General features: G+C 43.5%; 44 protein-coding genes and 1 pseudogene (2 of these 45 only partly in view). 12 read left to right on the forward strand and 33 right to left on the reverse strand.

The genetic code is table 11. The features are described from left to right. On the reverse strand, positions 1-896 hold the 5' portion of the coding sequence (locus MKY52_RS02125; RefSeq protein ID WP_341049568.1) for an ROK family protein. 43 nt of this gene lie to the left of the window's left edge; the window shows 896 of its 939 coding nt (coding positions 1-896); the start codon lies at positions 894-896; its stop codon lies beyond the left edge, outside the window. A 219-nt stretch (positions 897-1,115) separates the two neighbouring features. On the opposite strand from MKY52_RS02125, the gene MKY52_RS02130 reads away from it, so the two are divergent. Continuing rightward, complete coding sequence (locus tag MKY52_RS02130) at positions 1,116-2,054, forward strand: AraC family transcriptional regulator (protein WP_339801590.1); 939 nt, start codon at positions 1,116-1,118, stop codon at positions 2,052-2,054. A 168-nt stretch (positions 2,055-2,222) separates the two neighbouring features. Next, the gene (locus MKY52_RS02135) at positions 2,223-2,510 is read left to right on the forward strand and encodes a transposase (RefSeq protein ID WP_341049570.1); all 288 of its coding nucleotides are present in this window, start codon (positions 2,223-2,225) and stop codon (positions 2,508-2,510) included. A gap of 38 nt (positions 2,511-2,548) precedes the next feature. Here the strand turns inward: MKY52_RS02135 and MKY52_RS02140 are convergent. Together MKY52_RS02140 and MKY52_RS02145 are read right to left on the reverse strand one after the other, a co-directional pair. Beyond that, a pseudogene (locus MKY52_RS02140) lies at positions 2,549-2,815 on the reverse strand (sigma factor); the annotation flags it as partial. A gap of 456 nt (positions 2,816-3,271) precedes the next feature. Continuing rightward, complete coding sequence (locus tag MKY52_RS02145) at positions 3,272-3,397, reverse strand: hypothetical protein (protein WP_256716199.1); 126 nt, start codon at positions 3,395-3,397, stop codon at positions 3,272-3,274. 340 nt (positions 3,398-3,737) lie between these two features. Between MKY52_RS02145 and MKY52_RS02150 the strand changes: the two genes are divergently transcribed. Further along, positions 3,738-6,890 (forward strand): amidase family protein, encoded by a 3,153-nt coding sequence (locus tag MKY52_RS02150; protein WP_341049573.1) that lies wholly within the window; start codon positions 3,738-3,740, stop codon positions 6,888-6,890. 219 nt (positions 6,891-7,109) lie between these two features. Here MKY52_RS02150 and sigK (MKY52_RS02155) read toward each other — a convergent pair whose 3' ends face one another. The 9 genes from sigK (MKY52_RS02155) to MKY52_RS02195 all read right to left on the reverse strand — a co-directional run bounded on the left by sigK (MKY52_RS02155) (position 7,110) and on the right by MKY52_RS02195 (position 24,066). Beyond that, a complete protein-coding gene (gene sigK, locus MKY52_RS02155; protein WP_341049575.1) occupies positions 7,110-7,640 on the reverse strand; it encodes an RNA polymerase sporulation sigma factor SigK in 531 nt (176 codons plus the stop codon). A gap of 134 nt (positions 7,641-7,774) precedes the next feature. Continuing rightward, positions 7,775-13,432: an S-layer homology domain-containing protein gene (locus MKY52_RS02160; RefSeq protein WP_341049577.1), complete on the reverse strand. Its 5,658-nt coding sequence runs from the start codon at positions 13,430-13,432 to the stop codon at positions 7,775-7,777. A 195-nt stretch (positions 13,433-13,627) separates the two neighbouring features. Continuing rightward, positions 13,628-15,907 carry a GH32 C-terminal domain-containing protein gene (locus MKY52_RS02165; protein WP_341049579.1) on the reverse strand — a complete coding sequence of 760 codons (2,280 nt, stop codon included), beginning with the start codon at positions 15,905-15,907 and terminating at the stop codon, positions 13,628-13,630. Between the two features lie 14 nt (positions 15,908-15,921). Further along, entirely contained in the window at positions 15,922-18,378 is a 2,457-nt protein-coding gene (locus MKY52_RS02170; RefSeq protein WP_341049581.1) for a PfkB family carbohydrate kinase, read from the reverse strand. Between the two features lie 28 nt (positions 18,379-18,406). Continuing rightward, a complete protein-coding gene (locus MKY52_RS02175) occupies positions 18,407-20,032 on the reverse strand; it encodes an ABC transporter substrate-binding protein (RefSeq protein ID WP_076107148.1) in 1,626 nt (541 codons plus the stop codon). 107 nt (positions 20,033-20,139) lie between these two features. Then, positions 20,140-21,036, reverse strand: coding sequence for a carbohydrate ABC transporter permease (locus tag MKY52_RS02180; RefSeq protein WP_076107150.1), 897 nt, complete (start codon positions 21,034-21,036; stop codon positions 20,140-20,142). Between the two features lie 13 nt (positions 21,037-21,049). Further along, positions 21,050-21,967: an ABC transporter permease gene (locus tag MKY52_RS02185; protein WP_341049584.1), complete on the reverse strand. Its 918-nt coding sequence runs from the start codon at positions 21,965-21,967 to the stop codon at positions 21,050-21,052. A 269-nt stretch (positions 21,968-22,236) separates the two neighbouring features. Beyond that, the gene (locus MKY52_RS02190; RefSeq protein ID WP_341049585.1) at positions 22,237-23,205 is read right to left on the reverse strand and encodes a LacI family DNA-binding transcriptional regulator; all 969 of its coding nucleotides are present in this window, start codon (positions 23,203-23,205) and stop codon (positions 22,237-22,239) included. 117 nt (positions 23,206-23,322) lie between these two features. Next, the gene (locus MKY52_RS02195) at positions 23,323-24,066 is read right to left on the reverse strand and encodes an NADPH-dependent F420 reductase (RefSeq protein ID WP_076107156.1); all 744 of its coding nucleotides are present in this window, start codon (positions 24,064-24,066) and stop codon (positions 23,323-23,325) included. A gap of 130 nt (positions 24,067-24,196) precedes the next feature. On the opposite strand from MKY52_RS02195, the gene MKY52_RS02200 reads away from it, so the two are divergent. Further along, positions 24,197-24,562, forward strand: a complete 366-nt coding sequence (locus tag MKY52_RS02200) for a winged helix-turn-helix transcriptional regulator (RefSeq protein ID WP_076107158.1) — start codon at positions 24,197-24,199, stop codon at positions 24,560-24,562. A gap of 1,216 nt (positions 24,563-25,778) precedes the next feature. Here MKY52_RS02200 and sigK (MKY52_RS02205) read toward each other — a convergent pair. After that, on the reverse strand, positions 25,779-26,480 hold the full coding sequence (gene sigK / locus MKY52_RS02205) for an RNA polymerase sporulation sigma factor SigK (protein WP_042125228.1): 702 nt from the start codon (positions 26,478-26,480) through the stop codon (positions 25,779-25,781). A gap of 481 nt (positions 26,481-26,961) precedes the next feature. Here sigK (MKY52_RS02205) and nrdI point away from each other — a divergent pair, with 481 nt between their 5' ends. From nrdI to nrdF, 3 genes are read left to right on the forward strand one after another with little or no spacing between them, the layout of a single operon-like run. Further along, the gene (nrdI, locus tag MKY52_RS02210; protein WP_042185827.1) at positions 26,962-27,321 is read left to right on the forward strand and encodes a class Ib ribonucleoside-diphosphate reductase assembly flavoprotein NrdI; all 360 of its coding nucleotides are present in this window, start codon (positions 26,962-26,964) and stop codon (positions 27,319-27,321) included. Continuing rightward, entirely contained in the window at positions 27,308-29,392 is a 2,085-nt protein-coding gene (gene nrdE, locus MKY52_RS02215) for a class 1b ribonucleoside-diphosphate reductase subunit alpha (RefSeq protein WP_341049587.1), read from the forward strand. Before nrdI ends, nrdE begins: the two co-directional genes overlap by 14 nt. 39 nt (positions 29,393-29,431) lie before the next feature. Next, the gene (nrdF, locus tag MKY52_RS02220; RefSeq protein WP_341049589.1) at positions 29,432-30,391 is read left to right on the forward strand and encodes a class 1b ribonucleoside-diphosphate reductase subunit beta; all 960 of its coding nucleotides are present in this window, start codon (positions 29,432-29,434) and stop codon (positions 30,389-30,391) included. Between the two features lie 64 nt (positions 30,392-30,455). Here nrdF and MKY52_RS02225 read toward each other — a convergent pair whose 3' ends face one another. The 5 genes from MKY52_RS02225 to MKY52_RS02245 all read right to left on the reverse strand — a co-directional run bounded on the left by MKY52_RS02225 (position 30,456) and on the right by MKY52_RS02245 (position 35,329). Continuing rightward, complete coding sequence (locus MKY52_RS02225; RefSeq protein WP_042185820.1) at positions 30,456-30,815, reverse strand: hypothetical protein; 360 nt, start codon at positions 30,813-30,815, stop codon at positions 30,456-30,458. A gap of 466 nt (positions 30,816-31,281) precedes the next feature. Continuing rightward, positions 31,282-32,055, reverse strand: a complete 774-nt coding sequence (locus tag MKY52_RS02230; protein ID WP_283910738.1) for an SDR family NAD(P)-dependent oxidoreductase — start codon at positions 32,053-32,055, stop codon at positions 31,282-31,284. Between the two features lie 303 nt (positions 32,056-32,358). Next, positions 32,359-32,589 (reverse strand): hypothetical protein, encoded by a 231-nt coding sequence (locus MKY52_RS02235; protein WP_341049590.1) that lies wholly within the window; start codon positions 32,587-32,589, stop codon positions 32,359-32,361. A gap of 5 nt (positions 32,590-32,594) precedes the next feature. Then, positions 32,595-33,818, reverse strand: a complete 1,224-nt coding sequence (locus MKY52_RS02240) for a Ger(x)C family spore germination protein (protein ID WP_341049591.1) — start codon at positions 33,816-33,818, stop codon at positions 32,595-32,597. Continuing rightward, on the reverse strand, positions 33,815-35,329 hold the full coding sequence (locus MKY52_RS02245; protein ID WP_341049593.1) for a spore germination protein: 1,515 nt from the start codon (positions 35,327-35,329) through the stop codon (positions 33,815-33,817). Before MKY52_RS02245 ends, MKY52_RS02240 begins: the two co-directional genes overlap by 4 nt. Positions 35,330-35,473: 144 nt before the next feature. Between MKY52_RS02245 and MKY52_RS02250 the strand changes: the two genes are divergently transcribed. Further along, positions 35,474-36,577, forward strand: a complete 1,104-nt coding sequence (locus tag MKY52_RS02250; RefSeq protein WP_341049595.1) for a GerAB/ArcD/ProY family transporter — start codon at positions 35,474-35,476, stop codon at positions 36,575-36,577. A gap of 78 nt (positions 36,578-36,655) precedes the next feature. On the opposite strand, the gene MKY52_RS02255 is transcribed toward MKY52_RS02250, so the two are convergent. Further along, positions 36,656-37,069, reverse strand: coding sequence for a zinc ribbon domain-containing protein (locus MKY52_RS02255; RefSeq protein ID WP_042185810.1), 414 nt, complete (start codon positions 37,067-37,069; stop codon positions 36,656-36,658). A gap of 287 nt (positions 37,070-37,356) precedes the next feature. Between MKY52_RS02255 and MKY52_RS02260 the strand changes: the two genes are divergently transcribed. Together MKY52_RS02260 and MKY52_RS02265 are read left to right on the forward strand one after the other, a co-directional pair. Next, positions 37,357-37,575 carry a PspC domain-containing protein gene (locus tag MKY52_RS02260; RefSeq protein ID WP_042185808.1) on the forward strand — a complete coding sequence of 73 codons (219 nt, stop codon included), beginning with the start codon at positions 37,357-37,359 and terminating at the stop codon, positions 37,573-37,575. A 47-nt stretch (positions 37,576-37,622) separates the two neighbouring features. Then, a complete protein-coding gene (locus tag MKY52_RS02265; protein WP_339269525.1) occupies positions 37,623-38,306 on the forward strand; it encodes a PspA/IM30 family protein in 684 nt (227 codons plus the stop codon). A gap of 36 nt (positions 38,307-38,342) precedes the next feature. Here MKY52_RS02265 and MKY52_RS02270 read toward each other — a convergent pair whose 3' ends face one another. Both MKY52_RS02270 and MKY52_RS02275 read right to left on the reverse strand, forming a co-directional pair. Continuing rightward, positions 38,343-39,047: a DNA alkylation repair protein gene (locus MKY52_RS02270; RefSeq protein ID WP_341049597.1), complete on the reverse strand. Its 705-nt coding sequence runs from the start codon at positions 39,045-39,047 to the stop codon at positions 38,343-38,345. Positions 39,048-39,069: 22 nt separating this feature from the next. Further along, entirely contained in the window at positions 39,070-39,687 is a 618-nt protein-coding gene (locus MKY52_RS02275; RefSeq protein ID WP_341049598.1) for a DNA-3-methyladenine glycosylase family protein, read from the reverse strand. A gap of 333 nt (positions 39,688-40,020) precedes the next feature. Here MKY52_RS02275 and MKY52_RS02280 point away from each other — a divergent pair, with 333 nt between their 5' ends. Next, entirely contained in the window at positions 40,021-40,659 is a 639-nt protein-coding gene (locus tag MKY52_RS02280; protein WP_341049601.1) for a 3'-5' exonuclease, read from the forward strand. Positions 40,660-41,055: 396 nt separating this feature from the next. Here MKY52_RS02280 and MKY52_RS02285 read toward each other — a convergent pair whose 3' ends face one another. Both MKY52_RS02285 and MKY52_RS02290 read right to left on the reverse strand, forming a co-directional pair. Next, positions 41,056-42,012 (reverse strand): 3'-5' exoribonuclease YhaM family protein, encoded by a 957-nt coding sequence (locus MKY52_RS02285; protein ID WP_341049603.1) that lies wholly within the window; start codon positions 42,010-42,012, stop codon positions 41,056-41,058. Positions 42,013-42,211: 199 nt separating this feature from the next. Beyond that, the gene (locus MKY52_RS02290; RefSeq protein ID WP_341049605.1) at positions 42,212-44,503 is read right to left on the reverse strand and encodes an FMN-binding protein; all 2,292 of its coding nucleotides are present in this window, start codon (positions 44,501-44,503) and stop codon (positions 42,212-42,214) included. 492 nt (positions 44,504-44,995) lie between these two features. On the opposite strand from MKY52_RS02290, the gene hemH reads away from it, so the two are divergent. Then, positions 44,996-46,009 (forward strand): ferrochelatase, encoded by a 1,014-nt coding sequence (gene hemH / locus MKY52_RS02295; protein ID WP_341049607.1) that lies wholly within the window; start codon positions 44,996-44,998, stop codon positions 46,007-46,009. A gap of 91 nt (positions 46,010-46,100) precedes the next feature. Here the strand turns inward: hemH and MKY52_RS02300 are convergent, their stop codons facing one another. From MKY52_RS02300 to pucD, 10 genes are all read right to left on the reverse strand, one after another. Beyond that, complete coding sequence (locus tag MKY52_RS02300; protein ID WP_339269512.1) at positions 46,101-46,553, reverse strand: IDEAL domain-containing protein; 453 nt, start codon at positions 46,551-46,553, stop codon at positions 46,101-46,103. A gap of 323 nt (positions 46,554-46,876) precedes the next feature. Next, entirely contained in the window at positions 46,877-48,688 is a 1,812-nt protein-coding gene (locus tag MKY52_RS02305) for an adenine deaminase (protein ID WP_445670974.1), read from the reverse strand. 237 nt (positions 48,689-48,925) lie between these two features. Continuing rightward, positions 48,926-50,158: a pyridoxal-phosphate-dependent aminotransferase family protein gene (locus MKY52_RS02310; RefSeq protein WP_341049611.1), complete on the reverse strand. Its 1,233-nt coding sequence runs from the start codon at positions 50,156-50,158 to the stop codon at positions 48,926-48,928. Positions 50,159-50,290: 132 nt separating this feature from the next. Next, positions 50,291-51,547, reverse strand: a complete 1,257-nt coding sequence (locus MKY52_RS02315; protein WP_341049612.1) for a M20 family metallo-hydrolase — start codon at positions 51,545-51,547, stop codon at positions 50,291-50,293. Next, positions 51,544-52,938 (reverse strand): allantoinase, encoded by a 1,395-nt coding sequence (locus MKY52_RS02320; RefSeq protein ID WP_341049613.1) that lies wholly within the window; start codon positions 52,936-52,938, stop codon positions 51,544-51,546. The genes MKY52_RS02315 and MKY52_RS02320 overlap by 4 nt, the downstream gene beginning before the upstream one ends. 33 nt (positions 52,939-52,971) lie before the next feature. Further along, positions 52,972-53,376 carry a hydroxyisourate hydrolase gene (gene uraH / locus MKY52_RS02325; RefSeq protein ID WP_341049615.1) on the reverse strand — a complete coding sequence of 135 codons (405 nt, stop codon included), beginning with the start codon at positions 53,374-53,376 and terminating at the stop codon, positions 52,972-52,974. Beyond that, positions 53,376-54,326, reverse strand: coding sequence for a factor-independent urate hydroxylase (gene pucL, locus MKY52_RS02330; protein WP_341049616.1), 951 nt, complete (start codon positions 54,324-54,326; stop codon positions 53,376-53,378). The genes uraH and pucL overlap by 1 nt, the downstream gene beginning before the upstream one ends. Before the next feature lie 47 nt (positions 54,327-54,373). Then, positions 54,374-54,886: a 2-oxo-4-hydroxy-4-carboxy-5-ureidoimidazoline decarboxylase gene (gene uraD / locus MKY52_RS02335; RefSeq protein ID WP_341049618.1), complete on the reverse strand. Its 513-nt coding sequence runs from the start codon at positions 54,884-54,886 to the stop codon at positions 54,374-54,376. 4 nt (positions 54,887-54,890) lie between these two features. Further along, positions 54,891-55,427 carry a (2Fe-2S)-binding protein gene (locus tag MKY52_RS02340; RefSeq protein ID WP_341049619.1) on the reverse strand — a complete coding sequence of 179 codons (537 nt, stop codon included), beginning with the start codon at positions 55,425-55,427 and terminating at the stop codon, positions 54,891-54,893. Then, positions 55,414-57,671, reverse strand: partial view of a xanthine dehydrogenase subunit D gene (pucD, locus tag MKY52_RS02345; protein WP_341049621.1) — the 3' portion only. Its footprint extends 37 nt past the window's final position; 2,258 of the gene's 2,295 nt are visible here — the last part of the coding sequence; the start codon falls outside the window, past its right edge; the stop codon is at positions 55,414-55,416. The genes MKY52_RS02340 and pucD overlap by 14 nt, the downstream gene beginning before the upstream one ends.

Raw genomic sequence — 57,671 nt, forward strand, 5'->3', positions numbered from 1 at the left:
CCTTTAAATGTACTCAGTGAGGTTTCTTCAGAACATTCAATGTTTACCGTTTTGTTCTCAAGCGTTTCATAAACCCCATTCATAAACAAATCTTTACTTTTTGTAATTTGACCGCCAAGAATGATCGCATCTGGTTTAAAACTTTTTATATATGGATTTAAAGCTTTTCCTATATATTCTCCAAACATTCGGAATGCCATCTTTGCCCTCTGGTCTTCATTTTTGCCCATAGCGGCTAATGTTTCCACTTCGTTGTCTGATGTACTAAGGCCTAATTCATTTGCCAGTTTTAAGATACCTCTTTTAGAAATATAGTCATCGACTATGGATTGCTTAAATGGTTGATTATAGATCCATCCATTTTCCGGTATATCTTGTCTGTTTTTTACCAATTTTCCATTTTCCATAAATGCCGATCCTGCCCCCGTACCAATCGTTAAAAAGATGGATTTGTTGTAACCTCCAGCCTTGCCGGATACATATTCTCCTAAAGCAAACAGGCTAGCATCATTATCAAAAACAATCTGAAAATCATTACTTGTCTTTGAATGAAAAGAACTTTCTTGTTTAAGACGATTCATTAATAGATCACGAAGGTTCACTTCGTATATCTCTTCAAATTTATCGATACCTTTGATGTAACTTATCCCGCTTTCATAATCAAATGGACCTGGAAATGCATAGCCAACTCCAGTTATTTCGAAGTCTTTATCCAAAATTCCATTTGTTTGCTGCTTAATGATGAACACCAAATGTTCAATGATACCTTCTTTAGTCTCTTTTGATTTCGAGGGGAAGATGGCATACGAGTTAGGAACTATTTCCCCATCGTCGTTTAAAACAGCTGATTTTATAAACAATCCTCCGACATCAAATGCGATCGAATATTTATTCATTACAACTCTTCACATCCCTTTTTGGCAAAATACCCTTTTTTTATTGGATCATTCAATATTTAATTTTAGTATAAATCTTGTTCTCTCCTTAATCTTTTGAGAAACCAGTCATATTTTTATAAAATCGAGACATTCGTGATACACTCGTGGAGAAATATGCTACTATCAAAGCGGGAACATTAATGTGGTTCATCATTATTTTGAAAGGGGAAGACAGCCATGGAATGGACTGATTTGTTTATAGATGGTTCAATTGCTCTTAATCAGGAATCTATTCAAGTCAATGGAAGTGATGTTTCCATTCTAATTCACTATTGGGGTGCTCAACCCGATCATTACAATAACAAGCCACATCAACATTCTTATTTTGAACTGTGTTATATTGTCAACGGTGAAGGTGAGTATATGGATGATGGACATTCATTTCATATAACGAGTGGGTCCCTTTTCCTTTCCCGCCCCTTCGTTAAACACCAAATTTTAAGCGAAACTGGATTGGAAATTATTTTTGTTGGATTTGAAATTATAAAAACAAAATCAACAAAGAAATTAATAGAACTTTTCACTAATCTAGAAAAAACGAAAAAATTCATTATTAATAATGCTAGCCAATCTCCCGTTGTAAAACTATGGACTTCGATCCTCGTTATGGCCTGTGATTTTTACCTATTGTTCAACGACTGCTTTCAAGGCTTATGTTCTTCTTTCTATTCAAGTATTGTTGGTTTATTTAATGAACAACAAATTAAATACAAAAAGAATAAAGAAATTCGTATTTATTCGTCCTTAGTATATCAAGCGAAGCTATACATCCATGACAACCTATCTCAATCATTGAAAATGAGCGATGTAGCGGATTTTATTCACATTTCAGAAAGACACTTATCACGTATTTTCCAGGATGAATTAGGCCAATCGTTTTCAAATTATATTAAAAGAGAGAGAATGAGAAAAGCCAGCATCCTCCTCTCAGATACCGACCTTACCCTCAAAGAAATTTCAGAAATGTCAGGTTTTAAAACAGTTCACTATTTTACCACTGTTTTTTCAGCAGAAATGGGAATGCCGCCTGGGGAGTTCAAGAGAAAGCTCAACCAACAAACGCTATTAGTACCAGAATATACTGAGACTTATTTACAGAGCGCTTCTATAAACTGATCAAGAATCTGAATAGCGTTTTTTTTGTTTTCAACCAGCAAATCAAAGCACTTTTGGGGTATACGTATTCGACTTGTTTTATATATTAATCTTATAAGAAAACCGACAAGTGGTAGTTTGCCCTTCAAGTAGACACTCAAAAAAAACTGATGTTATCATGAGGAACGAGTGAAACTTGGAGGGGTGTTAGGTATTGATGATTTTGCTATCCGGGAAGGTCATACCTGCAATACGGGGTTACATGATTTGCGTGGTGACTCTTTGCTGGACATCATTCTAGGCAGGACATCGAAAGAATTACTTGCTTATTATGAGAATCATCCTGCGATGGGTCTGCTTAATCCGGTTGCCGTGGTTATGGATTTAGCGCATTTTTCCCGCAGTAGGGGCAACTTGGAAGCACGATCATGGGAGTCACCTTCAGAAATATTGAATCGTTCGCTTCATTTGGAATGAGTTTACTTACACGAAACTATGGTAGACCTAAAAATAATTTCGGAGCCAAGGATATCTATGAGCGTGATTTCGTTACCCTCTTTGTCCGTTCCAATCGGATCGTGCAGGGTTACGTCTTTACGTGTTTTCTTGAGCGAACGCAGGTGCATCAGGATTTCGTTTTCGATACAACGGGCAGCAAAAGTGGCTAGCTTTGTCCCTTTGTTCGGGCGATAACTTTCGATAGCTTTAATCAGGCCGATGGTGCCGATGGAGATCAGATCCTCCATATCTTCCCCAGTATTATCGAATTTTTTGAGGTTATGGACACGATGTGATGTCAAAAAAATAAACCAATTACGATCGATTCTGATTCGAATTGGTTTACTTTTGCATATTATATTTAATTTGTAGTTTCCGATTGATTTCTTGTGTACATCCGGGTAACCCATTTAAATAACACTTTATCCCGCTTTTAACTGCTTCAAGAATAAACTCGCCTTCAGCTTTACTATTATCAATAACAATTAATTGATCAATCAACTCTAAGTGAGATTATTCATACTCGTTAAATTGCGTCTAACAATATCCTCGGTTTCAATATGATAGCCACCGTTTTTCACACGTAGAGCAATACATTCAATATTTAGCCGAACATCTGCTAGTCCCACATAAAACACAATAATTTCAAAGCCTTATTCCTTTGTATCCCTCATCTGCCTTATAACGTTACCACCCGCTAAAGTGGTTTCCACAATGAAATCCCACTTATTCCAGATATACTACCTGGCTATTCTTATGGCTTCTTTCCCAGCAGATAATTTACTCTTTTCAGGATGCCCATTATTGATCTTGCGGGCTAGTGCATCTGGAATCATCAGTGATTCTGCTTTATGCCATTCTCCCATATAGAAATCTTCCACTTTCATGAAATGAAAAACATAATATTCTCCGTTAATTATTAGCTGTTCCTCTTCTTTTGGATTTCGTGAAATTCAAGGTTTTTGATGATGCAGCCGGATGATGATACTCAATATCCTACGGACCCTAAAACCTATCATATAACGTTATCTATTTAACAAAATAGTTTACACATACATTACACGTAATAATTAAAAAAGCCTTTTTCTCCTTTTTATAAACTCAAAATATATTAAATTCATAATATTTATTGACTGAAACAAATACAAGTGTTATATTTCCTAACATTAAATAATAAAATACATAAAGGAAAAGGAGATTACGCACATGAATAAGTTCAAACGTCTACGTGAAACAAAAAGAGATCATTCTGGTTCCACCCGATCTGAATATTCACCAGCAAAAAAAAATTGGAGTAAAAAGCAATTTATAGCTACTTCAATTGTGTTATCTGTTATTGCTACGAGTATAATTCCGTTCCAAACAGCTGACGCTTTAACTAGAGTTACTTCAGAAAGTGGCACAGTATGGGAGATTCACGATGTTTTTGCTCCTAGCTTAGACACAGGAAGTTTACGTACAGTTGGTGCTACACAAGTACAAGGTTTCGGCAATATCTTTGTTAAAGTGTCCTCGCCTTCAGCTCCACTGATGAATGGTCAAATGATGCGTGGGTTTGACTTGAAATACGATGGCGTTAATAAGTTTACTTCGGCTCAATCTGTAAATCTAGGAAATGTAACTGTAACACGTGAGGTGTATGTGGATACTATTCATAATCGAACGAGATTCTTTGATACATTCACTAATAAAAATGATGTCGCTATAAAAGTTGATGTATCATTCGGTGGCTCTTTAGGATATGGTACAACAACAAATGCTTCAGTAGTTAAGGCAACCTACTCAGGCGATCTAAAGGTAACAACAGATGATTCATGGATTGTTGTAGATAGCAGTGCCAGAAACAATAAGCCGCTAGGCGTTGCAGTGGGATCACCAAAACCGTTTGATAATGGATTAACAGGTCTAGGGAATCAGCAACAGGATCCATTCACAGTACCCTTAGCTGAGTATGGAAATGAAGCGAATTTCTATGGGTTCATTAATTCACTAAATATTGGGCCGGGCGAATCGAAGTCCCTAGTAAATTATGTACAAGTTGGAGAAGCTGGTGAAGAAGGGTTGAAAAATCTGGTTGCTATGCTAGATGGACTTAATAGTCTGCTGGATGTAACAGGATTAACAAAAGCACAAATTCGTTCAATTAGCAACTGGGATATATCTGCTATAGAGGGACTTGATACTGGAGATCATCTGGATATTCCAAATGCTCCTGCGGCCAAAGAATTAATAACTTCATCGCCGTATGATGTTAAGAATAAATCAATTGCAGAAATGCAGAAGGATATGATTAATGGTAAAACTACTTCTGTACAAATTACTCAAGCCTATTTAGATAGAATTAAGGTATACGATGAGGGACAATTGGGATTCCATGCATTCCTGCATGTATCTAAAACTGCGCTTAACCAAGCAAAAGCTGCTGACGATGCCCGTGCACAAGGTGTAAAAGGTGATTTATTGGGTATTCCAATTGCGATAAAAGATATTTATGACACAAAGGATATGCCTACTACAGGTGGCAGTAAAGCTCTTGAAGGCTGGCAGCCTGATTCCGATGCATTCCAAGTGAAAAAGCTGCGGGAAGCTGGAGCTGTAATTATTGGTAAAGTAAATACTTCTGAGTTTGCTAACAGCGGAAGCTTTAGTGAGAGCGGCTGGCAGCAAACATGGAATGCACTCTATCCATCAAAAACATCTTTTGGCTCAAGCGGCGGGTCTGCAGTATCTGTTGCAGCTGATTTTGCAGCAGCAGCAATGGGATCGCAAACAGGGGTATCTCTCTATGCACCAACTACAGGCGCTAGCTTAAAAAGCTTCCGGGGTACAGACGGTATGGCAAGTACTACAGGAGTACTTCCACTCACTTGGGGACAAGATTATGCAGGTCCCATTGCTAAAACAGTAACTGACCTAGCTATTATATTGAATACTACAACGGGTACGGACCCACAAGATATTTTCACAGTCACTGCTGATGCAGATCATAAGCGTCCAGTGGATTGGAAGGAATCTCTGGATGCTAATGCATTGAAAGGAAAGAAAATTGGATATATCCCTGCATCCTTTGTATCTGCATATGCTGATGATGATACAGGACGGGCAGTGATGGATAAGTTCTCAGAGCTTCAAGCAGCGGGGGCGACAATGATTGAAATGTCAGCTGTACCATCAGGCCCTAGTCGTCCTTCAGGTATTAATGGATCTACTGAAGGTTGGGCACGTTATATTGAGCTTCATAAGGACTTCCCTTATATTGATGGAGCAAGTGTACTAGCTTCAGATAAGGTACTTATCTATAATCAAAGAGGATATAGTACTCCAACTCGTATGACTGAACAAGCTGTACAAGATTACATTAAGTATAGAACCGACTATAAGGAAGTTATTAAAAACTGGATGGACGCGAATGGCGTTGATGCTGTTGTTTATGCAGGTTTTATTAGTGACGTATATAACAATGACGCATCAGCTTCTCAATTAAGTTCTGACCGTAACACGGGCGTATTAACCTCTAATGTGGGTCTCCCTACGGTAGTTGTTCCTGTAGGAACGAATGACAGCGGATATTCTATTTCTATGCAACTAGTTGGTAGAGCATGGGACGATGCAAAAATTTTAGGCATGGGCTACGCTCTTGAGCAACAAAGTCAAGCTAGACTACTTACAACATTTGCTCCAGCACTTCAATATGTTTCAAACTCTACTAATCCTAATCCAAATACAGATAATGGACCAACCAATCCAAATACTGGAAGAGGTACACCTCCAGCAGTAACAACGCCTATACAAACAACGGCACCTGCAGAAACAATAACACCAGCAGATAAGCCGAAAGTTGTTAGTTTTGTAGATACAATGAATCATTGGGCAAATGCAAGCATTGACGCATTAATTGCTAAGGGATTATTGACGGGTTATTCCGATGGAACATTCCGTCCAAATTCAGGTTTGACTCGTGCCGAAGCAATTAAAGTAATTGCAACTTACATGGGACTTGAAGGACAAGAAAGTAACTTTATAGATGTATCTCCAACTCATTGGGCGAATAAGTTTATTGGTGCAGCTGCTGGATCAGGCTTGATGAACGGATATAGTGACGGAAGATTCCGTCCAGATGAGAAGATTAGTCGTGGTGAATTAGCGGCACTAATCACTCGAGCTTTTAAGCTAACAGGTACTGGAAACACATCATTCAAAGATGTTACAAGAAATACATGGTATTATGATTCCATTGATGCACTCGCATCCAATAATATTATTAGAGGATACGCAGACAGTACATTTAAGCCTGAAAAAGATATTACTAGAGCAGAGTTTGCAGCAATTGTTTCCAGATTACTAGGAACTATTAATTAAAAGAAATTCAATTAAAAATGACAGAGTACTCGAGTAACCACGTTTACAGGAAGGGCCATCCCGAAAGGGATGGCCTTATAACTTGCCGTTACAGATAGTACGATGAACCGTATCATAAGTAGGGCGAACTCTATCCACACAAAAAACGACTCATCCGTAGACAAGTCGCTTTTCAAGTTTTATTATTAATGGTTTATTACTGTGTAATTGTCATCAGTCTTACCGCTTCGCCTTATAAAACTCATGATACAACTTCATGAGCGCCCTCTTCTCTATCCGTGAAACATAACTCCGCGAGATCCCCAGCTCCTTAGCAATCTCCCGCTGCGTCCTCTCTTCTCCACCTGTATCCAGCCCAAACCGCCCAACCACAACCTCTTTTTCCCGCTCATCCAAAATGTCTAGGTTGCGATATATCTTGCTCTTCTCAATCTTCAGATCCACTTCTTTAATAACATCATCAGCCTCGGAGCCAAGGATATCGATAAGTGTTATTTCGTTCCCCTCTTTGTCCGTCCCAATTGGATCGTGAAGGGATACGTCTTTACGTGTTTTCTTGAGCGAACGTAGGTGCATCAGAATTTCGTTTTCAATACAACGGGCAGCAAAAGTGGCCAGCTTTGTGCCTTTGTTCGGGCGATAACTCTCAATCACTTTGATCAACCCGATCGTTCCGATGGAGATCAGATCCTCCATGTCTTCCCCAGTGTTATCGAATTTCTTGAGGTTATGGACACGATATGATGTCATTTAGCTAAAGAGTTGTGACGGCAACTTCTTAGGCGATTGAGAAAAATAAAAATATTAATTCATATTACTTCAAAGAAAGCCGGAGTCATGGCGAAGGCTGACATCACTTTGCTTCCCCGGCTTTTCTTTAGTAGTTATTTATTTACTATATCAAGGAATAGCGAGATGACCTGAGCACTTTCTGCACGGTTTACATTTTCATGCGGCATGAATAATTGGTTCCCACGTCCGTTGATTAGGCCAAGCTCCTGTACGGCAGCGACTGCATTTGCAGCCCAGACGCTGATCGTATCGGCATCCTTAAAATTACTCAAGCGGTTAATTGCAACATTCTGTCCTGTATGAAACAGATACGCTTTGTAAATCATTGCCGCCATTTCTTCACGGCTTATGGTTTCCTCTGGCGCAAAAGTATCTATACTTCTTCCGGTAACAATTCCTGCTTCATATGCAGCAGCGATGGAAGAAGCGTACCATTTCGTGGATTTCACATCCTTGAATGTAGCTGTACCCGATGCTTTTATTCCGAGTGCACGAGTGATCAAGGTAGAGAATTCAGCTCTACTCACATTTTGCTTCGGTGCAAATAAAGTCTCACTTACACCTAAAACAATTTTCTTCGCAGCCATCCTCTTAATTACATCACTGGCCCAGTAAGAGGCATTAACATCTTCAAACGATTTGTCGTAAGTAAGAACGGCAAAATTACTGAAGTGGCTCACATTCGCCGTCCATTGATCGCCTGAGAAGATTCCACCCAAAAATTCTAGTCTGTCGTCATCAGTGATGTAATAAATACTCGTCAGATCCTGGCGAGAATTCTTCTTTGCTTTCATCTTAATGGTGACAGGCTTTGACAATTTTTCAAGCGTAAACACCGTTCCATCGGCCTTAACAATAGATAATTTAAAACCGTAGATCTCTCCGGTTAAAGAAATGTTTGCGTGATTCTTGCGTCCAGCTCGTTCGAGCAGTTCTTTGCTTTGCTCTGAAGATAAAGCTTTCATTTCATAAGAAATTTTCGCCTGTTCAAGCTCTTTGGCTGTAACTAGTGCCTGTAATTCCTTTAAAATCTCTGCGGAAACTTCAATTTCCACATCTGCGTTTTTAACCTTAAGAGCATTCTTGCCGTCATTTGCTGCCAAGGTTACCGGAAAGAGCACCTTCCATTCTCCCTTTGCCAACTCGAATGACAAGCTGCGCTGACTATCCGGTTTGCTTGCAGGAATCACAGGTTGACTTGGAGGATCGATTGGATTCGTTGGATTCGTTGGATTCGTTGGATTCGTCGGATTCGTCGGATTCGTCGGATTCGTCGGATTCTGCATCTTAACCGGCACATTAAAATCATCAACATTAATATGTCCGAAGCCGCCTGTAGATTGGTCAACCACCTTGATATAAAGCTCCTGACCAATATACTGTGATGCATCCCAGATCTTCCGTTGATACTCTTCATAATTAGTTGCAGTTTCTTTAAATAGTTCTTTTCCGTCTGATGCCCGGACCAGCGCAACATACAGTTTATCGATATCACGCCCTCCGCTGACTAAGAAGTTGATCTTTCCATTCCCGCCAAGAATAAAATTCTGCGATTTCAGCGTTCCAGTTAAGCTTTCACCGCCAGCTTGCTCGTTGAAGCCCCACAAATGATAGCCGCCTGGAATTTTATGCGACGGATTGAAGTAGATCGTTTCCCAGAAAAATTGGGCATCGGTCACATGAACATCCTGGAAAGCGTCTCCTTCTGCAGTCCAGCCTGTTAAATCGCCTGTGGCAAAGTCATGGTTAGTCAGTTCCGTAATATCGGTATACACGGAGTTATCCCAATTGTCAGGTACATCGACCGGAGCAGCCAGTTCACCCGTCAAGGCATTCATATTCCATACTTCCATCGACTTGACCGTAATATTGTTGTCGGCCCAGACCTGCAACCCCAAGGAATCGTATCTTCCTACGTAGACACGTGTGGTCAGTTTTTTCTTGTTATTAGCAAAGGCTTCGACCACTGAACGGTCCAGGAAGATATGCAGCTTCAGGTTCTCTCCGTCCAGATCCACATATCCGCCTTGGATGCCATCCACGCGAACATCCGGATCAATGCTGCTCTTAGTCCGGTCCACATTGAAGGTCCCGTCCGTCTTATCATAGTAAATCAGTGTTTCCTCCTGGCCGTCATCGGAGCGTCGCACCTTAAGACCGAATTTCTGGGCTTCACCAGGATTAATTTCCATCACAATCTCCAGCATGTCACCTTTGACATTCTGGATCAATTGATTGGCAGTCTGCAAATTTTTGTCTGCAAAATCAACCAATTTAGCGCCTCGTAAACTCTGCAATTCTTGAATCGGCTCAATGCGTAATTCATCATGATCATCCAGGCTTAGGGATATCGGCAGAGCCAGATTATGAGCCCATCCAGCTTGATATTCAGCTTGAGGCGTTCTTACATTCTGCACCATGGAATAAACAACCGTTCTTCCGTCGGGGGTGACCATACCGCTCTCTGCAGTTAAGTAGCCGTCACCTACATCAATTTTGGAAGGTGCGTTCTGATCAGGTATAAATTTATAGTTATCCCGGTCCCAGGTTCCAATCCAGTAAAAGACTTCAACATCTCTTTGTACATCGTTTGTCGGCGGTACTTGCTCTGGCTTTTCATGTGGATTGATCATGAAGATATACTTTTGTTTGCCCAAGCTATCCTTGCCTAACGGTAGGAGTACCGGCAGTTCCCATACCGTGCCTAATTCCGGGTATAAGCTTCTGTCACTTACGTATAAAGGTCCTTTATACTCCCAGTTGTACATATCGTCAGATACATATACCAAAGCTGTACCACTGCTAAAGTCTTTAAGACCGGATGTTACAAGCTGATACCATTTGTCCGTTTCTTTGTCATACCAAACAAACGGGTCCCTGAACTCGTTATGAATACCGTTTCCGTTCTGCTCAGTTACAGGTTCAGGATATTTCTCCCACTTTTCCAAGTTAGGGTCTGACAAATCAGCTGGAGTTGCCAGCCCCGTTCTTTGATTCGGCGACAAAGAATCGTTACCGGCGGTATAGAAAAGAACAGGGTTTCCGTTACGATCATATGCTGCACTGCCTGACCAAGCACCATCCGGATCAAGGATACCCGCTTCTGGCGCAAGCGCAGGTCTCACATTTTCCCAATGCACCATATCATCACTCACCAAATGTCCCCAATGAATTTGATGCCAGTATGGGCCTTGCGGATTATGCTGATAAAATAAATGATATTGACCGTTATAATAAATCGGTGCGTGAGCCTCATTCATCCAGTTTTGCGGAGGCATTGCATGATATTGCGGACGGTGCTGATCACCCTCAAACACACTAGGGTCCTCATCAATATCCTCATTCGGAATTAACGGAACTGTGCCACCGTGAAGCGTCTTTACACTCTCATATTCAGTAAGGATTTCTTGTCCTGTGAGTGCTTTATTCTGCAGTTTAACTTCATCAATAAGTCCACTGAACATATTGTAAGAAAACAGACCTGCCAGCTCTACTGGTTTATTATTTTTTCCGATAACCAGACTCGCTGTAGATGATGTGATTGGAACATTGAGGGGGGTTGCCTGAGAAGCTACTTCTTCACCGTTTAGGTACAATTTAATCTGTCCAACCTTCTTGTCGAAGGTAGCAGCTATATAATTCCATTTGTATTTCTCGAGCGGATGATCATTAACCCATACCTGAATCCACTGGCCACCAATCCCTACCTGCATGGACCACGTGCCGTGCCGGTACATCCCAAGGGAGAAGCCTTCAGCCTTATCCTGATCAGACTGATTCACAATTGCAGACAGCTTATTGCCGTCTCCCCATTCATAGCTGCGAGGAGCAACCCAAGCTTCGATCGTTAGCGCATCGCTTACTGGAATCGTATCCTTTGGATTGACTTCAATATAATTTGAGTATCCATCAAACAGAAGTGCACCACCTTTTACACCGCGCTGAGTCCATCTCGGATCCTTGGAAGACATATATCTTGCATTGTTAAACACATAATTCACATCATGTTGAAGATTTTGCATTTCTTCAAGCGCTTTCTTTCCGACACCTTCATTGAATTTCATAACAAAAATGTTACCCGCACCGTTGGCTTGAAAAGCATCAACGGAGATACTTGCCTGATCAGATTGATCGACAACCTTGATATAAAGCCCCTTATTATAATATTTTTGCATTTCCCAAGAAATAATCTTATTGGAACCGACAGCCCCAGTTTTTGCAAGTTGGGCGTTGGTGGTAGCATCATATAGCGCGACATAGGCATCCTCCGGATGAACGATATCTATAACGGTGAAAGTTATCGTCCCATTCCCTTGAAGTGTGAAGGCACTGGAAGTTAATGAGCCCTCCCCTTCCTTGCTAGACTTGGCATAGAAGCTGCCTTCTTTACCAGAACCACCTTCATCGGTCACTTGAAAAGCATCTCCCTCAACCGTCCACCCCTCAAAGTTTCCGGTCTCAAAGCCGCGATTCGCAATTTCGGTTGGGATAATGTTATCGGCCATAATACCCTCTTCTGGTACAATTTCATTGAAGGTGTTGAAGGCGTCCGCAAAAATCACCCCCCAATCCGATAGCGCATGATCGACGACCTCTATATATAGCCTCTTACCGATATACTTGGACAGGTCGGCTTTATACTGCTCCATATTCGCGAGTCTCAAGCCCTGTGCAGGATCAGGGAAACCAGAATCGTTAAATTCGCTGTTTCCATATCTGGCAATCAAGTTTCCCGTATCCGCATCACTGATGCTGATAAATGCCTGATCTGTATGCTTGCCTCCGCCTAGCCTAAAGGTTATCCAGCCGGTTCCTCCTAACTCAAATGTGCTGGAACGAAGCACTCCTGTCGCCGCTTCGTTGTATTTCCAGCCATTTAGATGGTAAGCGCCTTCCTGGTTATACGGAATTTGTTCCGCCCACCAGGTACTTTCATCTGATATGCTGTCTGGCCCAAACGCCTCGCCATCCACAACGGTCCACCCGTTCAGATCCCCAGTTTCAAAGCTTGGATTCTCGATTTGATATCGGTGGAAATCCGGTTTGATATCTGTGGCATTGATGCCTTGGGCAGGTTCGGATTCATGATACATAAAGAAAGCATCTGCAAAAATCAATCCCCAGTCCGAGGTCGCATTATCTACGATCTCCACATACAGCTTCTTACCTAAATAATTGGATAGATTCGCCTTGTACTGCTCCATATTGGCAAGCCGCATACCCTGAGCGGGATTCGGAAAACCTACGTCTGCAAATACTTTATTGCCATATCTAGCAATCACTTGACCTGTATCCGCTTCCACGATATTTATATACACTTTGTCAGGATTTTTTGCGCCGCCAAGCTTAAAACTTATCCAGCCGCTGCCGCCCAGCTCAAAAGTGCTGGACCGGAGCACTCCTGTAGTAGCCTCGTCATACTTCCAACCATTTAGATGATAACCGCCTTCTTGATTATATGGGATTTGTTCTGCCCACCAGGTGGTCTCGTCCGATACGCTGTTCTCACCAAACGCTTGACCTCTGACAACTGTCCAGCCTGACATATCCCCATTTTCAAATCCCGGGTTCTGAATTTGATAGACTGCATCCGTAACGGACGATTCTATGTTTGCTTTTGAAATAGTTTCTTCTACCACAGTAGGACCTGGCTCAGCTGCAGCCGAGATACTAGGAGCAACAAGCTGAAGTGCCATAACCCCTATCAGCAACCTGTATATCCAAGGTTTTCTGTCTTTAACTTCTCTCATTCAAAAACCTCCTTCATAATTTTTTATTCATGCCGCTTCGATACCTATTTTCGCGATGTTCCCTTGTGCAAGGATGAATAGTCAATGATGATGAAGGGAGAGGAATTAATTAAAGCGCTTTCAGTCAGAGGATTGCAAATCTTATTAATCATTCATTCTTTGAGCCAAATGACAAGAAGCGCCAAGGCGCTTCTGTTACCATATGGATTGCATCTCCCATATTTCTAAATTTTTGACAAAGGGTTCTCGATCTCCCCATATCTCTAACCCCAAAGCATCCTTACGGCTTGGATACACCCGGGTCGTCAGGCTTTTCAACCCGTTGGCATAGGCCTCGACCATGGAGCGGTCTAAATAGATGTGTAGCTTCAGATTCTCCCCTTGCAGCTCCAGCTTACCACCTTGAATTCCGCTACACTTTTCACCAGGGTGCAGTGTCGTTTTCGTACGGTCTACTAAGAGATTGGCTTCATTAAAATCATAATACAGAAGTGTTTCTTCTTCTCTATCCGGTGTACACCGAACTTTGATTCCTAGTTGTGTAGCATTGCAGGGTTCTAGCTCCACTTGAATCTCAAGCATGTCCCCTTGGATATCACTTAGTGATAGATTAGCTTCAGCCAAAGACTTATCCCGAATCGACAGCAGTTTCGTACCTCGCAGGGACTGAAGTTCCTGAATCGGCTCAATTCCCAGTCGTCCGTCTTCCCTCAGATAGACACTTAGAGGCAAACCACCATTATGAGCCCAACCCGATTGATATTCGAGTTCAGCCGTCCGGTCGCCTTGAGCTATGGTAAATATGATCTTTCGTCCAGTCTTCGGATCCACCATTCCACTCGGGCCGGTAAAATGGAAATCACCTACGTCAATCAGTTCCGGCTCCTCTTGATCTGGAATAAATGAAAGATTGAGTTTATCGAGCTGCCCAATCCAATAGAATACCTCGACATCTGCTCCCTTTCCTACTGGACTGACCAATAGGATATGTTTATGTTGGCCCGCTTTGTCTGTTCCCAGAGGGAGAAGCACAGGAAGCTCCCAAATAGGTCCAAGATAAGGGAACTTTTGAATATCCGCTTGAAAGAATGGCCCTTTATACGTCCAGTTCAGCATATCGGGTGACGCAAACCCTAGCGCTGCTCCACCTTCACCTTCGATCCCCGACCCGACCAGTGCAAACCAGCTGTCACCTTCCTTCCAGACAAAAGGATCACGAAAATCTCCGAATGCACCCATGCCCTTCTTCTGTACAATGAGCGGCTCCGGATGTTTGACCCACTGAATCAGATCCGGGTCTTTATCCTGAGAATAAGTGCTCCGGGCAAGAGCAACACTCTGATTTGGTGAAGCACAGTCATTTCCCGCTGTAAAGAATAAGACAGGCAATCCGTCTGCATCATAAGTAGCGCTTCCCGACCAGATTCCGTCCGGTGCCAGCTGATCTTTTTCAGGTGCCAGGGCTACGGGAAGATCACGCCAATGGACCAAATCCTCACTCACCCAATGGCCCCAATGAATATGATAAAAGAATGGTCCTAACGGGTTATGCTGGTAGAACAGATGATACTGGCCCTCAAAATAGATCGGCGCATGAGGTTCATTCATCCAATGTGCGGGTGGAGTAACATGGTACTGCGGTCTGTGTCGATCTCTCAGCAGAGGTGTCCGGTCCAGCTTGATTTCGTCAACATGCAGTTGTGGCTTGACGCCTCCGTGCGTAGAATCTAGCACATGCTGATAAGAAGCGGCTACTTCCTCAGCACTTAAGGCCCGGTTATAAATCTTCAAATCATCAATAATCCCACTGAACATCTGAAGGCTGAACACTTCGATCAGCAAGCTACTGTGATTATTCTTGCCAATGAGTAGATCCGTCTCTGCTGCCTCAGCGAGACGGGAACCGCTCGGCACGTCAGTCGAGGCGATTTCAGTGCCGTTGAGAAACAGTTTAATTTTCCCTTGGGTTCCATCAAATACAGCGTTCACGTATGACCATTCATTCTTGGGCAATTCATAGCCTTCAGGAGACCAAAGCTCCTGCCAGGTTCCTCCTTCTAGCCCAATCTGGAAGGACCAAGAGCCGTGCCGGAACATACCTAGCAGATAACCCTGCTTGCGGTCCATATTGTGACGGTTTACAATAGCAGTCAGCTTACCTTCATGACCTAAGTCATAGGAACGCGGTGCCACCCATACCCCAATACTTAGTGCTGACAAGAATTTTTGATCACAGTTTGTGTCTTCTTCTTTAAAAGAATGGGTAATAGAAGTAGAGTAACCATCGAACAGAAGTCCGCTTCCCATTACGCCCTCTCTCCACTGCGGACCCATCCGTTCGGTAAATTCCGCTTGATTAAATACGGACTCAATATCATCACGGATCTTGGATACACTCTCCAGAGCACTTGCTCCGGTGCCTTCATCAAAGGCCCAGTGCATCATCAGTCCTTGTTCGCTGTTTATGAGACGCATGCAGCATTCCTCCCTTATTTCTGTTCTGAGACAGCATCCGGTATATGAATGGATTTAAGCGTATGGATCTGCAGCGAATCCAATACAACTTGCCCAGATGGAGTACTTACTTCAACTCTATCCATTGGAGCATCAGGGAAGATTTGATCTGTCAATGTAACCAAGCCATGATCTGCATACACTTCAACCGCATTGCGATCCAGCCAGATTTGTAGCTTGATCTTCCCGCCATTCGAGACTAATCTTGCACCATGCTTGTTTTCGAATGTAGGATGGAAATCAGTCACACCTGATTTCGAACGGTCGATGAACAGCCATTGCTGAACAGGATCATATCCGATAACAAGCTCACTCAACCCAGAGGATTTCAGCACTATATGAACCTCTTCACCGAACCGGATATCGATATCTGCTTCAATTTCCAGCAGATCCTCATTCATTTTCTGCAGGAAAGGGGATGCAGGAGTAACGGTGATTCCATTCCAAACCATTAATTCTTTACGCAGCTGCTCTATTTCCCGGACAGGCATCTGGGTAAGCACGACACTTCCGTCCTTGCTGGTCAGGGACAAGGTGCGGGGGAGGGTCATAGCCCCCCTCCAGGAACCGGTAGGCGTCTCATTTGCATACTTCCAGTTACTCATCCATCCAATGATTACGCGACGTCCATCCTGTTCAGGAATATCTGACCAGGTAACTCCCGCATAGTTGTCTCTACCATAATCCAGCCACAGGATATGATCGGACGGATTGTCATTAATGAACGTCTTTCCATCGAACTCTCCTATGAAATATTGCGTACGCGAGCCTTCTGGACAATTGGGATTATCACCGATGCTGATGATAAGAACCCATTTGGATCGCCCGGTGTCATCCACCGGTAGCTGAAACAAATCTGGACATTCCCAAACGCCGTCATGTGAGCCTTCTTCTCTGCCGAATTTACCAGTCAGTGACCATTCACGCAAATTGTCGGATGCATAGAAACGTACATGGTCTCCCGCGACAATAGCCATAATCCACCGCTTACTTTGGGCATGCCAGAAAACCTTCGGATCCCGGAAGTCTATCAAATCATTCTCGGCGAGCACCGGATTCCCGTTATACTTTTGCCAGGTTTGGCCTTTATCACTGCTGTAAGCCAGGCTCTGACGCTGGCGCGGTTGCCCCGTCTCCGGATGGATATCCGCATGCGTAAAGATTGCGACGAGTCCATGGGAATCTTTGAATAAACCACTGCTATTATTCCAGTCAACTACACAGCAGCCGGAGAATATTGCCCCATGCTCATCTGGGAACAATGCAATCGGCGCATGCTGCCAGTGAATCAGGTCTTCACTTATAGCATGGCCCCAATGCATCGGACCCCATTTATTACTGTAAGGATGATATTGATAGAAAAGATGATAGCTTCCCTCATAATAGACTAATCCGTTCGGATCATTCGCCCAGCTCGTGGGAGGTGAGAAATGAAACCCCGGTCTGAAACGATCGGCATTAAACTGTGTATTGGACTCAGACTCAATGATCTGGTTAATCTCTTCTATTGTTGGCATAGACCCAAGAGCCCCTTTCCGTGTTGTAACTAACGCTCCACCGGCATTGGCAAAGGTCAGCATGTTGCTCATTTGCTGGCTGGTTAGATCATGCAAAGAACTTCTGTTTTCCAGGATCTTATATAACAGACATCCTAGAAAAGCGTCGCCGGCACCTGTCGTGTCGATGGTTTTGACCTTAAACCCCGGTACATATCCATCATGATCAGCTACACGGTAATAGCAGCCCTTTTCCGCTAAAGTCACGACAATTAACGCGACTTCAAATTGTTGCTGGAGCTCCAGCGTGCCTTTTTCAACGTCGCTGGTACCAGTTATAAAAGAAAGCTCTTCTTCCGAAATTTTCAGGATATCGGCATAATTCATGCCCCAATAAATATTTTGCCTGGCTTCCTCTTTACTCTCCCATAATGCAAACCGGATATTCGGATCGAACGAGAGCAAAACTCCTGCCTCTTTGGCTTTGAGAACTGCTGTCCTTGTTGCGGTACGGGATGGTTCATGGGTCATGGACAATGAGCCAAAATGCAGAGTCTTGCAGGTTTCAATCCGGCTCAGCGGGATATCCTTCGAGTGCAGGAAGGTATCTGCTCCCGGCTTTCGGAAGAAGCTGAACGTTCTATCTCCCTGGTCATCCAGATGGACAAAAGCCAGTGTTGTATTCGCTTCATTTGTGAAAGATACTTCAGATATATCAACACCACTGCTTAGCAGTGTTCGGTGCAGTATGGAACCGAATTGATCCTCACCGACCTTACTTATCAATGCTGTTCGGGATCCTAATCGGGATAGTGCAGCGGCTACGTTAGCGGGAGCTCCTCCCGGATTGCATTCAAACTGCTCATTCCCCCCAGCTGAACGCCCTGCCGGAGTAAAGTCTATCAATAGTTCTCCTATGGCGATAACATCAAGCACAGTTTCTCTCCACCTATCATCTATTTATTTATTTTTTTAGATTTTCGTTATATCGATCCAGACCGGTTTGATAAATTTCCATCAGTTCTTTCAGACCCATTTTGTCCAGTGTCTTCAGATACTTGTCCCACTCTGCATCTGCGCCGCCATCAACAATGAATCTTCCTCTTTGGGTATTTACATACTTAAGCAGTTCGGGCTCAATTTTATTGATTCTATCCAATTCCTCCGGTTCAAAGAAGATACTCGGATAGTTTTCCTTTTCCATATATGGATTGTAATATTGCTCCAAATCTTTAGCGCGCTGCTGGGCCCGAGGCTCCATATCTACAATTTTTCCGAATTCATCAAAAGTAATGACACCAGGTGCGCCCGATCCCGGAGCAACTTTTTGGCGGAATTCACCTGCAGAGGCTCCATCAGGAAGAGGTAGATTTACCAGTTTCCCGTTTTCGTCCTTCTTGTACACGATATCCAGCGGACCCCAGTGGATTTGAGCAGCCATATAAGGTTCAAACTGCTGATCGATCCAGCGCATGGTTATTTCCGGATTGCTGTTCGCTTTGGTGATTACAAAAGATCCGCGTCCTGGGCCACCGCCATTGGCACGTCCGATGGTTTGATTCCCATCCGGTCCTTTGAGCGGAGACAGAAGAACATAATCCTTGCCTCGCTCGGTTCCGACAACTTCTTCGATTTCCCACCAAACATAAGATCCTAGCGTTTCATCGGTTGTTTTACCCTTAGCCAGATATTGTGCGGCATCTTGGGTGAAAGATTCCGGATCTATCAGACCCGTCTTATACCATTTTTCATGGAAATAATTTAGAGCTTCTTTATATTCAGGCTGAGTCGCGGTAAAAATAACTTTCCCATCACGGACGACCCGGTGCTCCAGATTATCTGGAAGGCCAAAAGCCCCGAATAGTCCAGCAATATCCATACACCACTGCATGTGCATGAAGCTTAACGGGATTTCATCCTGCTTTCCATTGCCGTTCGGATCTTGTGTTTTAAAGGCCAACAGAGCTTCCGTGTATTCATCTAGTGTTTGTGGTACCTTAAGCCCCAGCTTATCTAGCCAAGCTTTATTGATGACGTGGAAGAAGGGATTGGTCCCCAGGTTATTTTCTTCAAAGGACGGTAGCCCGTAGATGTGCCCATCCGGTGCTGTGATCGAGGATTTGATATCAGGTCGACGATCAAGAAGCGCTTTCAAATTAGGTGCATATTGTTCAATTAAATTCTCTAGGGGAATAAGGGTTCCATCCTTACCATAATTGATTAACTCGTAATCAGTGAATCCGGCTGCATAAAAGGCATCCGGCAAATCACCACTCGCAAGTAGCAAATTTTTCTTTTCTGTATAATCGGTATCAGGAATATTGGTCCAGTTAATTTTTACATTGGTGTCTTTTTGAAGACGTTTAAAAATTTCTAGCTCCGAGTATTCCGGTGCCAATGCAGACTTCGGGGATACCATTTTTAAAGTCACTTCATTGTTAACAATCGGAAGACCAGTTTGATTGAATTTCGCTTCCTTATTCTGATTACCAACCGCTTTATTTGCCCCGTTCCCATTTCCAGAACATCCGCTTACCGCAAACGCTCCAGCCAGCATTACAATTCCAGCACCTTTGAATAAAGATTTCACTAATACATAACCTCCCCTTATATCGTTCCACATTCAAAAATCAAATATTTCTTTTCTGCATAAATCATTTGATCCTGTACATCCCCCCTTTCAAGACCCTGTCTATCTCATCCCTTAATTGAGCCAATCATCACGCCTTTAACAAAGTACTTCTGCAGGAACGGATACAAAATCAGTAACGGCAGACTGGATACCATGATGACACCATATTTAATCAGTTCTGTAACACGCATCTTGGCAGCATAGGATTCCACATCGATCATCATGCCTGAACTGACCTGATTCTGAACAAGAATATTTCGAAGCACCAATTGCAGCGGATATTTGGTTCCATCATTCAGGTAAATCAATGCGTCGAAGAATCCGTTCCAGAAGCCGACCACATGGTACAGCACCATAACCGCTAGAATCGATTTTGATAAAGGCAGTACGATGCTCCAGAAGAATCTAGTGTTGGAACATCCGTCAATTGAAGCCGCTTCCCACATCTCATCCGGGATGGAGGATTGAAAGAAGGTTCTTACAATGATGACGTTAAATACACCACCAGCTCCTGGAATAACCAATGCCCACATCGTATTCAGCATATGTAGATCCTTAATCAGCAAATAGGTTGGAATTAGCCCGCCACTAAAGAACATCGTGACCAACAAAAACCACATAATCACAGACTTTCCGGCCAGATCCTTACGGGCTAACGGATAAGCAGCGAATACCGTCACAGCTACGCCAATTAATGTTCCCACTGTTGCATAAAGTATTGAATTTGCGTATCCGATCCATATGGAGGAATCACTGAATATTCGCTCATAACCATCCAAAGTGAAGCCTTTTGGAAACAACCAGACCTCACCTGAGTAGATATAATTAGGGTCACTGAATGATGCTACCAGCACAAAATACAACGGGTATAATACAAGCAGCATAATGATGGTCAACAAAAAGTAGTTGATAATGTCAAACCATGCATCCCCACTGCTCTTTCGCTTCATTAATTTGTTCAAAATAAATTCCTCCTTACCACAGACTGGTTTCTGTCATTTTTTTAGCGATTCGGTTAACGGTGAAAATCAAGATAATATTGATCAGGGAATTGAACAGACCGACTGCCGTAGAAAAGCTATATTGGGCCTTCTGAATCCCCATTTCATACACATAGGTAGGAATGATATTGGAGGTAGCATAATTCAGATCACTCTGCATCAGAAACGCTTTTTCAAAACCGATGCTCATTATATTTCCAAGTGCGAGAATTAACAGAATGACGATCGTCGGCAAAATGCTAGGAATATCCACGTACCATACACGCTTCCATTTACTCGCTCCATCCATAATTGCAGCTTCATGAAGTTCGGGATTAACCCCGGCAAGAGCAGCTAAATAAATAATCGTGGCAAATCCTGTTTCTTGCCATATTCCCGACAATATATACAGAGGGCGGAACCAGCCTGAATCGGCCATAAATAGAATTGGGTCCCCTCCGAAGAAGGTGATCACGTGATTCACAATTCCGCTATTTGGAGACAAAAAAACATTCAGCATACCAACCAGCACAACGGTGGATATAAAGTGCGGAGCATAAATCACTGTCTGCACAAATTTCTTGTAGGTCTTACCCAGCATTTGATTTAGCATAATTGCGATAATAATTGGAGCCGGGAAGCCAAATAGCAACGAAAGGAAACTGAGTGAGAGCGTATTCGTGATAATGTTCCAGAAGTTATAGGAATCGAAAAAATCTCTGAAGTGCTGAAGCCCTACCCACTCACTTCCCCAGATCCCTTGACTTGGAGAGAAATCCTTAAATGCAATTTGCACCCCATACATCGGATAATACTTAAATACAAGGTAAAGGATAATGATCGGCAGTAAAAACAGGTACAATTGATAGTCGCGTTTGAGCCTGCTCCAAAATTTACGCTTTGGTTTGATCATGTAATGATCCGCCCTGCTAGTTGTTGAACTCACTCTTATTCTCCCTTTCGTGTACAAGTAATCATTTTTGAAACGTTTCCAATTTTAGTTCTAGAAAAACTCCAGTTGGTAGGTCTATGCCAATAATCAACTGGATGAGCCGATATTTCCTGTATATTCTAGAAGATCTGGGTATTTTGATTTTTTGAAACGTTTCCAATTTAGAATGAAAAACATCAGATAGTAGATTACTTATGCAGGATGCGCTGACGTTTTTGATCCAAATAGGATTATGTAGTTTCACCTTGCTTGAATATAACAGGGATACGATACACTTGCTTATCTAAAGGTATGCCTTCGATCTTGTTATAGAGCAGTCTGATTGTCATGCGTGCCATCTCTTCCACCGGCTGCCTGATTGTTGATAAAATAGGGTGAAAATAAGGATTATCCTGAATACCATCATAACCGATGACCCTCACATCTTCTGGAATACGAATGCCCTGCTTGCGTGCTCTGTCTATATAGTTGGCTGCCAGCATATCGGTAATGGCAAAAACACCATCTACATCGCCATGCTTGTTGAGGAACTCATTAATATAGGCACTGTCATCCACAATTGGATCTGGTTTCTCGTAGATCACATAATCGATACCCAAAGCTTCCGCTTCATGAATGAATCCTTGTCTCCGGTTCATGGTTTCGCTAAAAACAGAAGTAACACTTCCCATAAAAGCTGGTTTCTTGGCTCCCGCTTTCACAAGCTCCCTTAAAGCAAGACGTCCTCCCTCATAATTATCGGAGGTCACACAGGTAATCTTCTTGTTAAAGTGTCTGTCGATGCTTACAATCGGAATGTCATTACTCACATTATTCTCGATATCGTTGTACGTTATGCCAACAATACCAGCCACTTTATTCTGCCGGAGCATTTCTAGATAATACAGCTCCTTTTCAGGTTTGCCGCCGCTGTTGCATAACATAAGCTTGAAGCCTTCCAGGTCCAATTCATCCTCGATGTAATAAGCCAATTCAGAAAAGAACGGATTCCAGATGCTCGGAAGCAGTAGTGCTACCATCTTAGATTTCTGCATCTTGAAATTCCGGGCCACTTCATTAGGGAAATAATTCAGTTCTTGTATGGCGTCCTCCACTTTTTTGCGTGTCTTGGGTTTTACAGCGCCAGAGTTGTTAATGACTCTGGACACGGTTCCTACAGCAACACCGGCTAAGCTAGCTACATCTTTAATGCTTGTCATTTAACACCCCCGAACTCTCTATAAAAATTATAATAGCATCAAGTTGGAAACGTTTCAATATCTTTTTTTGAAACGTTTCCAACTTGATATAGATATCAATGTTTATATTGCTCTTGACTAGTTCGAGTTCCCCCTCAGATAGGAGTTATATGTTTCTCTGTTTAGCTTCACAATATCTTCATGTGTAAATTCAGCTGAGAAATTTCCTAATACTTTATCCCGTAGGAACGGGGATTTCTCTTTGTTTGCCCTTTTCAAAGCTTCTGTTAGCTCCTCTTTTGTTAGTTCTGTACAGTATGCAGGAGTTCCTGGCTGTTGTCTCCACGAATCACTTAAAGAACCACTATCTATTGCGTCGAAGCCTAGCTCGTTTACTACGTCCATAATGATTTGTTTTTGTGATAGATCATTACCAGCAACCGCCATGGCAATGCGATCACTAGTACCTTCGAGGGTTCCTTTATTCTCAAGAGTATAAGCTAATTGATTATTGAAAGCTTTGATAATAGGTCTACCTAATTGATTTGCAACCCACACACTTTCAACCTTCCCGGCCTCAATTTCTTCAACTTTATTGTCCCTAAAAGGATAATAATTTGAAGTGTCTACAACAATTACTTCCTCACCAGCTTTATCTACAATACTACGAATGCTTGGCATTGCATGAAAAGGGATAGATACGATCAGAACATCAATATTTTTAATTACATCTTCTACACTCACAGGTGTTCCAGCAATCTCTTTTCCTTCTAAACGTTCAATTCCTCGAGCATCCGCAATTTTGACGTCATGTCTATTCATAAATAGTTTATTAGCTATCGTTGTTCCTATTGGTCCTGCACCTATAATTCCAAATCTCATTATTATTCCTCCAGATTGTGTTTTTAAAATATAGATCATATACTAAGCTCAATACTCTAATTTTTGAAGTAGGCAATAAAAATTGCTGTAGTACACTTTTTCGTACTATAGAGAACATAAAGGTGATATGATGGCTAGAATTTGTAAGGATGGCTATGAATTTGAAAAGGATTTTATTAAAGAAAATAGAGAAGTCTATGGAATTTCTTATACTCAAAGTATTCTATCGGGTCGTTGGAAATGTCTCATCCTTTGGTTTCTAAAATCAAAAGAATATCGTTACAATGAAATTAAAGCTTTTTTATGGGATATTTCACAAGGTTCACTTACAAAACAACTACGAGAGCTAGAAGCTGACGGTTTAATTGAACGTAATGTGTTTCCAGAGGTACCTCCACGCGTTGAATATTCATTAACATCAAAAGGGAAGGAATTTATTCCTATCCTTGATTTGATGGGGGATTTAGGGAAGAAATACGGAGAAAAAATAGAATAATAAGCCTATATAACTGCAGACCTTGTATCCATAAAATTTCTGATGTAACGTAAAAGAGTCGAATTCTTATAAGCAAAGAATTCGACTCTTTTACGTATATATTTTTCCCAACATGTCGGCATTCCAATCTGGTTTTCTAATACCTTAGTCAACTATCCTGCCAGTTAGTTCAACAAACGAGAAAAAGCTAAATCATAGAAAACACCTCACCTCTAAGTTCACGTAAGCGGAATAGGCTATTCGTATTTTTGCAGCATTAGCATTTGATTGTATAATGAAATCCCAAATAATAATAAGCGCGATGGAATAAGCATTTATTAGCTGTATAAAAAACACTATTTTTCAAATAAATATTTTGAGTATAGCGCGTATAAATCCTAATCAAACTAATTCTCATTTAGAACAATTGGATCACATAGTCAACATAATTCACCTCACACAGGGATTTCTCTGTATTAAGGAATACGCAGTTGTATTTCATAACCAGTAATCTAGCCATCGCTTGTCGCATTTATAAAGCCACTTGGGTGTACTAAGTATTTTTAACATGTTAACTACCCTCTCTAATACGAAAAGGGCGATAACTTACTTATTCATATTCAAGCTTTTAATTCAAGGCTTATTTCAGATTTGACTTTATTCGATTTTTCAAATGACCTATAACAATCTGATTAGGTTCAGATGGATCATTTTTTTTGTTAACGGCTTTATGAATTGAATCTATTTCTTTAGCAAAATTGTAAGCATTGGCCCCCCCCAACTTCTCTTTAATGTTTTTTGATTAGAATTTTCGTAGCCTCATCTTTCTCACAGTAAATCCAGACATCATTTAAAATATTCTTCTTAACACCACTTTATCTTTATTTCTCTACTTTTTTCTTGGATTTTCAATAGCTGATTTAAAACAAAAATACGTTGAACAATATCTTCAGCTATATAAAATTGTCTCTTGTAATAATTTATTTGTGTCTGATATGGACCTTGATATATCTCATTATTTTCATATACATGTAACAGTTGAACATGGAGGTCATAAATTTCTTTGTATCTCATTGTAGCACTCCTCTAATAGCTAGAAAGTTATTAAACCTCTTGTTCTTATGTACTATATAAGTACTTTCCTAATATGATAATGAAAAAGCAACTTTCCCGTAGAAAAGTTGCTTTCAAAACATCAAGCTTCTACCGATTTAAGTTAAATTACACTATTTTGAACTTACCGCTTCGCCTTATAAAACTCATGATACAGCTTCATGAGCGCTCTCTTCTCAATCCGCGACACATAACTCCGCGAGATTCCAAGCTCCTTGGCAATCTCCCGCTGAGTCCGCTCTTCTCCACCCGTATCCAATCCAAACCGCCCAACCACAACTTCCTTTTCACGATCATCCAGAATATCTAGGTTGCGATATATCTTGCTCTTCTCAATCTTCAGATCCACTTCTTTAATGACATCATCAGCCTCGGAGCCAAGGATATCGATAAGTGTTATTTCGTTCCCCTCTTTGTCCGTCCCAATTGGATCGTGAAGGGATACGTCTTTACGTGTTTTCTTGAGCGAACGTAGGTGCATCAGAATTTCGTTTTCAATACAACGGGCAGCAAAAGTAGCCAGTTTTGTCCCTTTGTTCGGGCGATAGCTCTCGATGGCTTTAATCAGGCCGATGGTGCCGATGGAGATTAAATCCTCCATGTCTTCTCCGGTGTTATCGAATTTCTTTACTATATGGGCGACAAGTCTCAAATTGTGCTCGATAAGCAAATTTCGGGCTTTAGCATCCCCTTCAGCCATCATGCCTAAGTATTTGCTTTCCTCCTGCTCCGAGAGCGGCTGTGGAAATGCGTTGTTCCTTACGTAGGATACCAGCAACGTCAGTTCTTTGATTAGCAACGCGATCGTACTTAAGAATCCAGGCAACTTGGCGACACCTCCCGCACTTGTACAATGAAACCGATCTGTTAGCCTTACGGGTTCATGGTCATCTTATTGTATGTGGGTAGATGCCTAGAAGTGCATGTACGGGGGAAATTGTACAAACCCATTGTTAGTCTCTCCGCTTTAGCTTCATTAATGTCCTCATCCATCTGCTCCCAGTTCTGCTCAACGGAGTGACGCTAATTTGTCATGATAAAAAAGATGCAGCAAGGTCCAGCACGAAAAACAGTACAGCTGCCTAAGCAAACCGCTCCAACCTGCGTATTTCCGGGATATTAACACTTTAATAGAGCGTTTACTAGACCAGTTCCCAACTAGTTAGGAAGCACTTTTCATGTTGACTTTTCAACATATAGTGATTAAAATAAACAACGCACACTAAATATAGTATGCATATGATTTTCCAGTATTTATAGCTTATCTATTCTATCTTTACAGTAATATATACAGGGGGAGAGACTCCATGCTAGTCGCATACGATTCAAAAACCGGAAACGTCAAACGCTTCATTGGTAAGCTTAAGCTGCCAGCTGTGCAGATTGAAGAGCATATGACCATTGACGAGCCCTATGTGCTTATTACATATACCACCGGCTTTGGACAGATTCCAGAGAAGGTGTCTACTTTCTTGAAGAACAATTATTCCAATTTGAAAGGCATCGCCGCCAGCGGCAACAAGAACTGGGGCGAGCTGTTCGCGCATAGCGCAGACTTGATTGCAGATCGGTACAATGTACCAGTTATCGGTAAATTTGAGCTATCGGGCACATTTGGTGATGTGGAACGAATTAAACAGGAGGTGAGCCGAGTTGCGGCATATTGAACTAAACAACATGTTGATGAAGAGAGACGAAAGTGGTTTCTTTCAATTGGATAAAGACCTTGAGGCAGTAGCCGAATTTATGCGGGATGTAGAACGACGGAGCCTGGTTTTTGCGAATACAAAAGCCAAGGTTGATTATATGATTGAACAGGATTTCTACGAAAATTTTTACGAACAGTACAGCTTGGCTGAGATTGAAGATGTCTACCAAGTTACCCATTCTTACAACTTCAGCTTTCCATCCTATATGGCTGCTTCGAAGTTCTATACGGATTACGCTGTAAAAAGCAATGACCGCAAGCAATATCTGGAGCATTATCCGGACCGTGTGGCGGCAGTTGCCCTTCACCTAGGACGCGGGAACGCCGCTACTGCCGGCATGCTTGCCCGTTCGATGATGGAGCAGCGTCTGCAGCCAGCGACCCCAACCTTCTTAAACGCCGGCAAGAGCCGTCGCGGTGAGCTTGTCTCCTGCTTCCTTATCGAAATGGACGACTCGCTTAATTCGATCAACTATGTGCTCAATACCTGCATGCAGCTATCGAAGATCGGCGGTGGCGTGGCTGTCAACCTGTCCAAGCTTCGTTCACGCGGAGAGACAATCAAGGGTGTCGAGGATGCGGCTAAGGGCATTATTCCTGTGCTCAAGCTGATGGAAGACGGCTTCTCCTATGCTGACCAGATGGGTCAACGTAAAGGTTCTGGAGCCGCCTACTACAACATTTTTGGATGGGATGTTCTTGAATTTCTTGACAGTAAGAAGATCAACGCCGACGAAAAAACAAGACTCAAGACCCTGTCCATCGGCCTGATCATTCCGAATCGCTTCTATAAGCTGGCGAAGGACAATGAACCGCTCCATGTATTTGCCCCTTACAGTGTGTACAAGGCTTATGGAACGCATCTTGATGACATGGATTTGGATGAAATGTACGATAAGCTGCTAGCCGATCCACGTGTCAAAAAGAGAAGGGCCATGAGCGCACGGGATATGCTGACCAAAATCGCCATGATCCAGCTGGAATCTGGCTATCCATATATTATGAACAAGAGCAACGCCAATGAGGCCCATGCCCTGAAAAACGTTGGACAGATCAAAATGTCCAACCTCTGCACGGAAATCTTCCAGCTGCAGGAGACCTCAGAAATTGCTGATTACGGACAGGAAGATACCATCCGCCGTGATGTAAGCTGCAATCTGGCTTCCTTGAACATTGTCAACGTGATGGAGCATGGCAAAATCCGTGAATCCGTACATGAGGGCATGATCGCCTTGACTGCAGTCAGCGATATGACCAGCATCTCTAATGCCCCAGGCGTAGCCAAAGCTAACAAAGAGATGCACTCCGTCGGTCTCGGCGTCATGAATCTGCACGGCTATCTGGCCAAGAATAAGATCGCTTATGAAAGTGAACAGGCTCGCGATTTTGCCCGGACCTTCTTCATGACCATGAACTACCATTCACTGGAGAAAAGCATGGAGATCGCTGCTGCAACCGGCCGGTCTTTCCATGGATTTGAGGCTTCTGATTATGCTACAGGAGCTTATTTTGAGCGTTACCTGACTACGGATTACCGCCCTGTAACGCCAAGAGTACAAGAGTTGTTCGGAGATATTTTCATCCCATCCCCTACGGATTGGGAACAACTGCAGGATGCAGTAAAAGCAAATGGCCTGTACCATGCTTACCGTTTGGCAATTGCGCCGACAGCCAGCATTTCCTATATTCAAAATGCTACTTCAAGCGTTATGCCTATTGTAGAGCAGATTGAGACCCGGACTTATGCCAATTCAACGACTTACTATCCGATGCCGTACCTGCGTCCAGACAATGTATTTTTCTATAAATCGGCTTACCAAATGGATCAGTTCAAGGTGATCGATTTGATCGCGGAAATTCAGCCCCACATCGATCAGGGCATCTCGACCGTTCTGCATGTGAACAGTGATGTCTCCACCAGAGAACTGGCCCGCTCCTATCTGTACGCGGCGCATAAAGGCCTGAAGTCGCTATATTACACCCGGACCAAAAAGCTGTCCGTTGAGGAATGCCTCACCTGCTCGATCTAACTGGAAGGCTATAGCCGCAGAAAAGGAGATTGCCATATTATGACCGCTATCCAAGCCGTTAACTGGAACCGTCCTGACGACGATTTCTCATTGATGTTCTGGAATCAGAACATTATGCAATTCTGGACGGACGATGAAATTCCATTATCCGATGATAAAATGTCCTGGCTCACGCTCAGTGAGCAAGAAAAGGACTCCTATATGAAGGTACTCGGCGGACTCACGCTGCTGGATACGATTCAAGGCGGAGTAGGTATGCCGCAGATTATGGAGCATGTCGAAGGTCTTCAGCGCAAGGCTGTGCTTGGCTTTATGGGCATGATGGAACAGATTCACGCCAAATCGTACAGTAGCATTTTCACCACTTTGTCCTCCACAGAGGAGATTGACAGTGTGTTCCGCTGGGTTGAAGAGAACCCTTATCTGCAGTTCAAGGCAGAAACCATATCACAATATTACAAAAATATAGATTCACCCAAAGATCTGTACCTTGCCATGGCAGCCTCAGTGCTGCTCGAGAGCTACTTGTTCTACAGTGGCTTCTTCTACCCGCTTTATCTAGCTGGCCAAGGCAAAATGACATGCAGCGGTGAGATCATCGACCTTATTCTGCGGGATGAGAGCATCCATGGCGTATATGTCGGTGTACTGGCGCAGGAGATCTTTGACGGGCTACCAGATGACGAGCAGCGCGAGCTACACCAGAAGCTGGTAGACCTCCTTAGACTGCTCCATGAGAATGAAGAACGTTATACCGAGCAGATCTACGCTCCCATCGGACTGGTGGACGAGGTCAAGACCTTCCTTAGATACAATGCTAACAAAGCCATGATGAATCTGGGCCATGATCCGCTATTCGACGAGGAAGAGATCAACCCGATTGTTCAGAATGGCATCAGTACCCACACCAAGCAGCATGATTTCTTCTCGAAAAAAGGTAACGGATACGTCCGTGCGCTTAACGTGGAGCCGCTGAAAGATGAAGATTTTCAATTTTAAATATAGATAAAGCAAAAAAGTGCGGAGAAAATTCTCCGCACTTTTTGCTAACTGTAAGATTAGATTATTGCAAGCTTTTCAGGTATGTTCTAGCTTCTTCGTAGGTATCGTAAGCATCTGCAAAATCTCTACCAAAAATACGTTTCAATTGCATCTTCCAAATTGGGTTTTTAGTTACATAAGCCCATCCTGCTTGACCAGCTTCACTCGCCATCGCACCAGTAGGGGCTAGCATAGCTGCAACCTCAGGAGTAAGTACACTTTTAGAATCAGTTACATCAGTTGTTCCTGTAAATTTAGGTTTAACAAGCTTCATGATATTTTCAAAATCTTTCAGGTATCCTGGAACATCTTCAGCTGAAAAATCAATAGATACTACATCGATATGGTTCTCATTTTGGTTGTACTTAATTGTGTATGACATAATTATTTTTCCTCCAAGTTTTAACGTTATTTTTTTAATAATAGAGATGAAATGTATGTAACTTCACAGACAAAAAATACCCGCCCCATGTTTTTTCAGGGCGACGACATCTACTTCCTGTATCGTTTTTATAACAACACCCTTTCTAGAATAATAACTAATACATATTACCTATATTATTATCGACAAATTTCTTTTTTTATTTATATTAAAATACAAATTTCTACAAATTCCAACATATTCATGGTCATATTTTCCTTAATTCGTTCATTATTGTGTATCTACTGTCTCTTGCAACCATTCAATTTGCCAACATACGAAGAATCTGTTTTTTAGACAACTAAAAAAGACTCTGCGTGCGACTTCCGATTCCAATCCAGTCATCCTTCAGGTTGTTGGAATCAGAATACGCCGCAAAGCCTCTAATAGTATATTTTAGTAGTTATATAAGTAAATCAATCCGTGATTACTTTGTTGCGGAATAGCCCCCGTCAATCACATGTGCTGTACCTGTAATAAATGAAGCCTCATCACTTAGTAGGAAGCATGCAAACGCAGCTACTTCCTCAGGCGTACCATATCTACCCAGAGCCGTTCCAGAAGCGATAAGAGATTGAAGCATCTCTACATCATCAGACAACAGCTTTTCATATCTGTTCATAGTTGGTGTAGGGATAGGTCCTGGGCAAAGGGCATTTACTCTAATGTTACGGTGACCCACTTCTTTGGCAACCGATTTAGTCATCCCCACAATAGCATGTTTGCTTGCTGAATAAGCTGCATCATTGGCCATCCCGATAAAAATACCATGCAAAGAGGAGCAGTTTAGAACGGAAGCTCCAGATTTCATATGAGGTAATGTATAATGCAACATGTAGAATTGGCTAGTGAGATTTGTCTGAATCACTTTTTGAAACAACAACGGATCATAGTCTATAACATCCGTATTGTCTCCTGTAATTGCTGAGTTATTATATAGGCAATCAATTTTTCCATAAGCTGCTAATGTTTGATCTACGATATTTTTGCAGTCTGCTTCGAGAGAAACATCTGACCGAACAAACATCGCTTCCCCACCTAGAGCCTTAATTTCCTCAACTGTGTTAGCGCCGGCATCTGATCGATTGGCAACTACTACAGTACCGCCCTCTCTTGCTACTCTTAAGGCTGTAGCTTTTCCGATTCCGGTACCTGCACCTGTAATAATAACTACTTTGTTCTCAAATCTGTTGCTACTCATATGCGCACCACTTTCTTATGTCTTTTTCAGGAGGAGGATTCGAACCTCATAGACCCTAATATCGCCTGATGCAATATGGATTGGAACATTTTTGCAGAAAAATCGACAAAATTATCCTCTATATGACAACTTTATTGTATTTAATTGTATATAGCAATGAATATTTTAATCTGCTTTTACAACAATTGAGAATTTGGTTTTGATCGTCATAAAAAAAACCCCCCTTAGAATTTCATCAGATAAACCAGAAGTTTTATCCGATGCTTATTCTAAGGGGTTTGATCATTTGTAAATCCGTCGTTGTCAATGAAACCATACTCCAAATAAATTATTTATTGGCTTATAGATAAGAATAATCAGAAACAGAGGACTCGGGATGTTCAATTTTAACAACGTACATACGGTCGCGCCAAGTCCCAAGATCCAAAATATAAAATATACGCTAAGATCACGTACTCGGCGCTTTCGCATTAATATAGGCAAATCAAGTGCCATACAACCTACAGCAAGCACCAACAAAAACAATAACACCATTTGACTCACTCCTTGATTTTTTCAAGAAAAGAATTATCAGTTAAACCTACGCGATTAATTACTACTGAGGCACTGTAATGGATGGGTAATGATTTAAGGTAATTGTCGCCTTTTTTTTGCTGCAGCTTTGCCCAAGCTTTAGGATTGGCATGGTAGATCGATTGTCCAAATCCCATAATATCAATATTGAAGCGTTCATTTACTTGCTCCACTGTGTTTTGCATCCGCTCTATAATCCGTTCCTCTGTTTCCTTTTCCAAACGTTTGATAGTGCTTTCCAATTCCAAATTCTCTGCACTTTGCACTTCTTCAATATTACAAAGCGTCTTAACACTAAGGTAAATATGTGGCTCCCCATCAATAATTTTTACTTTGCGTTTGGTTGAAGCCTGGAGCGCTTCGATAACAATGGGCTTTCCGTCTTCCCCTGCTATCGGACCAGAATGTGAGGTTACCTTATCGTTGATATAATTGTAACCAATCGTTTCTTTCTCGTTTAGCCAACCGATCAGTTTGTCTTTTTTGAACACAGCTACTGTATGGTATTCCAATCTCGCCTTAGGCATAGTTCGCTCTACATTGCTTTTATCTTCCCCCTCTTTGGGATCCCCCATGACTTCCACTCCGGTCAACACAGGATTATCACCTTGCGACAATAAATTTTCAATAAAATCATCCAGCGTGACAGCGACTGTTTTTGCTGAATCTTTATAAGAATTATCAAGGGAACTAAATAATTTATTCGCTGGTATTTTATCCATAGGTGTAAGGACATTCAAGACATCGCTGGCGGTTGTATTTCTGGCAACCATAACGTAGAAATCCATACGGGGTTCCCGACTTCTTTTAAATACATCCAATATCTCGCCCACTCCTGAGCGGGCAAGTTCCTCCCCAATAACCAACACCCTGATATGACCGAGATAACTCGTCCTAGAGCTATCCAGATTCAACTTACGCTGTGCATCATAAAACGTAGGTACCGTAAATTTATAAACAACCACCGGGACACCATTTCCTCCCCCACCTCCACTCGCTTGCGAGGAAATCGCAGATGGAATAACGACCTGCATCGAAACTGTATAGCCAATTTCAGCCTTGTCGATCCCAATCCCCAGGACAAAGGCTACCTCATTCAGCTCCTTTCTTTCCCAACAGCCACTTAGCAACACCGTAAATTGAAGAGCTAACATCAATCGGAGAACGCCTCTAACTATTTTCTTATTCATTTTATTGATTCCTCATCACTGGATGTACTTTGACGAAACAGGTCCTGCGTCTTATTCTCAGCAGGTCTTGTCTTTAAAAAAGGCCACGGAAAGCGAAAAATAGAGTCTTTTAAATCTTTCGAATTATAAGGTCCGAGTGGACTCATATAAGGCATTCCGAAAGAACGTAAACTCGACAAATGCAGTACGATGATAAAAATACCGAATAGAATTCCATATAAGCCGATAAAACCGGCCAAAGCTATAAGCAAAAAGCGTATCATCCGCGCAGCTATGGACATTCCTGACTCCGGAATAACAAAACTAGAAATGGCTGTAAGCGATACAATAATGACCATTGCAGATGAAATAAAACCCGCTGCAACCGCTGCTTGCCCAATTACCAATGTTCCGACAATGGATATCGCCTGTCCGATATTTTTGGGTATCCGCACCCCGGCCTCCCGCAAAATCTCATAAGTCATTTCCATGATTAGTGCCTCGACAAAAGCAGGAAAAGGAACACTCTCCCGCTGGGCGGCTAAACTAATTACAAGGTTGGTCGGTATCATCTCCTGATGATAAGTAGTAATTGCAACATACATTGAAGGTGCAAGCAAAGTAATAAAAAACGAAATAAAACGTACTAATCTTAGCAATGTTCCAATATCGGCCCTTTGGTAATAATCCTCAGCAGACTGAAAAAATGCCACAAAAAATGTGGGTACCAACAATACAAAAGGTGTTCCATCAACAAGAATGGCCACTTTCCCCTCCAAAATACCTGCTGCAATCGTATCTGGACGATCACTGTTGTATACGGTAGGAAATGGTGTAAATACCGTCTCTTGAATAAATTCTTCAATATATCCACTCTCGAGAATACTGTCCGTATCAATTTTATTCAGACGGCGTTTTACTTCTTGCACCAACTCCTTATTCGCGATGTTGCTTAGATACATAATGGATACGCTGGTTTGAGTTACCCTTCCGATCTGAACGGTTTCCAGCCATAAATGGCTATCTTTTATTTTCCGCCGAACCAGTGCCGTATTCGTCCGTAAATTCTCAGTGAATCCTTCCATTGGACCTCGAACAACCGATTGGGAACTGGGCTCACCTACATTGCGATCTTCCCAGCCTGGTAAGCCGATCCGGAGAGCGGTGGATGTCCCATCGAGCAGCAGCATTACACTACCGGACAGCAATTCGTGTACAAATTGGCTGTAATCAACGATAACGGTTAGATCACCGGCTATTAATATCTGTTTCTTAATAATCTCAATCTTCTGCTCGGGCTCAAGCTTTCCCAGCTGTTCATAAGGAATATGTTCCTGCAAAGAATACAAAATTGAATTATGCAGTACCTGAGTATCCACAAGACCATCTATGTAAATCAAAGAAATATTAGTATTTTCTTCTATCTGCAACTCTTTTATCACTACATCAGAACTTCCGCCCAGCAATCCGTTCAACTGATCAATATTGGTTTTCAATCGGTTTGATAGTGTACCCGTCTCCGAACTTTTCACGATGTAGCCTCCACTTCACTTAGATTAATAAGTATAGTTTGATGTTAATTTTGATAATTATTCCTTTCTGATTAAAATTCGGAATGGCATAATTCTGGTAACTACAACCATACTAAAACTAGTCCAATAAATTTGAGGGGGTATATGCATTTGGAGAAAGATCGAATTAGTACCAATCAAATGATTATACTCGGGCTATTCACATTTATTGGGGATATGGCACTTGTATATCCAGCGTTAATGATATCAGGAGCGAAGCAAGATGCATGGATTGCTGCTTTGATTAGTATTCCCTTGGGCCTAGCGACCATAAAACTGTTGCTCTGTTTAGCAGACATTGAACCAAACAAGAATATTATCGAGCTTAGCCTACAAATTCTAGGAAAATGGGCCGGAACTGCTGTAGCCTTGTTCTATCTAGTGTTCTTCCTGATTGCCGCTTCCACTTACATAAGAGAAATTGAAGATTTCATGTGTACACAGATTTACGAGAAAACACCCGGTGGGGTTATCCGTTTCATGGCCATTTTCCTACTGGTATATGGTGTACGACTGGGTCTGGAAACATTAGGACGGGCAGCTCAGCTTTTTTTCCCTTTGTTTGCAGTTTTTTTGATCGGTCTGCTGCTTCTGCTGACTCCCGATGTCAAAATGGAACGTTTATACCCCATTATGAACACACCAGTACCGGACATGCTCCATACTTTGATGTATGGTGTTTTTTATCCTTTTGGTGAATTATGCGTGTTTCTTATGGTATATCCTTATGCTCAGAAGAATAGCAAAACAAGCCGGGATATTTTCATAGCCCTGATCATCGGGGCTCTGGGACTTAACCTCATCTTATTTTTTTCCCTTACCGTTCTTGGTGTTTACGCTTCTGAACATCAATTTTATGCCGCTTATATTCTTGCTCAAAAAATTAATATTGCTAATTCTCTGCAACGTATTGAAGCGCTTATGGCTACAGCATGGATTATCAGCACGTACTTTAAAACAGCCATTTATTACTATGCTTTAACATTAGGTACAGCCCAATTGTTTAAACTCAAAAGCCACCGTCCTCTGATCCTACCCACTGGATTTTTGTTATTTGGTATGTCACAACTGATTGCCAAAGACATCATTTTTTATGTAAAGGAAATCCCCACCTACTGGGTAGATTGGGATTTCACCTGTGCATTTGTTCTGCCGCTTATGTTGCTAATTGTGTATTATTTAAAAAAACGTTTTGCTGCCAAGGTTTAAACGACTTCTCTCCTAAAAATAAAAAAGGACAGCTATTGAGCTGTCCTTTTGTTCATGAATTTCTTACATGCAGTAGATTTATTCCTTCTTATCCAAAGTAATCGACGATGGTGTTACATCACGAATGGGTTCATTTGACACTTCAAAAGTTGATCCACAACTCGGACAAAAGCGAGCCTCGATTGCCACATTGCCACCGCATGCTTTACACTGCTTCACATCGGACAACCCCGCAATTTGCTGCAGATTGACCTCAATCTCCGATTTCAGTTCAAGAATACGGGAAATATTCTTCTCAATCTGCTCACTCGGCAATGGTCCTGCTCCTTGTGTTACAGCTTCAAACAACAGTTTACCCATTACCTGATACTGCTGGTCAATGTCATTCTGCTTGCTATTGTTCTGTAATTTCAAACGATTGATCTCCACCACTGTCTTTGCTTTATTGCCAGCCTCGCTCACGCCTGCCTTTACCTTGTTAAAAAAGCTCATATTCAGCCCCCTATTCCGTAGTAGTCATATATAAGCATATTTCGACACCACCACAAGTATTCCTCTCTTTATTGTACCTAACTTCAACCGGGATTTGTAGTTCATCCACAATCATGAACTTATTTCCCCCGCCTTCCTGCGGGAACGTACCTCGACTCAGGTCTGGTATATAAAACCGCCTTCAGGCCGTTTTGCCGCATTTAAAAAGGCTATACAATGAGTACATAAGCAAGCGGGTTGCAAGATTTAAACACAATCACCCCCATAAGAGAGGATGACAATAATAAATGAAAAAATTATATCGTTCCAGAAGTGACCAGAAGATTAGTGGTGTATGCGGAGGTCTTGCCAGTTGGTCAGGCATCGATGCCACAATTCTCCGTCTCGTAACTGTTGCCGCAGCACTTTTCAGCTTCGGTACCGTACTTATCTTTTACTTTATCGCCAGCATCATCGTCCCTAAAGAACCTTTTGGCAGCTTTTCGGATGGACATGATTTCTATTAACAAATCGTCATTTAATATCAATCAAACATACTAAGGAGAGATATAACATGAGTTTATTCAAAAGAATTTCCACCCTCACTAAAGCTGCCCTACACGAAGGTCTGAACAAATTAGAAAACCCAGTGCTACTGACGGGTCAGTATCTACGCGATCTTGAGAACGAAATAGCTACGGCAGAACGCAATGAGCGGGATTTAAAGGTTACAGCGAGTGTATTGGAACGCCGCAAGCAAGAATATACTCAGCTGATAGAACAAAGCGAAGCTGAAGCCGTTCAAGCGGTTGAGCAAGGAAATGAAGAAAGAGCACGCCTTGCACTCATGGCCAAGCTGCGGTATACAGAACAGCTGGATGAGAGTATCAATAGTCAGGCACAAACTCAGCAATCCCTGGCAGAGCTGGAGATCAACATCGCTAGAGCTAAAGAAGAGCGAGAACATCTTAAAGCGAAAAGAACTGAACTTATCGCTCGTGCTCAGCAAGCTACAGAAACACTAAGCTCGGCTCCTCATAGCAACAGTGTAAAAGGACCGAATGTGGGTAACGCTTCACGTGGCTTCGAACGAATGGAAGAGAAAATTTTCGAGTGGGAAGCTCTGGCGGAAAACTCCAAGTATAAATCTAACTCAGGTGCAGGCGTAGCTTCGTCCATTGATCCCAACCTTCGTAGTGCTGTTGATGATGAAATTGAACGTATCCGCAACCGGAAAATCAATACCGACAAAAAATAAATATAATAACAGGTCCCTTATTTCTCAGCTACTGAGCTATATAAGGGGCTTGTTTTTTCTATTCCTCTTCATCCCGCGAATCATTTTTTTCGATTCCGGATCTACTCGGTAAGACTCTGTGATTTTCTGCAAAGCCTTGTTATAGGTGAAATCATCTAAAGTGTTAGTTCTCAAATAATCTATCGTAGCCTCAGGCAGCTTCACATAACACATCGATAGCGCCCAAGAAACCGCCATTTTCACATAATACCCCTCATGTCTGACCTTATCGAGTAGTTGTAGAATCCGACTGATGTACGCTTCTTCAATAAAGAAATTAAGCATCATTACTACCGCAAATCGAATCTCATATTCTTTGTCAGATAACAGATACGGCACTATAAAGTCCCACATCTGCTCTTTATTCTTCAAGGTAAACTTCAGCCCCGTGCAAAAGCTATCACATACCGACCAGTTATCGATTTTAGGAATAAAGTCCGCAATATAATGCAGAATTTCTTCAGGATCTGCCTTTACGTAACCAAGTACCATACCTTGCAGCATTACCTCTTCAAAAAAATCAGAGTCGGCGTGCTCCAAATAGGCTCTCCAGTCACCTTTTGCAATGGTTTTGGCAAGTTTACGCAGCTCCGGCAGCCTGACTCCTATCACATTATTGATCGTTGGAAGTAAAGCCGCAGAAAACTTCTGGTAATCCGCATCTGCCAACTCCACTAGCTGTTCCTTTATTGTTTTGTCCACTATAGTGCCCCCTACGTATTAATTATTGAAATGAAATCTCCCATAAATATATGGAAGCTACCGAACCGTGTGGTGAGTACCTTAGACGGTATTGTTCAAATTGCTTTTTGGTAAGCGTATCAAGCCCATACAGCTTCATCATGCCGCGACGAATGGCGATATCTCCCCAACTAACTACATCTGGGCGCTCCATACAATTGATTAGCATCATCTCTGCTGTCCACATACCGATGCCTTTTAACTTCATGAGTCTTTGAATAACCTCTTGATCGGACAATCCATATAATTCCTCCAACTTAAACTCCCCATCAGCAATCAGCTTGGAAATGTCATGAATGCAAACCGCCTTTTTCATCGTCATGCCGCAACCCTGAATCTCATCCGCTGTGTGTATAGCTAGCTGCTGTGGAGTTATTTCTTCGAACTGAGCCTGCATTCTTGTCCAGATAGTTCGAACTGCTTTGACTGATATTAGCTGACCTACTATGGCATAGATAAGCGCGGTGAAAAGATCCGGAATAATCACACGTTCCACTTTCCCCATTCGCACCATCGCCGCACCTAGCACTGGGTCCACACTTCCGAGGTAATCGACTTCTGCTTGCCCATATTCAAAAAATTTAGTGATTACAGCTCCCAAAGTATTTCCTCCCGTATCTGAGCTTAACAATAATATATAACATCTATTTTGCAGTGTACGGATTCTTGAATAGGATAGCAAGATAACGAAACTTGAAAAAGCCACAACATTTCTACTCGGGTAGATGGTTATGGCTCCATGTATAGTATTCGATTATTCTGTTTAGATTTTTTCATTATTTATGCTCGAATAATTCGCTTTTCCTTTGCTGCTTTTAGCCATATGGGGAATTCATATTTTTACTCAACTACTATATGTAACTTGTACTAGATTGTATTTATCATTTTACTACTTTAATATGAATGTATATATGATAGATGAGGAGCTTTACGAATGGACTTTATAGCAATTGACTTTGAAACGGCGAATTCCAGTCGATCCAGCGCCTGTGCTTTGGGACTTGTGGAAGTTAAAGATGGCGTAATCACAGCAGAACATTCTTGGCTGATCGATCCCAAGCAGCGGTTTGACGGCATGAACATTTCGATACATGGCATCACCCCCTCCATGGTAATCGGTCAGCCTACTTTCCACGAATTATGGCCCACCGTTGAACCATTGCTGCACGGACGAATTGTTGTAGCGCACAATGCCGCTTTTGATATGAGTGTACTGCGGTATTGCCTCGATGGGATGTCCATAAGCTATCCGAGCTTTCAATACTTATGTACTTATTTATTAGGCAAAAAAATGCTGCCCGAGCTTCCCTCTCATAAACTTAATGTAGTATCCGAGCATTTCGGCATTGAGCTGAAGCACCATGACGCTCTCGATGACGCGCGCGCAGCTGCCTTGGTTCTATTAATGCTTATGGAGCGAGAATCACACCTTGACCCGCTTTTGCTCTCCAGCAGCCAAGGATATACTAGCGGAACAATGTTTGCTGGTGGATACACTCCTTTTTCTGCTCGAAAGAGTAAACCTGCTAAGAAACCTGTGAACAATCAAAGAACGAAAAACTTCTATTTGTAAGAAACTATTAAGTTATTTAGCAAAAAAACACCCAACAGGCTCATTATAGCTGGTTGGGTGTTTAATACCATCTTCGTATCGAAATACATGCCCGGCAATTGATTAACTGCGAAGATCGCTATCCTCGCGGATGAATTATAGGGATTTTCTCCCTGTAGTTCTCTGCTTAAGCGTAATTTAAATAAGTTATAGGGAAATTATCCCTATATTTCTTATGATTTAGGCGTAATTGAAGCGTTTCTTAGGGATTATACGGAGAAATTCCGCATAATCCCTGCAAATACACCCTTTACAGGTTAATTATAGGGAAGAATTCCGTATAATTCTTTTCTACTCCCCAACCAGCGCAACATATCATCGGCTTACCTATAGATCGCCCAGTTGTACATGGTACCGCTAGATCTTCATCCGATAAACTGCTTTATTCTCCAGTCCTCTGATGAATGGCGTCCATTCTTCCGTTTCTGGTGTGGTATCCAGCGCATCCTCGACCATCTGCAGCTTCGCATCCATCGCATCAATATGATGCAGCGCTACGGCCTCAGCCGTTTGCGGCTGAACAGGACTGCCCCATTCGCCCAGGTTATGGTGTGATAATACGAGATGCTGTAACGCCAGAACCTTCTCCGAATTCAAATCAATGTCTAAGCGGATGGCCGCTTCTGTAATCCAGTTAGATGCCATCGAGATATGACCAATCAACTTACCCTGAACGCTATATTCTGAGACAATTCCGAGCTGAGAGATCATCTCCTCCGGCTTCGCGATATCATGCAGAATAATTCCAGCCTTCATTAAATCTGTATTCAGGAACGGACGCTGCTTGCACAGAAAATCCCCGATCTCCAGCATGCGAACCATATGATAAGCAAGTCCGGCAAAATAAGCATGGTGATGCGTTTTGGCAGCCGGATAATGCATCAATTTCTCTTCCACTTTGCTTACACAAAAGGAGACAATCGAGGCAATCTCCGGATCTGTGATGCTTGCCATAACCCCTTTAATCGTATGAATAAGGTCTACTGGACGAATAGGAGCGGAGCGAATAAAATCCGTTAGCGCAACGCCATCCTCATCGTTCACCAATCTGATTTTGGTTACTTTGATTTGCAATTTCTCACGATAAGTGTGCGCAATCCCGCGAACCTTCACCAGTGCCATAGGAAAAAAAGTTTCTTTATCGGTTGTGCTGACATCCCAATATTTCGCGGACAATTGTCCACTGGAATCTCCCAAGACTAGGTCGAAATAATCCTTTGGAGGAGTACCGTTCGTTTGTTTGATCGCCAGCTCTCTTAAGAGATAAAAGCCAACAAATTCATCCTGTGGAGCGAGCTGTTTAATTTGTGTCATGTTGAAGCCTCCTATTAATAACAGGCTTTGTACCTGCTCTCTATATTAAACTTTAGACACTCACCTCCAAAATCCCTTTAAATCACTATACGATCTATTTTCATATTTATGTACAGGTAGATAAAGGAGGTTACTCCACAGGCCATAATATGGCTCTAGAATAACCCCCTTTATAAATTAACTATTGATTGAAAATTGCTTATTTACCAGCGGATTCAAGCGCTGATTTAATAGCTTCTACCACTTTAGCAGATACTTCTTTCTCGGCATCATTATTTCCGAAAGCTGCTGCGCGATATCCATACTTGTGTAAGCTATAGCCTGTTGAAGTCGACTCAATCTCGCTCTTCACAGCCAGCTCAGCGTCAGTCAACTGGTTAACCGCTCTTGTGCTTCCGTTTTTATCTAGATAGTAAACGAGCATTTTAACAGGAACGCCATGTTCAACATACGTCATAACATTTACAAGCTTATCAGCACTTACACCAATGAAGATTCCATCGAAGTAAGCCGCTTTATTAGCTTCAACAATCTCAGCTTTCCCGTATGCTCTATCCACCGCAGTCTTAAGAGCTACACTACTGCTAGTTGCACCGGAAACAGCGTCCACATCTTGAACAGCTTCTCTAGTACCTGCTGCAAGGATGCTAGTAGTCAATTGCGGAATTGCTTTTACCACCTCTGGGTAAGCAGCCTTGCCTCTATCCACAAGATTCATTCCTACACGATACAAAGCAACATTAACGATCTTACCGTTACGCAGTGTAACGTCTGCTCTGTTTGTTCCTTTATCATAGGCATCACCAAATGCAGTGAAGGTTCCGTCTTTATAGATTCCTTGAACTTTGGATGCATTAGTCAAAGCATCAGTCAGAGCCGCTTTGGCAGCTGCGGATAGCTCTTCTTGACCTGTGATATCGGACATTTGCACACCTTTTTCAAGCAATCCTGAAGTAAGTGTACCCACCAGCGATTTTTGTTCTGCACTTAGTTTGTCATCAGCGATCAGCTTGCCGTCAGCTCCGAACAAGCTTAATTTAATGTTTGTAACTGTATCTGAAGCAACATCAACAAGCAGTAATACTTTAGATTGGTTATCCACACCTGCGAATTTTCCGTCAAAATATTTAACTTCACCAGGAACTTTCAGTGCTTTCTCGAAAGCTCTTTCTACGGCTTGGTTCCAACCGTGACTGCTTTCTGTAGCGCCAGAAATTCCATCTACTTTCTCATCATAGTTAGCGAAGTAAGATCCATTAGCAAGCAATTTAGCTGTCATCGGAGCATTAGCTTTTACAACTTCTGCATAAGCCGTTGCACCTCTGTCAATGAGGTTGTTCCCAAGTCTGAACAGCTTCACGTCCACTAGCTTACCGTTGCGGATCACGATGTCAGCTCTTTCAACACCAACACTTCTTGCAGTCCCATAAGAGGAATAGAATCCGTCTACATAAGCAGAAGTATTGTTAATCTTTGCATTCTGCTCAGCATCCCAGAAAGCATTAATCGCAGCCTTAAAGTCGGCTTCGAGTCCTGCAACAGGCTCTGCAGCTGTTCCTTGAGCCAGCAATGCTGGTGTTATAGCTGCAACTGCTGCGGATTGCTCAGCTGTGTAGGCCTTCTCATCCACGAAATCACCGGCACTGTTCAGCGGGTACACTTTAACAGCTGTGAGCTTATTGGATTCGTAGGTTGCAAATACTGCATATTTACCTGTAGGATCTATGCCCATATGAACACCATCAAAGTAAATAGCATCTGTATCTTTCACTGTTAGAGCTCTTTCAAACGCTCTGTCTACAGACAATTTCCATCCATTACTAGAGCGTGTTGCTCCCGAAACAGCATCTACTGCAGCTGCTCCATCTCTTGTCTTGCCAATCAATTTATTCTCCATCAATCCATAAGCTTGCCATAAAGCGCTATAATTGTTACGAGCATCTCTATCGATCAGCTTAGGGCTGGTTCTCAGGAGATCGATGCTAGTAATTTTTCCATCTTTAATTTCGATCTTAGCGCCTTCGGTACCTTTGGAGTAAGCATCGCCATAAGCTACGTAAACCCCATCTTGATATACATTTTCCTTAACTGTAACCGGCAATGCTGTAGGTACAGGCTTAACAGTCGCTGCTGGAACTACTGTAGCCGCTGGAGCAGCGGTTGCTTTTGGCGTTGTAGCTGGTTTTGTCGTTGCTGCCGGTGCCGCTGTTGCCTTTGGTGTTGCTACTGGTTTTACCGTTGCTTTCGGTGTTTCTACTGGTTTTGCTGTTGGCTTTGGTGTTGCTACTGGTTTTGCTGTTGCTTTTGGTGTTGCTACTGGTTTTGCTGTTGCTGCTGGTTTTGCTGTTGGTTTAGCTGCTGGTGCATCCGCTTCTTCAGAAGCTGCGGATACTGCATCCACCTTCAAGTTCAAAGCAGGCACATTAAGTGTGTAAGCAAATGGCGCTAACAATATTGCCGCGCTAACCGTTAAAGAAATTAGTTTTTTCAATAAAATTCTCCTTTACCAAATCCCCAGTGATATATAGCTTTTCTTAACCAAACTTACCTTTCACGGCGCCCCTTCTCTTCTTATGAAGCATTACATCTCTCTTCATAAGAACCCATCCCCCCTCTCATGCCTATGCGAGAACCATCACTTTCCAAAAAAATAATGCCTTAAATCTATTCATTCCTTTTTACAATAAACCGCATCAAAGGTGAAATAATTCACATATCATATCAGAAAAAAATGAAGGCGCTTTTTCAATCAATTTCTGGTTTGATACTACCAAACTTTTCCGCAATTCCTCTGTATCTAAAATCACATACCCTATAAGAAACATCACTATTTGCTCATAAATGTGATTTTTCATTATTTTTTCCAAACAAATACACCCACTTCCTATTCCCAAAGTAGATAACGTGATCTCGATTATTGTGTATCCAAGAATAGATATGTTATTTTAGAACGATCTCTAACATGGGAAAGGAGTTCAAAGCTTTGAACAAACAGCCACCTATTGGAGTTATTCTCGCCCAAATTGGCACACCTACTGCACCTACTGCAAAGGCGGTACGTCCTTATCTGAAACGTTTTTTATCCGACCGCCGAATCATAGATTATTCACCACTGCTCTGGCAACCTTTGCTGCGAGGCGTTATTCTGCGTACACGTCCTCGGCGGTCGGCTGAGCTGTACAGACAAATCTGGACAACAGAAGGATCACCTTTACTCTTCCACTCATTAGCTCAGCGATCTGGTTTGCAAGCGCTTCTAGGTTCACGGTATCAAGTAGAGCTTGGCTTAGCATATAGCAAACCAAGTATGGAACAAGCGATGAGCACATTGGAAGCAAATGGAGTCACACGCATCATCATTGTGCCGCTATTCCCGCAATATTCGTCCACTACGACGGCATCTGTCTTCGATCAAGCGAGTTTTGCTGCACTAGGACGCCAAAGCTCCACTGGACCGGTAACAAAGCGACTTATTCCTGCACTCAGATTTATGGATGCTTATTATAATGAGCCCGATTATATTTCAGCCATGAAGTCGCATTTACTGCAGCAAATGGAACTTCTGAGCTCTAATCCTGATTTTTTTGTACTGACCTTTCACGGGATCCCCAAACGATATGCAGATACAGGCGATCCCTATCCGGAGCAATGTATGGAAACTGCGCGTCTTCTCGCTTCAGCTATGAATTGGGAGCCTGAACGCTGGCAGCTTACTTTTCAATCACGCTTCGGACGCGAAGAATGGGTAGGTCCCTCTACAGCAGATGTTTTGGGAAAGCTAGCGGAACGCGGAATTCATAAACCTTTGATTTTCTCACCGGGACTTGTAACGGATTGTCTAGAAACGCTGCACGAGCTAGCCATAGAAGGGCGCGAGCAATTTGTGGCTGGAGGAGGACATGCTGAAGACTTCACTGCAATCCCCTGCTTGAATAATCATGAGGACTGGCTTCATTTTTTAGCTCAGCATGTTGAACGAAATGCCATGGGCTGGTAATACAAAAAAACCGTCTTATCCGCAGATATTCTCTGCTGAGATAAGACGGTTTGTTATGTCCGTTCATAGGATCTAAGGGTCACTAAGATGCTTATGCTGTAAGCTGCTTATATTTAGTAGTCAGTTCATGGAACCATTGCTTGTCCTGTAAGGTCAATGCAAAGTCGATCAGCTCGGCAATCTCACTTGGCTGCAAATCAGCTGAATCATTAAAAGATACTTCAGCGGTTGCAGTGGCTTCTCCATTCCCATTCTCTGCATAATCATAAGAGAAGCATATCTTGATATCACTTTCCAGAAATTCGTTACGCAGGAAATATAACACCTCACACATTAGCACAGGTCTAACATGATCATCAAAGACACATTCCATAACCTTCGCCCAGTACTGCTGATTGCTGAGGTGTAGCTTATCATTGGTTAAGAGATATTTCTCACCCTGAAAATCAGTGACAAATCTCAGCTCAAGCGGCTTCATTTTAAAAATAGTAGCAATTTGCTTCATGCTAATATTCAGAATGTCTTGCGTTTCTAGTCTGATCATCTCTCATGCACCTCGTCCCTCTTAGTTGGGTTACCTGAAACCTGATGATATCTATAATTTCGTTAAATGCCAATAATGTAAAATTAACTCTATCCAATCACTTTAATTTTTATCTAATTTAACATTATTATCGTCAACTGACTACGCTTTGTTAATATTTTTTCATTAATTCCACAGAAAAATGTTTCAATCTTTGTCCATCTGTTTAATATGTATATTTAAAAACTTAGTCTTTCTTATTTTCACAACAAAAAACTGTTCTGAATGGTCATTACGACCTCAGAACAGTTTTTTGCATTAGGATTATACTTCGGTTAATTTACTTAAACAAACAATGGCACTAACTGTATTCCTTCAGGTGAGATCCGAACAAGTCCTTTATCTGTGATGCGTAGCGTCGGGATAACCGCCAATGCAAGCAGCGATAAAGTCATAAATGCGTAGTTCAAAGTACAGCCAGCATCATATAGCGCTTTGCTGATCGCAGCTGATTTTGCAGCAGCAATTTCGAAGGGTTCCGTGGACATTAGACCTGCAATAGCCAACGGGAATAATGTTTCTCCATTGGATGTGATCATGCAAACACCACCCTGGGCATCCGCAACCGCATTTGCAGCTTTAGCCATTAACTCATCATCATTACCAATAACAAGTACATTATGACTATCATGAGCAACAGTCATTGCAATGGCAGCCGGCTCTTTAAATCCAATGCCTTCGACAACGGCCACTGATTTATTACCTGTACCTTTATGACGTTCGAGCACTGCAATTTTGCACAAACCTTCTATAGCATTTACATCCAGTTGCCCCTCCACTACAGGTATCGAAACCATACGCTCAATAGTCTCCACATGATTTTCTCTTACTTTAATAACTCTTGTAGTAAGTTCACCTGTTTGAATTGGAGCAGCAATGATGAAATCTTCTGAAGTAGGACGCTGTGGCAAATGAACCGAAGCCAACACTTCCTCCGGATAAGTGAATTTTGCAAGCTCAGCCGTCATTACTCCGTTCTCCGCAACTACTACACCTGCGGCAATTGTCAGCACTACATTAATATCCGCCAAATTCCCGTCTAAAAGGATGATATCTGCAAAAGAACCCGGAGTAATAGATCCGATATCCCGCGCTAAACCAAAGCGTTCAGCAGTATTAATGGTGGCCATTTGGATAGCCGTTACAGGCTTAACACCTTGAGCAATAGCATCACGCAGGACGAAATTCATATGCCCTTCATCTCGTAAGGATTCCGAACTACGATCATCCGTTACCAGCATCATTCGGCGTGTATCTATGCCGTGTTCTGTATGGGCCGTAATTGTTTTAGCCACATCATGCCAAGCGGAACCCCGGCGCATTTTGGCATACATCCCCAGTCGAACGCGCTCAATCACATCTTCTGCCGTCACACACTCATGATCGCCAGTCACACCTGCCGCAGCATACACGGGCAGTCTCCAGTCGCTGGAAGGCCATGTGAAATGACCATCTACAAATCTGCCTGCCCGCAGCGTAGCTTGAATTTCCCCAAGCATTTTCTCATCGCCATAAACAACGCCAGGAAAGTTCATCACTTCACCCAGCGCAATCACATCGGGTCCCCAAGTAAAGGCTTCTGCCACTTCTTCTGGTCCAATAGAAGCTCCCGTTGTCTCGAATTCCGCACCTGCCGCAGGCACACAAGAAGCCACCTGCATGTAAGCCGCTAACGGTGTCCCCCGCATCTCATCGAGCATCAATTGAATCCCCTTCAGCCCAAATACATTAGCAATCTCATGAGCATCAAAGAAACCACCTGTTGTACCCAGCGGCAGAACCGCACGGGAGAATTCAGTAACGGTCAGCTGTGTGCTCTCAATATGACAATGGCCATCAAGTAGTCCCGGAGCTATATACTTACCGTTCGCCTCAATAACCTGCGTTCCTTCACCAATCATATGTGTCACATCTTTACCAACATAAGCGATACGTCCACCTTGTATACCAACAGACATTCCTTCTAAAATTTCACCAGAGCATACATTAACCAGCTTTCCACCTGTAATTACTAGTGTTGCCGGTTTATCTCCTCTTGCCGTAGCCACAAGCTCAGGTACACAATCTGCTAAAGGCTTTCTTGTAAAAGTTGTCATTTTCATCTCTCCCCCGTTAGTATCCAAGTGCGTTCTTGATGTAGTGAATAGATTCATAATAATAGAGGATTGCTTAACCATCGGCTGTGTTGATATCATAGTTGGCAAATCTGATATTGTACGAAAAAACGGCTCCGTCATCCCTATAGATGATAGCCGTTTTCTTAATCCAAAGATTGTCCAACACTCCGGACATGCCCCTGGTATGAACTCACCCGCCAGCATCTATTCCAACGATTATCTTACGTTTTCCTCATATACGTCAAGTGCCGCTTGAACACCAAGTCCGTAAGAAACTTCAAATCCGTGTCGCAGCAACGCTGCTTCCAAAGCTCCAAGCAAACGCAGCACATTATTCGTACGGCAGCTAAAGCCCATCGTGCCAATGCGCCAGATCTTTCCTTTCAGAGGTCCAAAGGAGCTGGCAATTTCAATGCCGAACCGCTCCAGCAGCAGCGTGCGTACGGATTCCCCATCTATCCCCTCAGGGATCAGCACACAGGTAACAACAGTAAGCTTGCAGGAAGGATCCCCGTATAGTTCTAAACCCATAGCTGTTAATCCAGCTACAAGTGCTTTTTCATGGAGGATATGTCTGGCGAATCTGGCATCCAGCCCTTCTTCAAGGGTAAGCCGCAAGCCCTCCCGCAGTGCATAAAGCATTGAGGTCATCTCTGTATGATGATTGAGACGTTGTGGACTCCAGTAATCCTGAAGCATGCCGAGATCGAAATAGTTGCTGCGGACAAAAGACAACTCACCAGGCTGAACATCGCTGATTCTAATCCCACGTTCTACTCGTTTACGGGACATAAGCTTAGCTTCAGCGCGGTCATTATATGTTATTGGTGCCATACCGGAGGGGACGGACAGGCATTTCTGCGTACCTCCAACGACGGCATCCAACATCCAAGCATCTGTCTCGACAGGAATGCCCCCAATGGTTGCAACTGCATCAACTATGAATAAAGCATCCATCAGGCGGCAAGCTCTACCAATTTCCGCGAGTGGCTGCACACGTCCTGTAGAGGTCTCCCCATGAACCATTGCCACCACATGTGGCTTAAAAGTCTCCATAGCTGCTATCACTTCCTCCGGCTCAAACACACTCCCCCATGGCTTTTCCAGCACGAACACCTCAGCACCACAACGTTCGGCAATCTCATGAAGCAGGTGTCCAAAGCGGCCAAAGATCGGAATCAGCACACGTTCCCCCGGCAGGATTAAGCTGACCATCAACGCCTCAATACCAGCGCGAGAGGTCCCATCTATAGGGTAAGCCCATGCATTTCGGGTAGCGAACAGCTCCCGCAGCATTTCCATCGTTTCATTCATAATAGAGGTGAACTCTGGATCAAACTGACCCAGCACCGGAAAAGACATCGCCCGCAGTACACGCGGATCTACCTCGACCGGACCCGGAGTCATAATACAGCGTTGGGACGGCGACAAATCTTCGTAACGCTTCATGATGATCCTCCCTTCAAGTAGAAACGGCTATGCCGTCCTTTAAGGGACGGGCTCCGTTTCAGCGAGAAATATAAGGATAAAGTATAGAGTAAACATATACTTCCTTATATTTAAAAGTTCGGCGAACTCTTTTTAATAAGCTAACTCATATAACATCACAGTCAGCACCTCAAGCCCAGCAACGAGCTGCTCAGGGGAAGTATACTCTTCCGGAGAATGGCTGATGCCAGCTCGGCTTGGCACAAATATCATCGCAGTAGGGCAACGCGGCGCAAACAGCTGGGCGTCATGTCCCGCTCCACTTACCATCATGCGGTACGTCTTCGCCTGTTGGCGGCAGATATTTTCCAGCATTGCAGATAGCTTCGTATCCATAGGCGCAGGGACTGTGTGGAGCACGGATGTAACCTCAAGAATCACCCCACGTTTAACAGCAATTTCATTACATTCCGCAAGAAGCTTCTCACAGAAACGTTCCAGTTCGTCCTCTTCACTATGGCGGATATCTAATGTAAAAAGAACCTCACCCGGGATCACATTTGGCGTATTCGGGTACACCTCAAGCTTACCCGAGGTTGCTACAAGAGGTTCACCAGCCGTTTTAGCAGAACTTTCAAGCACGTACAGCATTTCAACCGCACTAGCCAGTGCATCCTGCCGCATAAACATCGGTGTCGTGCCCGCATGATTAGCAATACCACTGACCTTGACCACATATCGTCTCTGACCAACAATCCCCTGAACTACGCCTATCTGAGTGTCTGTCTTCTCCAGAATAATCCCCTGCTCGATGTGCAGTTCTACAAAAGCACCAATATCATTTCTGACTCCAGTCCGCTTAGAAGCTTTCTCCTCCGTTATGTCCTGTAAGAATCTGGATTGTGCCATTGCTGCTTTTAACGTCACTCCCTCTGCATCTATACAGGTCTCGGCCTCGCTTCCGTCATACCTTTCCGTGACATGGCCCGAACCCCAATAAGCAAGCGGAAATCGGCTCCCCTCTTCTTCACAAAAAGATACGACCTCAAGCGTCCGCTGCGGCTGGCCAAAGTTCCTCTGCAAATCTTGAAGCGCAATCATAGCCGCAGCGATCCCATACGCACCATCATATTTTCCGCCATTGACTACAGTATCGATATGCGATCCGGTTAAAATAACCTTTTGCTGCGGATCGCATCCACTCAATCGTCCATATACATTGCCAACCTTGTCTATGGAAACTTCTAAGCCGAGTCCAGCCATTTTTTCCTGCAAAAAAATCTGCGCCTGACTCCATTCCTCCGTATATAGCAGTCTAGTAACTCCTGGCCCAGGTGTGCTGAATGCCGCCAGCTCCTCCAGTAGCTCGAGCAGCTTCTCGGTCGATGTTTGAACGCTGGAATCGTTCATAAGCTGTACTGCTCCTTCCTAATTCGCAGCCACTGTCCACCTCCCTCACTAATCACTCCTTCTTCAGAGGTATAGATCACATTCCCGCGACAGATCGTAGCAACTACTTTGCAGGATAAAGTTCTTCCGATGTAGGGGCTGTGCTTGTGGCGATACAATAAATCCTCCGCAGTCAGCGTATAGGTTGTATTTGGATTCAGCAGAACTAGATCGGCATCTAGACCTAGGGCTATAGCGCCTTTACGATGCTCTATTCCAAAACGTTTTGCGGGTTGCCCTGCGAGCAGACTGGAAATTAATGTAACATCCAACCCCCGCACATTCACGCCTTCATGGAACATAAGCTCCAGACTGCTCTGCGCACCCGAGATCCCACCCCAAGCTGCAAAAAAAGACAAGTCCGGCTTCACCTTCAATTCCGTTGGACAGGGGGAATGATCCGAAGCAATCAGATCGATTTTGCCTTGGGCCAACATCTCCCATAACTTCTCCTGCTCCACCGCACTTCGCAGCGGAGGCGCACACTTCGCCACAGGGCCTAAAGCCTCCATATCATTTTCAGTGAGGACCAGATAATGTGGACAGGTTTCTGCCGAAACGTCCAGACCTCGAAGCTTAGCTTCATAGATTTTCTCAATGGCGGCGGCCGTGCTGATATGAACAAAATGCAACCGGCAGCCAGTACGTTCACTGTACAGCAGCGCCCTGGACACTGCCTCCACCTCTGCTTCAGCAGGGCGGCAAGCCGCAAAATCACGCGCGCTGGTTCTGCCATTTCGCACTGCATCTGCGGTTAACACCGCCGTGATAGCCTCACTTTCTGCATGCAGCGCCAGAATCCCGCCCAGAGAAGCGATTCGCTGCATCCCTTGATAGAGTGTATCCTCATCCACTTCACGGAATCTGCCTTCGCCCTCCCCTCCAGGATTGGAGAGAAAGGCTTTAAACCCAGTGACGCCAGCGGCTGCCAAAACTTCTAAATCATCCAGATTGCCGGGAACGAGCCCACCCCACAGCACATAATCAACGGCAGAGTTTCCAGCCGCAGCATCTACCTTTTGATGAAGTGCAGCCTCGTTCACAGTAGGTGGATTGCCGTTAAGCGGCATATCTGCATAGGTTGTGCAGCCACCAGCTGCCAACGCCGCAGAACCGCTGCGAAAGCCTTCCCAATGTCCAAACGTTGGCTCATTAAAGTGGACATGCATATCAATCATACCGGGGAGGACATAGAACCCATCTGCGTCGATGACTTTGGTCAGCGGCGCAAGCGAAAGTTCCTCTCCAAGTGCGACAATCTTACCCTCTGATACTGCAATATCCAGCTTGAGTACCTGATCGGGCAGCACTACATTCCCGTTCTTAATCACAAGTTCATAACATTCCTTCATGAGCTGCCACCTCCTCCGGTCGTCAACTTACTCCTAACTTCCCCGATACGTACTATATCCACCAGGAGCTACTAGCAAGGGTACATGGTAGTGTTGCATGGAGCTCTCTATATGAAAGCGAATAGGTATCTGTTCTAGAAAAAAAGACATCTCACGTTGAGTATCTACTGAGCTTTCTGTTACTCCTATGCCAGCTGCTGACGCTTTGGCATCAGCTCTACGGTAGTAATCACCAACCATAAACAGCAGCTCGTAACATCCAGCCTTCATTTCGTTTCCCTCCAGCAGCGGAGCATCCAGCCTCCCGTCACTGTTCGTGACTTCTTCACACAGAAGCTTGCTCATCCCATCCGTAAGCTTCCAGAGCTGAAGCGTCAAACCTGTGGCAGGAATCCCCCGCGACAGATCCAGCACATGGGTGGTAAGACGCCCGCTCATTACGCTGTCTCTCCGACCAGATCTGCACGGCTAACAGAAAAGCCCTGAAAACCATAGGGTGGACGAGGTTCGGTGAAGACTCCACCTTTAGTTTCTTCAGGCTCAACAATGGTTTCCCAAGTCCGGTTATTGGACTCAAATGAAACAGTAGCCAGCTGTGGAAAACGGGACAATACGCGCAGCCCAATTTGATAAATCAACGATTGGATTGATGGACTGTTCAGCTCATGAAAAGCGCTATGGGCGATATCGCGAACCTGCTCCGCAGCCACATATTGGCCTAAATCTCCATCCAGAGCATGCTCAACACCACTGTAGGTCCAGTTAATATTCAGAAAAATATAAAGCGGACGGTCAAAGCTCTCCGGCAATGTTGTGTACTCATCACGGACGAATCCATAAAACGAGCTTCCACTCACTTTTATCAGCTGTAGATCCTTCAATCGGCATTCATGAGCGATAACCTCAGTCCCATTCTCTCCACGTTTTATAGTTAACGAAGCCGAATAAGATTCATTATTGGAGTGACGCAGTACTAAATGACTCTGTTTAAGCCCCTCAACCCCAGGCACCATCACCTGTTCAAAAGGTAACCGGTCTGCGGAAACTGAAACTGCGGTGACATGATCGTATTTATCGAGAAAACGGCTGCTTAGAAGCTGCATTAGCCCCTCCGTTGTGCTCCCAGTGTAGTCTGCGGTATTACGAAGGATGAAATTTTTCATAGAATCGGTAGCAACAACCATGGAATTGTCCCCCTCTGAAAAAGAAGGAAGAAACGCTTCGCCCGTGACCGCGAATGTAATATTATGTGCGAATATAATGTTGTCGCAGCCCGTGAAGGAAGATTCGGGAACGGGGGTAACGGCCAGCGGTTTAGCATAGGTACGATAAGTTAACACATCACTTTTTCCATAAAACATTGTACGTCCGTTAATTGGCTCCAGCATGGCTGACACCCTCCCCGTTTATGATGAATGAATGAGTGAATGAATAATTAAATAATTAAATCACTTAAGCGAAATCTCGTAATTGTACCGACTTCAGAAAAGGCTTGAACCCATTCCTCCTGAGGGGAACGCTCTACTCGCACTCCAATGGCGCCGATAATGTCATCTTTGTTTTTGCCACGAACAGCTAGAATAAAAGGGAAATGAAATTTGTCCGTATACTTTCGATTCAGATCATTTAATAGATTGAACTCTTCCGTTGTTAGCCGATCCAGTCCAGCTCCCTGCTGCTCAGATGCAGACAAAGCCGTAACTTGAAGCCTAGTCGCCAAATCTGGGTGAGCTTTTAATAGTCCCTCCATTCGGCTCCGGTCAGCACTCAGTACGGTCTGCATCATTGTGCTATGCAAATGCTCTAAAGATTGGAACGGAATCTGCTTATACGCCTCCTCTGCTACCCACGGTGAATGTTCAAAAATGCCGCCTAGATGCTTCACAAAATCCGTTATACTCATGGCATTTATCTCTTCCAACGTAAACCTGCCTTCAGAAACGACCATCCACTCAACCTCCAATAGCTTTGTTAACAGCTCGTAAAATGCCCCCGTACCCCGTACAGCGACAAATGTTACCCGATAAAGCTTCTTCCACTTCAGCCTGAGTAGGATGCGGGTTCTCTTCCAGCAGAGCAACCACCGAGATAACCATCCCTGGTGTACAATAACCGCATTGGAACCCCCCCTCTTCTAAAAAAGCCCGCTGAACGGGATGCAGGCCTACTTCACTAAGACCCTCAATTGTTGTAATTTCCGCACCTGAGCATTGATAGGCCATAACCAGACATGAATTCACTGGACGTCCATCCACCAGCACCATACATGCCCCGCAGCGGCCAATCTCACAAGAACGTTTTGTGCCGGTCAGCTCCAAATCTTCACGTATGACATTTAAAAGCCGGCGGGAGGGTGGAATCTCCGTGGATATCGCTTTCCCATTAAGATTGCAATTAAAGGTGAACCTCTCTTCTGCAAAAGCTTCCTCAGACGATAAGGGGGCAAGGTTATCTTCATCTAGATTGGGATCTGAATTATGGCTCGGCATGGATGTTCACCACCTTTTGTGGAATAAACGGTGTAGACTGCAGCCATTCGGGATCAATGGGCAGCTTGGTTACCCGCTTCCCTACAGCCTGAAATATGGCTGACGCGACTGCCGGAGCTACATTGACGGAACCCACCTCTCCAATGCCGCGAGGACCGTACGTGTCATGATCCGGCAACTCCTCTATCGGCTGCACCTGAATGCTGCCATTCATGTCGGCAATGGTCGGCACCAAATAGGTGTCTAAATTTTTGGTGACATAGCTGCCGCCCGACATCACAGCATCCTCTGACAAGGTGAAGCCTACCGCCATACTGCTGCCACCCTCGATCTGCCCGAGATAACCTTGCGGATTAGCCACCGGCCCCGCCGCTACCGCATGATATTGATCCAGTACACGAACACGTCCTGTAAGCAGATTAACTTCCACACGGACTGCGATTGCAGAATAGGTGTATAGGAAATGTGCCCCCACTCTTTTAAAGGGTGTGGTTGGATAAGTAAATTTTGTATTACAGACAATGGGTTCTGAAATACGCTGTGCCAAGTCCTTGTAAGTCAGAAGCAGACCGCCGTCTTTTAGCCAAATGCCGCCAGGGCCGAGCTTCATTTCAGCGCTATCCAGCTTTGGCATTATCGTCGCAGCTGCCTGGAGCACACGAGCGGTGAAGTCTGGACGCAGCCGTTTCAAGGCCATCCACATCATGCTTGTTGATCGCGAAGCCGTACTAGATCCGCTATCGGGCACAACATCCGTATCGCCAATGACGATACTTAGATCCTCTGCTGCGAAGCCAAACTGTTCAATCAGCATTTGTTCCATGGTTGCGATTAACCCCTGACCAAACTCCTCGTAACCAAACACCGCCTCAATCTTGCCATCTAGCGTCAAAGAGAGCCGGCCACCTGCCGGATCGGGAATACCATAGCCAAGTCCTGCACCATGCATAGCTATAGCAGCACCCGTTCCAGCTACGGTCCAAGGTTCCACAACACCTGAATCACTGTCTGTAGATGCGGCCTCAGTCATAAGAGGCGAACCCGCCAGCGCTTCCCACACCTGAAAGGCACCATCGGTCTGAGCAATTTCCTGACCCAGCGGCCCCAGATCTCCATATTTACGCAAATTGCGGCGGCGCATTTCCCATGGATCGATCTGCAATCGCTCAGCCAACCGATCGATTTGTCCCTCCAAAGCGAAAATCGCCTGATTGCCGCCAAAACCGCGAAATTCACCAGATACACCGTTATTGGTATATACAGCAAAACCCTTCACATCCACATGATCGATGATATAGGGGCCCATCACATGTTCTGTCGCAAAGTTGAGCACCTCCGCCCCCAGTGTTGCGTAAGCTCCCGTATCCGAAATAATTCTGACCTGATGTGCCCTGATGATTCCTTCGGGGTCGCAGCCAGTCTTCATGGTGATTTTCATGGGATGGCGTTTTAGTCCTGCACGTACCGATTCAGCTCTCGAATTATGCAGTCTTACCGGACGGAGTGTCCGCAAGGCGAGCAGCGCTCCATACGGCTGTACATTCAACTCGTCTTTTCCTCCAAAGGACCCGCCGATAGGACTCGAGATGACGCGAATATCTTCTTGAGGAATAGCCAGAATTCTGGATAGCTGCAGGCGATCCATCAACCCATGTTGTGTAGCTGAATATACGGTAAGCCGTCCGTTATCCTCTGGGATAAACAGTCCACCTTCAGTCTCCATATAGGTGTGCATTTGGCGTGGTGTATAGTAAGTCTCCTCTACCACATGGCAGCAATCCGTAAATACCGCTTCCGGCTCCCCTTTCCGATATTCCGTATGATGAAGCACGTTTCCCTCGGCATGCAGCAGAATTGCGTCCTTTTTCATCGCCTCTTCCGGATTCTCGAGTAAGGGTAGAAGCTCATAATCCACTTCGATAAGAGATAAGGCGTATTCCGCAATTTCGTCCGTCTCTGCCGCGACTGCCGCAATCGCATCGCCAGTGTAACGCACACGGTCACTGCAAAATACCGGTTGATGCGGCAAAGCTATGCCAAAGCCGTTAAGTCCGGGCACATCCTCATGAGTGATTACAGCGTGTACACCAGGGACTTCAATGGCCTTCTCAATACGTATGGACAAAATACGAGCATGTGCCTGCTCACTGCGGAGCACACGGCCGATCAACATTCCTTCTGCCCTCATGTCGGTCAAATACTGCAGCTTACCGGATACCTTGCCCTCTCCATCGGGTCGTGTAC

It is taken from the genome of Paenibacillus sp. FSL P4-0184 (assembly GCF_038004625.1).
Lineage (GTDB): Bacteria > Bacillota > Bacilli > Paenibacillales > Paenibacillaceae > Paenibacillus_AQ.

Excerpts from the sequence above, each read along its gene's own strand:
- MKY52_RS02130 (WP_339801590.1), top strand. The coding sequence starts at position 1,116 with ATGGAATGGACTGATTTGTTTATAGATGGTTCAATTGCTCTTAATCAG.
- MKY52_RS02145 (WP_256716199.1), bottom strand. The coding sequence starts at position 3,397 with ATGGGAGAATGGCATAAAGCAGAATCACTGATGATTCCAGATGCACTA.
- MKY52_RS02150 (WP_341049573.1), top strand. The coding sequence starts at position 3,738 with ATGAATAAGTTCAAACGTCTACGTGAAACAAAAAGAGATCATTCTGGT.
- sigK (WP_341049575.1), bottom strand. The coding sequence starts at position 7,640 with ATGACATCATATCGTGTCCATAACCTCAAGAAATTCGATAACACTGGG.
- MKY52_RS02160 (WP_341049577.1), bottom strand. The coding sequence starts at position 13,432 with ATGAGAGAAGTTAAAGACAGAAAACCTTGGATATACAGGTTGCTGATA.
- MKY52_RS02165 (WP_341049579.1), bottom strand. The coding sequence starts at position 15,907 with ATGCGTCTCATAAACAGCGAACAAGGACTGATGATGCACTGGGCCTTT.
- MKY52_RS02185 (WP_341049584.1), bottom strand. The coding sequence starts at position 21,967 with ATGATCAAACCAAAGCGTAAATTTTGGAGCAGGCTCAAACGCGACTAT.
- MKY52_RS02190 (WP_341049585.1), bottom strand. The coding sequence starts at position 23,205 with ATGACAAGCATTAAAGATGTAGCTAGCTTAGCCGGTGTTGCTGTAGGA.
- MKY52_RS02195 (WP_076107156.1), bottom strand. The coding sequence starts at position 24,066 with ATGAGATTTGGAATTATAGGTGCAGGACCAATAGGAACAACGATAGCT.
- MKY52_RS02200 (WP_076107158.1), top strand. The coding sequence starts at position 24,197 with ATGGCTAGAATTTGTAAGGATGGCTATGAATTTGAAAAGGATTTTATT.
- nrdI (WP_042185827.1), top strand. The coding sequence starts at position 26,962 with ATGCTAGTCGCATACGATTCAAAAACCGGAAACGTCAAACGCTTCATT.
- nrdF (WP_341049589.1), top strand. The coding sequence starts at position 29,432 with ATGACCGCTATCCAAGCCGTTAACTGGAACCGTCCTGACGACGATTTC.
- MKY52_RS02225 (WP_042185820.1), bottom strand. The coding sequence starts at position 30,815 with ATGTCATACACAATTAAGTACAACCAAAATGAGAACCATATCGATGTA.
- MKY52_RS02230 (WP_283910738.1), bottom strand. The coding sequence starts at position 32,055 with ATGAGTAGCAACAGATTTGAGAACAAAGTAGTTATTATTACAGGTGCA.
- MKY52_RS02235 (WP_341049590.1), bottom strand. The coding sequence starts at position 32,589 with ATGGTGTTATTGTTTTTGTTGGTGCTTGCTGTAGGTTGTATGGCACTT.
- MKY52_RS02240 (WP_341049591.1), bottom strand. The coding sequence starts at position 33,818 with ATGAATAAGAAAATAGTTAGAGGCGTTCTCCGATTGATGTTAGCTCTT.
- MKY52_RS02250 (WP_341049595.1), top strand. The coding sequence starts at position 35,474 with ATGCATTTGGAGAAAGATCGAATTAGTACCAATCAAATGATTATACTC.
- MKY52_RS02255 (WP_042185810.1), bottom strand. The coding sequence starts at position 37,069 with ATGAGCTTTTTTAACAAGGTAAAGGCAGGCGTGAGCGAGGCTGGCAAT.
- MKY52_RS02260 (WP_042185808.1), top strand. The coding sequence starts at position 37,357 with ATGAAAAAATTATATCGTTCCAGAAGTGACCAGAAGATTAGTGGTGTA.
- MKY52_RS02265 (WP_339269525.1), top strand. The coding sequence starts at position 37,623 with ATGAGTTTATTCAAAAGAATTTCCACCCTCACTAAAGCTGCCCTACAC.
- MKY52_RS02280 (WP_341049601.1), top strand. The coding sequence starts at position 40,021 with ATGGACTTTATAGCAATTGACTTTGAAACGGCGAATTCCAGTCGATCC.
- MKY52_RS02285 (WP_341049603.1), bottom strand. The coding sequence starts at position 42,012 with ATGACACAAATTAAACAGCTCGCTCCACAGGATGAATTTGTTGGCTTT.
- MKY52_RS02300 (WP_339269512.1), bottom strand. The coding sequence starts at position 46,553 with ATGATCAGACTAGAAACGCAAGACATTCTGAATATTAGCATGAAGCAA.
- MKY52_RS02305 (WP_445670974.1), bottom strand. The coding sequence starts at position 48,688 with ATGACAACTTTTACAAGAAAGCCTTTAGCAGATTGTGTACCTGAGCTT.
- MKY52_RS02310 (WP_341049611.1), bottom strand. The coding sequence starts at position 50,158 with ATGAAGCGTTACGAAGATTTGTCGCCGTCCCAACGCTGTATTATGACT.
- MKY52_RS02315 (WP_341049612.1), bottom strand. The coding sequence starts at position 51,547 with ATGAACGATTCCAGCGTTCAAACATCGACCGAGAAGCTGCTCGAGCTA.
- MKY52_RS02320 (WP_341049613.1), bottom strand. The coding sequence starts at position 52,938 with ATGAAGGAATGTTATGAACTTGTGATTAAGAACGGGAATGTAGTGCTG.
- uraH (WP_341049615.1), bottom strand. The coding sequence starts at position 53,376 with ATGAGCGGGCGTCTTACCACCCATGTGCTGGATCTGTCGCGGGGGATT.
- pucL (WP_341049616.1), bottom strand. The coding sequence starts at position 54,326 with ATGCTGGAGCCAATTAACGGACGTACAATGTTTTATGGAAAAAGTGAT.
- uraD (WP_341049618.1), bottom strand. The coding sequence starts at position 54,886 with ATGGTCGTTTCTGAAGGCAGGTTTACGTTGGAAGAGATAAATGCCATG.
- MKY52_RS02340 (WP_341049619.1), bottom strand. The coding sequence starts at position 55,427 with ATGCCGAGCCATAATTCAGATCCCAATCTAGATGAAGATAACCTTGCC.